59 protein-coding genes and 3 tRNA genes (2 of these 62 cut by a window edge) are annotated in these 54,547 nt (G+C 69.9%); 25 read left to right on the forward strand and 37 right to left on the reverse strand.

The genetic code is table 11. The features are described from left to right. Positions 1–846, forward strand: the 3' portion of a protein-coding gene (locus EV148_RS11075; protein ID WP_131998013.1) for a transglutaminase-like domain-containing protein. It extends 681 nt beyond the left edge of the window; the window shows 846 of its 1,527 coding nt (coding positions 682–1,527); its start codon lies off the left edge, out of view; the stop codon is at positions 844–846. Here EV148_RS11075 and EV148_RS11080 read toward each other — a convergent pair whose 3' ends face one another. Next, entirely contained in the window at positions 847–1,866 is a 1,020-nt protein-coding gene (locus EV148_RS11080; protein WP_131998016.1) for a GlxA family transcriptional regulator, read from the reverse strand. It lies immediately after the preceding gene. An 89-nt stretch (positions 1,867–1,955) separates the two neighbouring features. Between EV148_RS11080 and EV148_RS11085 the strand changes: the two genes are divergently transcribed. After that, on the forward strand, positions 1,956–2,801 hold the full coding sequence (locus tag EV148_RS11085) for a dienelactone hydrolase family protein (protein WP_131998019.1): 846 nt from the start codon (positions 1,956–1,958) through the stop codon (positions 2,799–2,801). Continuing rightward, positions 2,798–3,679, forward strand: a complete 882-nt coding sequence (locus EV148_RS11090; protein WP_131998022.1) for an NAD(P)-dependent oxidoreductase — start codon at positions 2,798–2,800, stop codon at positions 3,677–3,679. The genes EV148_RS11085 and EV148_RS11090 overlap by 4 nt, the downstream gene beginning before the upstream one ends. A 71-nt stretch (positions 3,680–3,750) precedes the next feature. Here the strand turns inward: EV148_RS11090 and EV148_RS11095 are convergent, their stop codons facing one another. Next, complete coding sequence (locus EV148_RS11095) at positions 3,751–5,433, reverse strand: M64 family metallopeptidase (protein ID WP_131998025.1); 1,683 nt, start codon at positions 5,431–5,433, stop codon at positions 3,751–3,753. 114 nt (positions 5,434–5,547) lie between these two features. Between EV148_RS11095 and EV148_RS11100 the strand changes: the two genes are divergently transcribed. From EV148_RS11100 to EV148_RS11115, 4 genes are all read left to right on the forward strand, one after another. Next, a complete protein-coding gene (locus EV148_RS11100; protein WP_131998028.1) occupies positions 5,548–6,426 on the forward strand; it encodes an SPFH domain-containing protein in 879 nt (292 codons plus the stop codon). Between the two features lie 83 nt (positions 6,427–6,509). Beyond that, a complete protein-coding gene (locus tag EV148_RS11105) occupies positions 6,510–6,698 on the forward strand; it encodes a type II toxin-antitoxin system antitoxin (protein WP_131998031.1) in 189 nt (62 codons plus the stop codon). Between the two features lie 158 nt (positions 6,699–6,856). Further along, positions 6,857–7,684 (forward strand): DUF3887 domain-containing protein, encoded by an 828-nt coding sequence (locus EV148_RS11110; RefSeq protein WP_131998034.1) that lies wholly within the window; start codon positions 6,857–6,859, stop codon positions 7,682–7,684. A gap of 10 nt (positions 7,685–7,694) precedes the next feature. Beyond that, a complete protein-coding gene (locus EV148_RS11115; RefSeq protein ID WP_425479857.1) occupies positions 7,695–8,315 on the forward strand; it encodes a M15 family metallopeptidase in 621 nt (206 codons plus the stop codon). Between the two features lie 99 nt (positions 8,316–8,414). Here EV148_RS11115 and EV148_RS11120 read toward each other — a convergent pair whose 3' ends face one another. The 7 genes from EV148_RS11120 to rimO form a co-directional block, all read right to left on the reverse strand. Continuing rightward, positions 8,415–8,795 carry a DUF423 domain-containing protein gene (locus tag EV148_RS11120; RefSeq protein ID WP_131998037.1) on the reverse strand — a complete coding sequence of 127 codons (381 nt, stop codon included), beginning with the start codon at positions 8,793–8,795 and terminating at the stop codon, positions 8,415–8,417. 38 nt (positions 8,796–8,833) lie between these two features. Further along, a complete protein-coding gene (locus EV148_RS11125) occupies positions 8,834–10,069 on the reverse strand; it encodes a DUF4340 domain-containing protein (protein ID WP_131998040.1) in 1,236 nt (411 codons plus the stop codon). Continuing rightward, complete coding sequence (locus EV148_RS11130) at positions 10,066–11,946, reverse strand: GldG family protein (RefSeq protein ID WP_131998043.1); 1,881 nt, start codon at positions 11,944–11,946, stop codon at positions 10,066–10,068. Before EV148_RS11130 ends, EV148_RS11125 begins: the two co-directional genes overlap by 4 nt. Positions 11,947–11,960: 14 nt before the next feature. Further along, entirely contained in the window at positions 11,961–12,695 is a 735-nt protein-coding gene (locus EV148_RS11135; RefSeq protein WP_131998046.1) for an ABC transporter permease, read from the reverse strand. After that, positions 12,692–13,633, reverse strand: a complete 942-nt coding sequence (locus EV148_RS11140) for an ABC transporter ATP-binding protein (protein ID WP_131998049.1) — start codon at positions 13,631–13,633, stop codon at positions 12,692–12,694. The genes EV148_RS11135 and EV148_RS11140 overlap by 4 nt, the downstream gene beginning before the upstream one ends. Before the next feature lie 198 nt (positions 13,634–13,831). Then, positions 13,832–14,683, reverse strand: coding sequence for a DUF3025 domain-containing protein (locus EV148_RS11145; RefSeq protein ID WP_131998052.1), 852 nt, complete (start codon positions 14,681–14,683; stop codon positions 13,832–13,834). Between the two features lie 64 nt (positions 14,684–14,747). Next, positions 14,748–16,067 carry a 30S ribosomal protein S12 methylthiotransferase RimO gene (gene rimO / locus EV148_RS11150; protein ID WP_131998055.1) on the reverse strand — a complete coding sequence of 440 codons (1,320 nt, stop codon included), beginning with the start codon at positions 16,065–16,067 and terminating at the stop codon, positions 14,748–14,750. Positions 16,068–16,288: 221 nt separating this feature from the next. Here rimO and EV148_RS11155 point away from each other — a divergent pair, with 221 nt between their 5' ends. The 8 genes from EV148_RS11155 to EV148_RS11190 all read left to right on the forward strand — a co-directional run bounded on the left by EV148_RS11155 (position 16,289) and on the right by EV148_RS11190 (position 23,704). Further along, a complete protein-coding gene (locus EV148_RS11155) occupies positions 16,289–18,406 on the forward strand; it encodes a tetratricopeptide repeat-containing diguanylate cyclase (RefSeq protein ID WP_158287435.1) in 2,118 nt (705 codons plus the stop codon). A 76-nt stretch (positions 18,407–18,482) separates the two neighbouring features. Then, positions 18,483–19,157: a dienelactone hydrolase family protein gene (locus tag EV148_RS11160; RefSeq protein ID WP_131998061.1), complete on the forward strand. Its 675-nt coding sequence runs from the start codon at positions 18,483–18,485 to the stop codon at positions 19,155–19,157. Then, positions 19,154–19,570, forward strand: a complete 417-nt coding sequence (locus EV148_RS11165) for an HIT domain-containing protein (protein WP_131998064.1) — start codon at positions 19,154–19,156, stop codon at positions 19,568–19,570. The genes EV148_RS11160 and EV148_RS11165 overlap by 4 nt, the downstream gene beginning before the upstream one ends. Continuing rightward, positions 19,567–20,298, forward strand: coding sequence for a 5-oxoprolinase subunit PxpB (gene pxpB / locus EV148_RS11170; protein ID WP_131998067.1), 732 nt, complete (start codon positions 19,567–19,569; stop codon positions 20,296–20,298). The genes EV148_RS11165 and pxpB overlap by 4 nt, the downstream gene beginning before the upstream one ends. After that, the gene (locus EV148_RS11175) at positions 20,295–21,287 is read left to right on the forward strand and encodes a 5-oxoprolinase subunit C family protein (RefSeq protein WP_131998070.1); all 993 of its coding nucleotides are present in this window, start codon (positions 20,295–20,297) and stop codon (positions 21,285–21,287) included. Before pxpB ends, EV148_RS11175 begins: the two co-directional genes overlap by 4 nt. Then, complete coding sequence (locus EV148_RS11180; protein ID WP_131998073.1) at positions 21,284–22,060, forward strand: LamB/YcsF family protein; 777 nt, start codon at positions 21,284–21,286, stop codon at positions 22,058–22,060. Before EV148_RS11175 ends, EV148_RS11180 begins: the two co-directional genes overlap by 4 nt. Further along, entirely contained in the window at positions 22,057–22,749 is a 693-nt protein-coding gene (locus EV148_RS11185; protein WP_131998076.1) for a DUF969 domain-containing protein, read from the forward strand. The genes EV148_RS11180 and EV148_RS11185 overlap by 4 nt, the downstream gene beginning before the upstream one ends. Beyond that, complete coding sequence (locus EV148_RS11190; RefSeq protein WP_131998079.1) at positions 22,736–23,704, forward strand: 5-oxoproline transporter, DUF979 family subunit; 969 nt, start codon at positions 22,736–22,738, stop codon at positions 23,702–23,704. Before EV148_RS11185 ends, EV148_RS11190 begins: the two co-directional genes overlap by 14 nt. A gap of 84 nt (positions 23,705–23,788) precedes the next feature. Here the strand turns inward: EV148_RS11190 and EV148_RS11195 are convergent, their stop codons facing one another. Then, positions 23,789–25,225: a DUF1501 domain-containing protein gene (locus EV148_RS11195; protein WP_131998082.1), complete on the reverse strand. Its 1,437-nt coding sequence runs from the start codon at positions 25,223–25,225 to the stop codon at positions 23,789–23,791. 9 nt (positions 25,226–25,234) lie between these two features. Beyond that, a complete protein-coding gene (locus EV148_RS11200; RefSeq protein ID WP_158287436.1) occupies positions 25,235–27,058 on the reverse strand; it encodes a DUF1800 domain-containing protein in 1,824 nt (607 codons plus the stop codon). Between the two features lie 414 nt (positions 27,059–27,472). On the opposite strand from EV148_RS11200, the gene EV148_RS11205 reads away from it, so the two are divergent. The 4 genes from EV148_RS11205 to EV148_RS11220 all read left to right on the forward strand — a co-directional run bounded on the left by EV148_RS11205 (position 27,473) and on the right by EV148_RS11220 (position 30,564). Next, complete coding sequence (locus EV148_RS11205) at positions 27,473–27,940, forward strand: helix-turn-helix domain-containing protein (RefSeq protein ID WP_131998088.1); 468 nt, start codon at positions 27,473–27,475, stop codon at positions 27,938–27,940. 404 nt (positions 27,941–28,344) lie between these two features. Further along, positions 28,345–28,710 carry a helix-turn-helix transcriptional regulator gene (locus EV148_RS18690; RefSeq protein WP_199222768.1) on the forward strand — a complete coding sequence of 122 codons (366 nt, stop codon included), beginning with the start codon at positions 28,345–28,347 and terminating at the stop codon, positions 28,708–28,710. Continuing rightward, positions 28,686–29,921, forward strand: a complete 1,236-nt coding sequence (locus tag EV148_RS11215; protein ID WP_241988059.1) for a tyrosine-type recombinase/integrase — start codon at positions 28,686–28,688, stop codon at positions 29,919–29,921. The genes EV148_RS18690 and EV148_RS11215 overlap by 25 nt, the downstream gene beginning before the upstream one ends. A 160-nt stretch (positions 29,922–30,081) precedes the next feature. Beyond that, complete coding sequence (locus tag EV148_RS11220) at positions 30,082–30,564, forward strand: hypothetical protein (RefSeq protein WP_131998091.1); 483 nt, start codon at positions 30,082–30,084, stop codon at positions 30,562–30,564. Positions 30,565–30,743: 179 nt separating this feature from the next. Here EV148_RS11220 and EV148_RS11225 read toward each other — a convergent pair whose 3' ends face one another. The 23 genes from EV148_RS11225 to apbC all read right to left on the reverse strand — a co-directional run bounded on the left by EV148_RS11225 (position 30,744) and on the right by apbC (position 47,296). Beyond that, positions 30,744–31,484, reverse strand: a complete 741-nt coding sequence (locus EV148_RS11225; protein WP_131998094.1) for a hypothetical protein — start codon at positions 31,482–31,484, stop codon at positions 30,744–30,746. Beyond that, a complete protein-coding gene (locus EV148_RS11230; RefSeq protein ID WP_131998097.1) occupies positions 31,481–31,690 on the reverse strand; it encodes a hypothetical protein in 210 nt (69 codons plus the stop codon). The genes EV148_RS11225 and EV148_RS11230 overlap by 4 nt, the downstream gene beginning before the upstream one ends. Positions 31,691–31,932: 242 nt before the next feature. Next, entirely contained in the window at positions 31,933–32,151 is a 219-nt protein-coding gene (locus tag EV148_RS11235) for a hypothetical protein (protein WP_131998100.1), read from the reverse strand. Positions 32,152–32,218: 67 nt separating this feature from the next. Continuing rightward, on the reverse strand, positions 32,219–32,641 hold the full coding sequence (locus EV148_RS11240) for a DUF5681 domain-containing protein (protein WP_131998103.1): 423 nt from the start codon (positions 32,639–32,641) through the stop codon (positions 32,219–32,221). Further along, positions 32,634–33,263 (reverse strand): hypothetical protein, encoded by a 630-nt coding sequence (locus EV148_RS11245; protein WP_131998106.1) that lies wholly within the window; start codon positions 33,261–33,263, stop codon positions 32,634–32,636. Before EV148_RS11245 ends, EV148_RS11240 begins: the two co-directional genes overlap by 8 nt. A 92-nt stretch (positions 33,264–33,355) precedes the next feature. Further along, positions 33,356–34,552 carry an AAA family ATPase gene (locus EV148_RS11250; protein ID WP_158287437.1) on the reverse strand — a complete coding sequence of 399 codons (1,197 nt, stop codon included), beginning with the start codon at positions 34,550–34,552 and terminating at the stop codon, positions 33,356–33,358. Next, entirely contained in the window at positions 34,549–34,983 is a 435-nt protein-coding gene (locus EV148_RS11255) for a DNA primase (RefSeq protein WP_131998112.1), read from the reverse strand. Before EV148_RS11255 ends, EV148_RS11250 begins: the two co-directional genes overlap by 4 nt. Continuing rightward, a complete protein-coding gene (locus EV148_RS11260) occupies positions 34,980–35,417 on the reverse strand; it encodes a hypothetical protein (protein WP_131998115.1) in 438 nt (145 codons plus the stop codon). The genes EV148_RS11255 and EV148_RS11260 overlap by 4 nt, the downstream gene beginning before the upstream one ends. After that, positions 35,414–35,629, reverse strand: coding sequence for a helix-turn-helix transcriptional regulator (locus tag EV148_RS11265; RefSeq protein ID WP_131998118.1), 216 nt, complete (start codon positions 35,627–35,629; stop codon positions 35,414–35,416). Before EV148_RS11265 ends, EV148_RS11260 begins: the two co-directional genes overlap by 4 nt. A 173-nt stretch (positions 35,630–35,802) precedes the next feature. Next, positions 35,803–37,002, reverse strand: coding sequence for a tyrosine-type recombinase/integrase (locus EV148_RS11270; protein ID WP_131998121.1), 1,200 nt, complete (start codon positions 37,000–37,002; stop codon positions 35,803–35,805). A gap of 182 nt (positions 37,003–37,184) precedes the next feature. After that, positions 37,185–37,271, reverse strand: a tRNA-Leu gene (locus tag EV148_RS11275). A 168-nt stretch (positions 37,272–37,439) separates the two neighbouring features. Further along, positions 37,440–37,513 (reverse strand) — tRNA-Cys (locus EV148_RS11280). Between the two features lie 77 nt (positions 37,514–37,590). Further along, a tRNA-Gly gene (locus tag EV148_RS11285) sits at positions 37,591–37,666 on the reverse strand. Between the two features lie 120 nt (positions 37,667–37,786). Further along, positions 37,787–38,347, reverse strand: a complete 561-nt coding sequence (gene pgsA / locus EV148_RS11290) for a CDP-diacylglycerol--glycerol-3-phosphate 3-phosphatidyltransferase (RefSeq protein WP_131998124.1) — start codon at positions 38,345–38,347, stop codon at positions 37,787–37,789. Between the two features lie 17 nt (positions 38,348–38,364). Next, the gene (gene uvrC, locus EV148_RS11295; RefSeq protein WP_131998127.1) at positions 38,365–40,323 is read right to left on the reverse strand and encodes an excinuclease ABC subunit UvrC; all 1,959 of its coding nucleotides are present in this window, start codon (positions 40,321–40,323) and stop codon (positions 38,365–38,367) included. Between the two features lie 225 nt (positions 40,324–40,548). Then, a complete protein-coding gene (locus tag EV148_RS11300) occupies positions 40,549–41,976 on the reverse strand; it encodes a thioredoxin-like domain-containing protein (RefSeq protein ID WP_131998130.1) in 1,428 nt (475 codons plus the stop codon). 1 nt (position 41,977) lies between these two features. Further along, positions 41,978–42,448 carry a low molecular weight protein-tyrosine-phosphatase gene (locus EV148_RS11305; protein WP_131998133.1) on the reverse strand — a complete coding sequence of 157 codons (471 nt, stop codon included), beginning with the start codon at positions 42,446–42,448 and terminating at the stop codon, positions 41,978–41,980. 84 nt (positions 42,449–42,532) lie between these two features. Continuing rightward, positions 42,533–43,303, reverse strand: coding sequence for a 3-deoxy-manno-octulosonate cytidylyltransferase (kdsB, locus tag EV148_RS11310; RefSeq protein ID WP_131998136.1), 771 nt, complete (start codon positions 43,301–43,303; stop codon positions 42,533–42,535). 176 nt (positions 43,304–43,479) lie between these two features. After that, positions 43,480–44,157, reverse strand: a complete 678-nt coding sequence (locus EV148_RS11315; protein WP_131998139.1) for a hypothetical protein — start codon at positions 44,155–44,157, stop codon at positions 43,480–43,482. 132 nt (positions 44,158–44,289) lie between these two features. Beyond that, on the reverse strand, positions 44,290–44,712 hold the full coding sequence (locus EV148_RS11320; protein WP_131998142.1) for a hypothetical protein: 423 nt from the start codon (positions 44,710–44,712) through the stop codon (positions 44,290–44,292). Between the two features lie 151 nt (positions 44,713–44,863). Continuing rightward, a complete protein-coding gene (locus tag EV148_RS11325) occupies positions 44,864–45,277 on the reverse strand; it encodes a hypothetical protein (RefSeq protein WP_131998145.1) in 414 nt (137 codons plus the stop codon). A 196-nt stretch (positions 45,278–45,473) separates the two neighbouring features. Continuing rightward, positions 45,474–46,040: a dCTP deaminase gene (dcd, locus tag EV148_RS11330; RefSeq protein WP_131998148.1), complete on the reverse strand. Its 567-nt coding sequence runs from the start codon at positions 46,038–46,040 to the stop codon at positions 45,474–45,476. Positions 46,041–46,204: 164 nt separating this feature from the next. Continuing rightward, a complete protein-coding gene (gene apbC / locus EV148_RS11335; RefSeq protein WP_131998150.1) occupies positions 46,205–47,296 on the reverse strand; it encodes an iron-sulfur cluster carrier protein ApbC in 1,092 nt (363 codons plus the stop codon). A 141-nt stretch (positions 47,297–47,437) separates the two neighbouring features. On the opposite strand from apbC, the gene EV148_RS11340 reads away from it, so the two are divergent. From EV148_RS11340 to EV148_RS11350, 3 genes are all read left to right on the forward strand, one after another. Then, positions 47,438–47,884: a DUF2147 domain-containing protein gene (locus EV148_RS11340; protein WP_131998153.1), complete on the forward strand. Its 447-nt coding sequence runs from the start codon at positions 47,438–47,440 to the stop codon at positions 47,882–47,884. A 125-nt stretch (positions 47,885–48,009) separates the two neighbouring features. Continuing rightward, on the forward strand, positions 48,010–49,239 hold the full coding sequence (gene hutI / locus EV148_RS11345) for an imidazolonepropionase (protein ID WP_131998156.1): 1,230 nt from the start codon (positions 48,010–48,012) through the stop codon (positions 49,237–49,239). Further along, on the forward strand, positions 49,236–50,429 hold the full coding sequence (locus tag EV148_RS11350) for a BaiN/RdsA family NAD(P)/FAD-dependent oxidoreductase (protein ID WP_131998159.1): 1,194 nt from the start codon (positions 49,236–49,238) through the stop codon (positions 50,427–50,429). The genes hutI and EV148_RS11350 overlap by 4 nt, the downstream gene beginning before the upstream one ends. Before the next feature lie 132 nt (positions 50,430–50,561). Here the strand turns inward: EV148_RS11350 and EV148_RS11355 are convergent, their stop codons facing one another. Continuing rightward, positions 50,562–51,464, reverse strand: a complete 903-nt coding sequence (locus EV148_RS11355; protein WP_131998162.1) for an acyltransferase — start codon at positions 51,462–51,464, stop codon at positions 50,562–50,564. A 238-nt stretch (positions 51,465–51,702) separates the two neighbouring features. On the opposite strand from EV148_RS11355, the gene EV148_RS11360 reads away from it, so the two are divergent. Then, a complete protein-coding gene (locus EV148_RS11360) occupies positions 51,703–52,077 on the forward strand; it encodes a YciI family protein (RefSeq protein WP_131998165.1) in 375 nt (124 codons plus the stop codon). A 242-nt stretch (positions 52,078–52,319) separates the two neighbouring features. Beyond that, on the forward strand, positions 52,320–52,499 hold the full coding sequence (locus EV148_RS11365) for a hypothetical protein (RefSeq protein ID WP_131998168.1): 180 nt from the start codon (positions 52,320–52,322) through the stop codon (positions 52,497–52,499). A 187-nt stretch (positions 52,500–52,686) separates the two neighbouring features. Here the strand turns inward: EV148_RS11365 and EV148_RS11370 are convergent, their stop codons facing one another. Beyond that, positions 52,687–53,310, reverse strand: a complete 624-nt coding sequence (locus EV148_RS11370; protein WP_131998171.1) for an HAD hydrolase-like protein — start codon at positions 53,308–53,310, stop codon at positions 52,687–52,689. A 232-nt stretch (positions 53,311–53,542) separates the two neighbouring features. After that, positions 53,543–54,187: a YkvA family protein gene (locus EV148_RS11375; RefSeq protein ID WP_131998174.1), complete on the reverse strand. Its 645-nt coding sequence runs from the start codon at positions 54,185–54,187 to the stop codon at positions 53,543–53,545. A 189-nt stretch (positions 54,188–54,376) separates the two neighbouring features. Between EV148_RS11375 and EV148_RS11380 the strand changes: the two genes are divergently transcribed. After that, positions 54,377–54,547, forward strand: the 5' portion of a protein-coding gene (locus EV148_RS11380; RefSeq protein WP_131998177.1) for a winged helix-turn-helix domain-containing protein. It continues 1,890 nt past the right edge of the window; the window shows 171 of its 2,061 coding nt (coding positions 1–171); it begins with the start codon at positions 54,377–54,379; its stop codon lies beyond the right edge, outside the window.

The raw sequence follows: 54,547 nt of genomic DNA on the forward strand, positions 1-54,547 counted from the left end.
GCGCCGATGAAGACGCGTGCATGGATCGACGCCGACCAGACCGTGCACAAGCTGACCCTGCCGATGATGGGCGTCGAACTCGTCCTGCTCGCCTGCGATCGCGCCTGCGCGACCGCGCCGAACCAGGGCAGCGACGTGTTCGCGCGCACGCTGATGCCGTCGCCGCGCGCGCTGCACGTCGGGGAACTCGCCGGCACGATGCGCTACACGCTCGCCTCGCCGCGCAACGAAGCCACCCTCGCGCTGCCCGACACCGACGAACAGAGCGTCGTCGTGCGCGGCAACGAGCGCATCGTCACGATCGACCGCGAGGCGCATGCGCGCAAGGGCGAGAAGCCCGCCCCGTCCGACTACAAGCCGAACGACTGGCTGCAGAGCGACGCGCCGGAGATCGTCGCGCTGGCGAAGCAGGCCGCCGGCGACGCCGCGACGCCGCTCGAGCGCATGCGTCGCGTCGAGACGTTCGTGCGCGGCTACATCCGCAGCAAGACGCTCGACGTGGGCTACGCATCCGCGCTCGAGGTCGCGCGCAAGCCGGAGGGCGACTGCACCGAGCACGCGCTACTCGTCGCTGCGCTCGGCCGCGCGCTGGGCATCGCCACCCGCGTCGTCGACGGCCTTGCCTACGCGCCCGGCTTCGCCGGCAAGGACCAGGTGTTCGTGCCGCACGCGTGGGCGCAGGCCTGGGTCGATGGGCGCTGGCGGAGTTTCGACGCCGCGCTGCCCGGTTTCGACGCGGGCCACATCGCGCTCGGCATCGGCGACGGCGACCCGTGGCGCTTCTACGCCGGCCTCGACCTGCTCGGCCGCATCGAATTGCGCGAAGCGCAGTCGCTCGCGCGCTGACTATGCGTCCTCGCGCGCGGCGCGCGCCGGCTTGCGCGGCGGCGCGACCGCCGTCGTCGCGCGCATGCCCGCGGGCGTCGTGCCCGTGGCCTTGCGCATGAGGCGACGCAGTGCCGTCGCATCCTGGTAGCCGACCGCGGCCGCGACGCGGTCGACGCTGAGCCGGCTCGCCTGCAGCAGGCTGCGCGCGCGATGCAGGCGGATGCTGCGGATCAGCGCGATCGTGCCCATGCCGGTCGCGCGCTGCACGCGGCGCCCGAGCGTGCGTTCGGACACGCACAATTCGGCCGCGAGTTCGGCCACCGACGGCACGTCCGGCAGCGCGCCCTCGACGCGCCGGGTCAGGCGCGCGACGAGCGCATCGCCGCTCGCGAGCATCGCCGGCACGACGAACTGCGCCTGCTCCCCGCGTTCGTGCAGCAACAACACGCGCGAGACGCCTTCGGCGATGCGCGCGCCGAAGCGCGCGCGCAACAGGTGCAGCACGAGGTCCGATTGCGCGAACGCGGCGCCGGCGGTGAGCACCGGGCCGTCGATGCAGAGGACGCGGTTCGCCTCGACCCGCAGGTCCGGGGCGAGACGCGCGAGTTCCGGCGCGAGCCACCACGTCGTCGTCGCGCGGCGGCCGGCGAGCACGCCCGCCGCCTGCAGCAGGAACACCGCCGAACACGACGCGGCGACCTGGCCGCCCGCGGCGACGTGCGCCGCGATGAGACGGATCGCCTGGCGGCAATCATCGGCCGCGATGCGCGCGCGCAGTTCGCGCGCATCCGCGACCCAGATGCCGGGCACGAGCAGCACCGAGCGCGCCGGCCTGCGCCGCGCCGGCAAGCGCGTCGTCCGCGCGACGATGCCGCCCTGCAGCTCCACGCACCCGCCGGCGACCGAGTGCAGGCCCCAGGCTGGCGCCGCCTCGCCGCTGCGTCCGGCGAGCAGCGCGGCCGCGGCGAGGATGTCGCGCGTCATCGACACGCCGCTCGGGTTGGTGCCGTCGAGTAGCAGAAGCTCGAAATCCTTCATGTCCGAATCCGCCCGGAAGAGGTCATTTCCGACACTACCATGCCTCGCCCCGCGCGGCTCAAATGAAACCGCCCGCGACGGAGGACACCATGCGAAGCGATGAACGTGCAGACGACCCGCTCGACGATTTCGACGCGCGCACGATCGAACTCGACGCGGTCGCGCGCCGCGTATACGTCTCCGGCCAGGGCCCCGCCGTGATCGTCATGGCCGAGATGCCGGGCATCAGTCCCGACGTCGCGCGTTTCGCGCGCTGGGTGCGCCAGGCCGGCTTCACCGTCTACATGCCGTCGCTGTTCGGCCGCGACGGCGCCTATCCGCACGCCGGGGACGGCTTGGCCGTGATGCGCCGGGCCTGCATCAGCGCCGAGTTCCACGCGCTCGCCGGGCGCGGCTCGAGCCCCGTCACGCGGTGGCTGCGCGCACTCGCCCGCTTCGCCCATCGCGAGTGCGGCGGTGCGGGCGTCGGCGCGATCGGCATGTGCTTCACCGGCAATTTCGCCCTCGCGATGATGCTCGAGCCGGCCGTGCTCGCGCCGGTGCTCGCGCAGCCGTCGCTGCCGCTCGACGACCCGGCCGCACTCGAGAGCGACGCGGGCGAACTGGCCGCGGTCCGCGCACGCCTCGAGCGCGACGGCCTCGACGTGCTCGCCTACCGCTTCGAGGGCGACCGGCATTGCCGCGCGGAACGCTTCGCGGCTTACGCGTCCGCGCTCGGGCCGCGCTTCGTCGCGCGCGTGCTGCCGGACGACGCCGCGCGCACCGATCCGCCGCCCTTCTTCGCCGAGGTCGTCGGTTGCGCGCACAGCGTGTTCACCGCGCACCTGGTCGACATCGACGGTTCGCCGACGCGGCGTGCGTTCGCCGAAGTCATCGCCTTCCTGCGCGAACGCCTGTGGGCTCCGGCGCCGTTCGCCGCGGAGACGGTCATATGAACGTCGGCTTCGCCGGGCTCGGCACGATGGGGCTGCCGATGGCCGCGAACCTGCTGCGTGCGGGGCGGGCATTGCACGTGTGGAACCGCACGCCCACGCGCAGCACGCCGCTGCTCGAACTCGGCGCGACGCGCGCGGAATCGGTCGATGCGCTGTTCCGCGCCTGCGACGTCGTCCTGCTGATGCTGGCGGACGAGGCCGCGGTCGATGCCGTGGTCGGACGCCACGCGCCGGGTTTCGGCGCGCGCATCGGCGGACGCACGATCGTGCACCTCGGCACGACGGCGCCCGCGCATTCGGCGTCGCTCGCACGCGAGCTCGGGGCACGCGGCGCGCGCTACGTCGAAGCACCGGTGTCCGGCTCGCGTATCCAGGCCGAGCGCGGCGAACTGGTCGGCATGCTCGCAGGCGACGAAGCCGCCCTGGAAACGGTGCTGCCGCTGCTCGCGCCGCTGTGCCGGCGCACGTTCCACTGCGGCGGGGTGCCGGGTGCGCTGCGCATGAAGCTCGCGGTCAACCATTACCTCATCGCTCTCGTCACCGCCCTCGCCGAGACGGTGCATGCCGCGCGCGCATCGGGCATCGACACCGCCCTGCTGCGCGAGATCCTCGATGCCGGGCCGATGGCGAGCGAGGTGTCGCGCATCAAGCTCGCCAAGCTCGTGCACGAGGATTTCTCGCCGCAGGCAGCCGTGCGCGACGTCGCGACGATCGCCGAGCTCGTGCTCGCCCAGGCCGACGACGCGGGCGCGCAGGCGCCGCTCATCCGCGCCTGCGCGGCGCTCTACCGGCGCGCCTGCGACGATGGCCTCGGCAGCGAGGACATGGCGGGCGTGATCCGCGCGCTCGGCCCATGGGGTTGGAGGGCCGAGGGCTGAAGGCATCGCGGCGATGACCGCCGTGCAGGCCCCCCTGTGCACGACCGTCGCGAGCCGCGATGCACGTCGCGCTACGGGCCGTCGAAGCCGTTGCGGAAGATCACGTCATCGGCGACCTGGATGGTCCAGCTGCGCTCGTGATCGAGCAGGCTGCCGGCCATCGCCGCCGAGACGAAGGCCGTCTGGTCCTTCACGCGCACCTGCAGCGTGTGCGACGCCGGTGTCGACCCGGGCTGGCTGAAGACGTAGGTCGCCGCGGTCGCACCGCCGATCGGATTGCCGTCGAGATACCACTGCACGCCGAGCGTGCCGATCGTCGGCTGGAGCGGCATCACACTGAATGGCTGGTTCGTGCCCGGCGCATAGGCCACCGGCGCCGCGGTCGATGGCGATTCGCTGCCGGGCTCGATGAGGTCGATGCCCGTCGCGGGATCGCCCCAGCCGCCGCGATACAGCGTGCGCACGTATTCCTGCCGGCACACCGGACAGAACGGCACGCCGAGGAACTGCATGAGGCATTGCGTGTCGACCGGCCGATACATGCCGGTGGTCAGATAGCGCGCGCCCTGGAACAGGCCGACGCCCGATGTGCCGGACGGGGTCGGGATCGGATTGCCGGGCGTGAACCAGCTGTTCCACTTCACCTGCGCGGCGACCGTCTGGTTCGTCACGTTCGCTTCGCACGGCGTCCCGCCCGTGTCGCTGCAGGGAGGAAAGCCCGGATACGGCGAGCTGTATTCGTCGGCGAGCCCCGTGAAGCTGTGGCCGTATTCGTGCAGGACGATCTGCGGCGCCTGTGCGTGCGTCGAGGTGACCGAGATGTCGCCGCCGGAACCACCGTAGGTGGAATCGTTGACGACGACGACGATCTTGTCCCAGTCCGGATACGCCGCGGCCGCGGCGAGGACGGCGCCATCGTCGACGACGAGCAGGCGCTGGATCTGGAATGCGCAGAACGTCGCGTCGAACGCGGTGTCGACGAACTGCCCCGCGTGCACGTCGCCGATCGCATCCGGATCGGAGCAGCAGGTCGCCTGCGTGCAGCCGTTCTGGTACGGCGGATGGTCCGCGCCGGACTGGTTCGAGGCGATGAACGCGGTCGTCCAGTTCACGAAGCTCTGGTATTCCTTGTACGGCGTGAGGCCGAAGAATGCATCGTGCAGGATCGCCGCGTCGGCGTCGAACAATGAATGTTGCGCGTTCGTGTAGCCGTCGCCGACGACGAGCATGTCGACGCGGTTGGCCGGACTGCCGCCACCCTGCACGCGGTCGACCTCGACCTGGGGCACGCGCGCAGCGAGGCGCAGGTCGCGCGCGCCGGCGGCGAGCGCGCCGAGGTCGAACCGTTGCGGCTCGCGCGCTCCGCCGAACTCGACCGCATCGGCGGCACCGAAGGGAATGCGCAGCACGAAGCTGCGCGCGGCGGCGCGCGGGTGCGCCGACACGATCGTGCCGTCACCGCGCAGCGGATCGCGCGCGAATTCACCGCGCAGGTCGGGAATCGCGAGCGTGCGTTCGCCGAGATCGACGCCGTCCTTGAAGGCATGCCAGGCGATGCGTTCGCCGTGCGCGTCATCGCTCGCACGCACGTTCATGTCGTCGCGTGCGCCCGCGAGTTCGACCTGCGCGTAGTAGACCGGTTCGACGCCACCGGCGGCGTCACGCGTGAACACGATGTAATGCGCGGGCGCGGCGTGCGCTATCCCGCCGGCGAGCCCGCAGAGCAGGCCTAGGCGAGCGATGGTGCGTTCCATGACATCCCCTCCCTTCGCGAGTGCGCCGGGCAGCGTAGCACAGGGGCCTCGCGCCTTGATTTGCGAATTGATATTAAATTGATATCATCTTGTCCGACATCGGAGGATCGACCCATGAACGAACGCAGCGCCTTTTCGCTCCCCGGCATCCCGGTCGTGCTGTTCCTCGTCGTCGCGATCCCCGCCACGATCGCCGTGACCGCACTGGCCATCGCCTCGCCGCCGTCCTCGCCGACCCCGGTGCTCGTCTCGGCGGCGCTCGTGCTGGCGGTGCTGCTCTTCTGCACGGGCGGCTTCTTCCAGGTGCAGCCCAACCAGGGCCAGGTGTTGCAGTTGTTCGGCCATTACGCAGGCACCGTGCGCGACGCAGGCCTGCGCTGGACCAACCCGTTCTATTCCAGGCGCGCGGTCAGCCTGCGCGTGCGCAACTTCGAATCGGGCCGGCTCAAGGTCAACGATGCCGAGGGCAATCCGATCGAGATCGCCGCGGTCGTGGTGTGGCAGGTCGTCGACACCGCCGAAGCGGTGTTCTGCGTCGACGACTACGAGAACTTCGTGCAGATCCAGAGCGAGTCGGCCCTGCGCCAGATGGCGCAGAGTTATCCCTACGATGCCCACGACGGCGACGCGCCCTCGCTGCGCAGCCACGGCGACGTCGTCAACGGCCACTTGCGTCGCGAGATCCACCAGCGCCTCGGCAAGGCGGGCGTCGACGTGGTCGAGGCGCGCATCAGCCATCTCGCCTACGCACAGGAGATCGCCCAGGCCATGCTGCAGCGGCAGCAGGCCGGTGCGATCGTCGCCGCGCGCGAACGCATCGTCGAGGGCGCGGTCAGCATGGTCGAGATGGCCCTCGCCGAACTCGGCAAGCGCGGCGTCGTCGATCTCGACAACGAACGCCGCGCCGCGATGGTCAGCAACCTGCTCGTCGTGCTCTGCGGCGAGCGCGGCACGCAACCGGTCGTCAATACCGGAACGCTCTACACGGGTTGACGATGTCGTCCGCCCGCGCCAAGCAGCCGTGCGCGCCTGTACGCTCGCCTTCCCCATCGAACGGCGGCGCAGGGAAACACGGCGTGAGCGAGAAGAAGGCTTATCCCCTGCGCATCGCGGCGCCCGTGCTGGACGCGATGCAGCGCTGGGCGGACGACGACCTGCGCTCGCTCAATGCGCAGATCGAATACGTGCTGCGCGAAGCGCTGCGCGAAGCGGGCCGGCTCAAGCCGGCGCCCAAGCCGCGCGCGATCGCCGACGACGGCGCGTAATGCGCGTGCTGCTGCGTCGTGTGCGTGATGCGCATGACTGCCCGCCGGAGCGCGGGTGCGCGCGTGCCGCCCGGCGTCGCGTCGCACGTCGCCGACGTTGAAGCTCAGCCGGGATACAGGCAGCCGTGGTAGCGTGCCGCATCCGCAGGAGACCCGTCATGACGCATCGACCACTCGTGCCGCTCGTGTTCGCCTTGCTCGCGTGCCTGTCCGCGCAGGCAGCGCCGAAGAAGAAGCATGCCGCCGCTCCCGCGAAGGCGGCGGCGAGCCAGCCGGTGGCGCCGCAGGACATCGACGTCGACGCCCTGGCGCGCGCGAAGGACGGCAAGCCGACCGAACCGCTGGCTGAACCCGCCGCCGCGCCGTCGGCGACGGAAGCGCCCGTCGCCACCGAGGGAACCGCACCGACGGATGCGGCGTCGCGTGCCGTGGAGGAAGCTGCACAGCATGCGGCAACTGCCGCGGATGAAGCCGCGCCGGCCGAGCCTCCGGCAATGGTCGCCGGAGAAGCGGCGGCCGAACCCGTCGCAACATCTGTCGAGGCTGCACGCGCGGCAACCGGCACCGAAGCGGCGGCGTCCTCCCCCGATGGCACTCCCGAAGCCGCGACGGACGCGCAGGCCACGCGGCCGTCACCGCTCGCCCCGCCGTCGGCACCGGACGCCGCCGAGAAGACCATGGCTGCCGCCTGCGAGGCGCGCGCGACCAGCCTGCTCGATGCCGCGCAGAAGGGCGACTACGCCGGCGCGACGCGCGACTTCGACGCGAAGATGCGCAGCGCGCTGCCGGCGCCGAAATTCAAGCAGGCCTGGGAGTCGCTCGCCCAGTTCGGCCAGCTGCAGGCGCGCGGGCAAACGCACCCGATGAAGGGGGACGGCTACATCGCGATCACGATTCCGCTCATCTTCGACAAGGCCAATCTGTATGCGCAGGTCGCCTGCGGCAGCGATGGCCGCATCGCCGGGTTCTACGTGAAGCCGCTCTGAGCACGCGACCGTGGCGAACGACGTCGAAGGCGCCACACCACCCGCGCGATGCGACGACGCGATGCGGCACGCGATCGTCGCGCGCGCGCACGCGCTCGGCGTGCCACGCGACTACGGCCGCGTGCGGAGCCTCGCGCTCGTGCGCGAACCGCGCGAACTCGCCTGCATCGGCGAGGACATCCACCATCGCCTGCAATGGCTCGCGCCACGCGCCGCGCGTGCCTACGCACGCCTGCACGCCGCGGCCGCGGCGGACGGCATCGAGTTGCAGCTCGTGTCGGCGTTCCGCTCGGCCGGGTACCAGCTCGGCATCCTGGAGCGCAAACTCGAGCGCGGCCTGTCGATCGACGAGATCCTGCGCGTGAGCGCCGCGCCCGGTTACAGCGAACACCATAGCGGGCGCGCAGTCGATCTCACCACGCCCGGATTTGCACCACTCGAGGAAGAATTCGAGCATTCCTCCGCGTTCGCCTGGCTGGTCGCCAACGCCGTGCGCTTCGGCTTCGCCCTCTCCTACCCGCGCGACAATCCACACGGGATCGCGTACGAGCCGTGGCATTGGTGTTGGCAGCGCGGGGCGAGAGGGCTGAGCTCCCGGGGCCGTAGGCCAGGGCCGGGGATCGACGGTTGAGCGGGCGAAGAGCCGCGATGCCTGCCGTTTGGTCCTCAGCCCCTCGCGTTCAAGAAGAAGCATTGCCAGCCAAAGGGTGACGCTCGAACCCGGGGACGCCTACGCGCGCCGCGCATGCACGCCGAGGGCGATCCAGCCGGTGATGAAGGCGACGCCGCCGAGCGGCGTGATCGCGCCGAGCCAGCGCGGTGCGCCGAGCGCAAGCAGGTAGAGGCTCACGCAGAACAGCACGATGCCGCTCGCGAATGCGAACGCGGCGACGCGCAGCGCTCGATTCTCGTGCTGGCGCGCGAATGCGCCGCAGGCGAGCAACGCGAACGCGTGCCAAGCCTGGTACTCGACCGCCGTGTGCCAGGTCGCGAGCGCGGCGGCATCGAGCACGCCGCGCAACGCGTGCGAACCGAACGCGCCGAGCATGACGGCGACGGCGCCGGTGATTGCACCGACGCCGATCGACATGCGTGCGAGGCAGTTCGCCATCGCGGCCACGGGTCCCGGTCGACGCCGGAACCCTGCGCTCAGTGCGCCGCCCCGGCTTTCGCCGGCTTGGTCGCCTTCGCGCCCGCCGCCTTCTTGTCCTCGAGCGGCTTGAGCAGGTCCGACATCGACTTGTTGATGTTCGCGTACTTGTACGCGGGCAGCACGTAGGTCCAGCCGGAGAAGCGCGCCTGCAGGTCGGCGACGTCCTTGTTCAACGCGGCGAGGCGCGTCTCGCGATCCTTGGCGGGATCCTCGACCGAGGCCGGCTTCGCCGGCGGCACGGCCTCGTCGGTCTTGCCTTCCTTCTTCGCCGCTTCCGCCGCCGCGCTCGCCGCGTCGTAGTCGGCCTTCGCCTTCGCCTGTGCGGTGGCGATGCCCTTGTCGGCCTGCGCCGCGTCGAGCGAGGCGGCGAACTGCGCGTAGCTCTTGCCGTCCTTCTCCCACGCGGTCAGGTCGACGACGACGCCGTCGAACGTCGTGTAACGCGCCTTGAGCGCCTGCTCCGGCGGCGTCGCATCCTTCGCCGCGACGACGTCGTCGAAGCGCAGCCCGGCGAGCGCGGTGGCGAGCCCGTTGATGGTGAACTCCGAACCCGCCTCGCGCCCCTTCGGCACGTCGGCGAGCGTGTAGTTCGCGTCGCTCTCGGCATGCTTGGCGATCGACACCTTGCCGCCGTCGGCGTGCGTGATCTCGACCGACGCGACCCGCGTCGCGCTGATGTCGGCGAGGTCCTTGCGCAGCCAGTCCGCGCCGTTCCTGTCGATCGTGAGCGACGTCGAAACGAGCCAGCTTTCCGGCTGGCCCGCCTCGCGCACGTAGGTGCCGCCGCGCGGGTCGCTATGGCCGACCACGAGCACGACCGGCCGGGCCAGGCCGTCGAGTTCGACCTGCACGCCCTTCGCGTCCTTCGCGGCGACGTCCTCCACGCCGAGCAGCGCATACTTTTCCTTGTTCGACGTCTTCTGCTCGACGCGACGGGCCTCGGCGAGCTTCAACAGGAACGCGCGCAGCTTGCCGGTGTCGGCCGGATAGCCACCCTTCTCCGCGAGGGTCCAGTCGTTCGCGCCGCGTTCGAGCGTCGCGGCGACCTTGCCCTCGGCGCCGGTGACGATGACCTTGGTGACGTCGTTGATGTGCTCGCGCAGCTCCGGGACGAGATAGGCCGACGCCTCGGCCTGCCCGCTCTGCGGACGGTTGGAATGGTTCAGCGCGACCGCGGCGCCGATCGCGACGATGGCCGCGATGCCGAGTCCGATCAGGGTCTTCTGGTTCATGCGTGGGCTCCCTGTGCGGCGCGACGGCGCTGCAGGCGCCACCACGCGAAGGCGAGCGCGGCGAGCGTGACGAGCAGCGGCATCAGCACGATATTGACGATCTTCAGGCGCGTGCCGAGCGATTCGATCTCCGCGTCGAGCTGGCGCCGCACCTGGCGCAGCTCCTTGCGGATCTCGAGCTTGCGGTCGAGGAACTTCTCCAGCTCGGCTTTCTGCTCGGCGGAGAGGATCTGCGCCTGGTCCTGGCTCTTCGCGCTCTGCAGTTCGTTGAGCTTGCGCTCGGTCTCGGACAGCTCGCGCTGCAGGTCCTGCTCCTTGGCGCGGAACCGCTCGTCCGCATTGCGCTTGATCGCTTCGACGGTGGTGAACGGCCGCTGCGACGTCGCGCGGCCGCGGATCGAGATGAGGTCACTCGAACCGGCCATGTTGTCGAGCGCGTTCACCGCGAAGTCGCCGTTGTTGGCGAACGGATTCATGATCTGCTGGCCGAGGAACGGACGCACCTGCACCCACATACGGTCGCTGAGCAGGTCGGTGTCGGCGACCAGCACGATCTGGCCATTGTCGTCCTTCGATTCCTTGAGCGCGCCGGCGTCGTTGCGCTCGGGAAACGCGGTCTTGAACTTGCCGGACAGGCGTGCCGCGATCACGAACGGCGAACCGGCCGGCTTGTAGCCCTGCAGCAGCGAGGACGGGTCGCCGAGCATGCGCAGGCGATCGGCCGGCACGCTCATCGCATCGGACGTCGTCTGCAGCAGCGGCACGAGCTTCTCGTCCTTGGCGTCCTTGGCGAGGTCGAACGAGCCCGCGGTCGACACGTTGATGCTGTCGAGGTTCGCGGTCAGCACGTCGTCGTGGTTGAGATCGCCCTGGGTCAGGCCGAGGATGCCCGCGTGGCGCACCGGCGCGGTGCCTTCGCCGAGGCTGATCGGCAGGCCGCGCGCGCGGTCGATGACGACCTTGTGCGGGTCGTACTCGACGCCCCACGCCTTGAACAGCTTCGGCAGGTCGGACGACTTGTCGGCCATCATCGCGGCCATCGGGTTCGACGGATCGGCCCCGCTGGTGTCGAGCTCGGCGCTCGGGTCGACGAACACGAGCAGGTGCCCGCCGCGCAGCACGAACTGGTCGATCGCGTACTGCGCGTCGTCGGACAGGTTCTTCGGCTGCACGACGATCAGCACGTCCATGTCCTTGTCGATCGTCTTGAGCGTGGCCGCATCGACGGACTTGACGTCGAACAGCTGCGTCCACTGCTGGTAGATCGCCCACGGCTGGCGCATCTGGCGCGTCTCCGGGTCGAAGCCGGCCGAGATCGGCAGCCCCGAGAGCAGCCCGACGACCGGCTTCTTCGGCGTCTCGAGTTCGTGGATGAGCTTGGCGATGTCGTACTCGAGGAACGCTTCCTTGTCCGGCTGCAGGAACGGGATCGACGCGTGCCCGTTGGTCGAGTTGGTGCCGGCGATGCCGAGGAACACCTTGTCGCCCGACGCGGTCACCGGCACGGCCTGCAGGCCGAGGCTCGCCGCGCGGTCCTCGTCCTCGGAGAACGGCAGCGGGTCGATCACCTGCAGGCGCAGCTTGCCGCCCGAGCGCGCCGCCATCTCCTGCAGCATCTCGCGCACGGTCGTGAAGTAGCTGCGCAGCTGCGGGATGCCTTCGCTCGCCTTGTCGGAGAAGAACAGGTACAGGTCGATCGGCTCGTCGATCGACTTCAGGATGTTCTTCGTGCCGTCGGAAAGCGTGTACAGGTGGTTCTGCGTGAGGTCGGCGCGCGCGCCGCGGAACACGACGTTGACGAGCAGCATCACCGCGATGAACAACGCGGCGAGCACGGCCAGTGCGGTACCCGAAAGGGCCTTGCGATTGAGTTGCATCGTCGGTTCCCTCCTCAGGCCGCTTTCTTCATGTCGATGACGACCGCGGTCGCGTACAGCCACACGCCGATCATCAGGACGAAATAGATGAGGTCGCGCAGGTCGATCACGCCCTTGCTGATCGACGCGAAGTGGGTCAGGAAGCTGAGGCCCGAGATCGCGTCGGCGAGCCCTTGCCCGGCGACCGCGCGGATCGCGTCGAGCACGAGCGGATAGCCGGCGAGCAGGAGCAGGAAGCAGATGACCACGGTCAGGATGAACGCGACGACCTGGTTGCGCGTGGATGCCGACAGGCACGAGCCGATCGCGAGGAACGCGCCGGCCATCAGCAGCGAACCGAGGTAGCTCGCGAACACGACGCCGTTGTCGGGGCTGCCGAGGTAGTTGACGGTGAGCCAGATCGGGAACGTCAGCGCGAGCGCGATCGCGATGAACGCCCACGCGGCGAGGAACTTGCCGAACACCGCCTGCCACATGGTGATCGGCAGGGTCAGCAGCAGTTCGATCGTGCCGGACTTGCGCTCTTCCGCCCACAGGCGCATCGACACCGCGGGCACGAGGAACAGGTACAGCCAGGGATGGAACGTGAAGAACGCCTGCAGGTCGGCCTGGCCGCGTTCGTAGAAATTGCCGAGGTAGAACGTGAACGCACCCGACAGCAGCAGGAAGATCACGATGAACACGTAGGCGACCGGGGTCGAGAAGTAGCTGCGCAGTTCGCGCCGGAAAATCGTCGTCGTGCCGCTCATGTGCGCGCCTCCTTGCCCGTCGCGCCCTGGGTGATGGTGCGGAAGACTTCGTCGAGGCGGCCCGCTTCGAGCGCGAGCTCGCGCACGGCGACGTTCTGCGCCTTCAGGGCGTCGCTGATCGCGACGAAGATCGAGCGGCCCGGTTTCGGGAATGCGGTGATGCGGTTGTCCTGCGGGTCGACTTCGATCGCGGCGATATCGGCGACCTTCGCCAGCGCGTCCTTCGCCTCCTGCAGGTTGCCCGCGGTCAGCGACACGGCCTGGTGGTAGCGCGAGCGCGCCTCGAGCTCGGACGGCGTCGCGTCGGCGAGGACGCGGCCGCCGGCGATGATGATCGCGCGCGTGCACACCGCATGCACTTCCTCGAGCAGGTGGGTCGAGATGATGATCGTCTTGTCGCGCGCCATCGAATTGATCAGCGTGCGCACCTCCTGCTTCTGGTTCGGGTCGAGGCCGTCGGTCGGCTCGTCGAGGATCAGCACCTTCGGATCGTGCAGGATCGACCCGGCCAGGCCGACGCGGCGCCGGAAGCCTTTCGACAACGTGTCGATCGGCTGCTCGAGCACGCGCTCGAGGTGCAGGCGGCCGATCGCGTCGTCGATGCGCTGGAAGCGCCGCTCGCCGGTGAGCCCGCGCACGTCGGCGATGAAGTCGATGAACTCGCGCACCGTCATCTCGCCGTAGCTCGGCGCGCCTTCGGGCAGGTAGCCGAGCACGCGCTTCGCCTCGAGCGGCTGCTGTTCGACGTCGAAGCCGGCGACGGTCGCGCCACCCGAGGTCGGAGCGAGGAACCCGGCGACCATCTTCATGGTGGTGGACTTGCCGGCGCCGTTGGGCCCGAGGAAACCGAGCACCTGGCCGGGTTCGACCTTGAAGCTGATCGCGTCGACGGCGGTGAAGTCGCCGTAGCGTTTCGTGAGTTGTCTGGTTTCGATCATCGTCTTCGCTGCACCTGTTGACGGACATGGCTACCCGCGCACGCCGGAAAAGCCGCGCGGGCGACTACCCCAGATGGTTTTTTCGCGCGCTGCGTCGGCCGACGATGTCGCTGACGGGGCGTGCCCGTCGGCATCGCAGCGACCCCGGACGCGGGGCGCGCGGAAAGATACCGCAAAGGCCGGCGAAAGTTCCCGGCCTCAGCGTGAAAGCCACGGCGCCGGGTAGCGCCGGCCCTCACGCAGCGGCCGGAAACACGCGCCCTGCGCGACGAGGCGGGCGGTCGAGCCCGGTTCGTGCCAGCCGCGGATGCCGGCGAGCGGAAGCGGCCGCAGCTCCTGCGGATCGGCGAGCAGGCGGCCCGCGCGGATCGCCTCGGCCAGCCGGGCTTCTTCCGGCGGCCAACGCGCGACGATCGCCGCTTCACCCACGCGCGGGCGCAGCGCCGCGCGATCGACCTCGACCACGAGGCATTTCGCGGTCGGCGACGCGTGGCCGTTCCAGACGTGCTCGAGCAAGGCATGGCCGAACACGGTCACGGCGAGTTCGTCGCCCCAGGCCTGCTGCCCGCCGACGAACAGCGCGTTCCAGTCGTGCGCATCCCAGGCCGCGAGCAGGCGCGGCGAAGCAAGCCAGACGATCGCGCCCGCCTCGTCGAAATGGGTCAGTGCACACTGCGCGCGCGTGCGCTGCTTCGCGCCGACGCGCGCGACGTCGGCCGCCTGGCGCGCATTGAGCGCCCACTTGAGCTGCGGATGGCGCAGCCAGACCAGCGCATTGAATGCATCGTGCGCGTCGCCGTCCCTCGTGGCCAGCACGGAGCGTGCCGCAACGCGCATTTCATAGTGCAGGCCGTCGTCGAGCAGGTCGCGCGTCTGCGCGACGATCACCGGTCGCCCGATGCCATCCTCCTCATGCGCTCGCCGGCGGCGCCGTTCGAGCTGGTCGAGGCCCGGCAAGCTTGCCGCGGGATCGATCCACGCGCGCAGCAACGGATGCGACCGCGTCGCATGCGCGCACGCAGGCGGACCTGCACGGTCACGCGCACTCATGCGCGGGGCCCTGCGTGGTGGCTGGCCGCCCGGCGGGCACCCACGGCCGCGCCGTCCCTCGGGATCAGGCCGCGAGGCGACCGATGAGGTCATGCTCGTCGGTGTGGATGATCTCCACATCGACGATCTGGCCGGGCTTGAGCGCATGGCCATCATCGATGCGCACGATGCCGTCGATCTCCGGCGCGTCCGCCTTGGAACGCGCGATCGCGCCATCCTCGTCCACCTCGTCGACGATGACCTGCTGGCGCGTGCCGACCTTGCGCGCGAGGCGCGCGGCGGAGATGTCCGCCTGCACTTCCATGAAGCGCTCGAGGCGTTCCTCCTTGAGCTCCTCCGGCACCGCGCCCGGCAGTTCGTTCGCCTTCGCGCCGTCGACCGGCGAGTAGGCGAACGCGCCGACGCGATCGAGCTGCGCCTCGCGCAGGAAGTCGAGCAGTTCCTCGAACTCGGCCTCGGTCTCGCCCGGGAAACCGACGATGAAGGTGCTGCGCAGGGTGAGGTCCGGGCACGCCTTGCGCCAGGCCTGCACGCGCGCGAGCACCTTGTCGACCGCGCCGGGCCGCTTCATGAGCTTGAGGATGCGCGGGCTCGCGTGCTGAAACGGGATGTCGAGGTACGGCAGGATGCGGCCGTCCGCCATCAGCGGGATCACGTCGTCGACGTGCGGATACGGATACACGTAGTGCAGGCGCGTCCACGCGCCGAGTTCGGCGAGCCCCTCGCACAAGCCGGTCATGCGCGTCGCGTGCGCCTTGCCGCGCCATTCCCGCTCGGCGTAGCGCAGGTCGACGCCGTAGGCACTCGTATCCTGCGACACGACGAGGAGTTCCTTGACGCCGCCCTTGACGAGTTTTTCCGCTTCGACGAGCACTTCGTCGACCGGCCGCGAAACGAGGTCGCCGCGCATCGAGGGGATGATGCAGAACGTGCAGCGGTGATTGCAGCCTTCGGAAATCTTGAGGTACGCATAGTGCTTCGGCGTCAGCTTGACGCCGTGCGGAGGCACGAGGTCGAGGAACGGGTCGTGCTTGGGCGGCAGCGCCGCGTGCACGGCGTTCATCACGCTCGCATAGTCCTGCGGGCCGGAGATCGACAGCACGTCCGGATGCGCCTCGCGGATCACCTCGGCCCGCTTGCCGAGGCAACCGGTGACGATGACCTTGCCGTTCTCCTCGAGCGCCTCGCCGATCGCATCGAGCGACTCGGCCACCGCGGCATCGATGAAGCCGCAGGTGTTGACCACCACGACGTCGGCCGAGTCGTAGCTCGGCACGATGTCGTAGCCCTCGACGCGCAACTGGGTGAGGATGCGCTCGGAATCGACGAGGGCCTTCGGGCAGCCGAGGCTGACGAAGCCGACCCTGGGGTTGCGGCGTGACATGGGGAAACCCGGCGAAATGACAGCCCCCTAGTCTACCAGCCGGGTCGCGCCGGACGTGCCGGGCAGGCGCGCGCCGCGATGGCCGGCGCGCGACACACAAGTTTCACTGTTTTTCCAGCCGCGCACCCGGACTTTTTTGGCCCGGGGTCTTAATATGGCGGCGCGGCCGCGAAGGGGGAACCTGCGCCGGCCCGGTTCGGATGACCGGAGAGAGCTGCGCGATGCACCCGGGGAACCCGCTGCCACCCCACCGCCGACGGCGGCGGGCGCCCTGCGCCAGCCGCCTGCTCCTCGTCACGCTGTCCGCCATCACCGCGACGCGCGCCGGCGCCGAGGACCATCCCCTCGCGCGCCTCGTCACCGGCAGCCGGCAGATCGCCGCCGCGGTCGACGCGACGCTCGCCGATCCCGTCACGGTCCAGGTCGCCGGTGCGATCGGTGGCGCCTGGGCGCGCCAGCAACTGCTCATGTGCGCGGGCGACATCGGCTCCGCGCTCGACCTGCCGGACGTCGCCGACCGCCTGTGGACGCGTGCGCTGGCCGCCGCGCAGCAGCGCGGCGATACCCCGGCGACGATCCTGCTGACCACGCTCGTCGCGCAGAGCTCGCTCGCGCTCGGCGACTACGCGCGCTCGCGCGAACTGGCCGAGCGCCTGCGCGTGCTCGCGCACCGGCATGGCGACGCCAACGCGGAAGCGCAGGCCGAGAACGCGCTCGGCGTGCTCGAGCGGCGGCGTGGCCGCCTCGACGATGCGGTCGCCCACCAGCAGCGCGCGCTCGACCTGTTCAAGTCGGCCGGCAACGGCATCGGCGCGATGCGCGCGCTGTCCGACCTCGGCACGATCTTGCGCGACCGCGGCGATTTCGCGCAGGCGCTCGACGCGCAGCTGCGTGCGGTCGCCGAGCGCGAGCGCACCGGCGACAGGCTGTCCAACGTCTACCGCAACCTCGCCCTGCTCTACCGCGAGATCGAGGACACCGCGGCCTCGCGCGCGTACTTCGAACGCGCCACCGAAGCGGCGATCCACAGCGGGATACCGTCGATGTATTCGTCGGCGACCGGCGCCTACGCGAGCCTGCTCAACGACATCGAGGACTACGCCGGCGCGCGCCGCGCGGCCGAGGACGCGCTGGCGATCGACGCCGCGCTCGGTGACCGGCCGCACCAGGGCTTCGAGCACCTCGAACTCGGGCGCGCGCTGCTCGGCGAGAAGCAGACCGCCGCGGCGACCGCGCATTTCGACCGCGCGCTCGAGATCGGCCGCGAGCTTGGCCAGCGCGAACTCGTCGCCCGCTCGCTGCTGCACCAGACCGAGATCGCGCTGGCCCAGCGCGATTACCTGCGCGCGCGCGGCCTCATCGACGAGGCGATCGCCGGCCTCGAGGCGACGCGCCTGCGCCCGCAACTCGCGCAGGCATACGCGTTGCGCGAGCAGCTCGCGCGCGCCGAACACGACGATGCCGAGGCGCTGCGCTACGCGCACAAGTCCGCGGCCGCGCGCGAGGAACTGATCGGCATCCGCGCAAGCCGGCAGCTCTCCGCGCTCGAGGTGCGCCACGCGCGCTCGGACGCCGACCAGCGGCTCGCCATGCTCGCCAAGGACAACGAACTGCAGGCGGCGCGCCTGCAGGCACAGGCGGTGCAGCGGCGCTTCGGCGCGATCGCACTGGGCGGGCTCGCCCTCGCCCTCGTCGCGCTGATCTGGCGCCATCGCGGCGTGCGCCGGCTCAACCGCGCGCTGGCCCAGCGCAACGTCGAGATCGAACGACAGCGCGCGGCGCTCGGCGAAGCGAATGCTCGCCTCGAGCAGCAGGCCGCCGAGCTGTACCACGCGGCGACGACCGACTGGCTCACCGGCGTGTCGAACCGCCGCGACGTGCTCGAGCGCATCGAGCGCGCGTTGCGCGAATCGCGCGCGAGCGGCGACGAGTTCGCCGTGCTGCTCGTCGATTTCGACCACTTCAAGCAGATCAACGACCTGCGCGGCCACCTGCTCGGCGACCGCGCGCTCACCGTCGGCGCGCATGCGATGCGCGACTGCCTCGGCGGCGACGACCTGCTCGGCCGCTTCGGCGGCGAGGAGTTCATCGCGGCGATGCGCGCGCGCAAGCCGGCCGATGTGATGGCGGTCGCGGAACGCATGCGCACGCACGTCGCCGCCCAGCTCGCCTGGCTCATGCCCGAGCTGCGCGGCATCGCGACCGTGAGCATCGGCATCGCGTTCCTCTCCGACACCGGTGGCGACAGCGAGGTCGCCGCCCTGCTCGAGGCGGCCGATCGCGCGCTGTACGCCGCCAAGCACGACGGCCGCAACCGCGTGCACCGTTACGCGGCCTGAATGCGCGGCGCGCGATCGGTTGTGCCGGCACCACCGATCGAAATAACGTAGCGGCTTTCCGCAGGCGGAGTCCCGCATGGGCCAGTCGATCCAGCTCAACACCTCGCGCATGCAGTGCATCGGCGCCTACCTCGCGCGACCGGAGGGCACGCCGAAGGGCGGCCTCGTCGTCGCGCAGGAGATCTTCGGCGTCAACGCGCACATGCGTGCCGTCGTCGATCGGTTCGCCGCGCACGGCTGGGTCGCGATCGCGCCCGCGTTCTTCGACCACGTCGAGACCGGCGTCGAACTCGGTTACGACGAAGAAGGCTTCCGGCGCGGTCGCGAGCTCGCCGGCGAGGTCGGCCTCGATCTCGCGGTCGAGGACGTCGCGAGTGCGGCCGAAGCGATCGCGTCGGCCGGGCGCATCGGCTGCGTCGGCTACTGCTGGGGCGGCACCGTCGCCCTGCTCGCGGCGCAGCGGCTTGCGATGCCGGCGGTCAGCTATTACGGCGCGCGCAACGTCAACCACGTCGGTGCGGCGCTGCGCGCACCGGTGATGTTCCATTTCGGCGAACGCGACGCGTCGATCCCGCCCGAGGCGATCGAGCGGCAGCGCACCGCCTGGCCGGATGCGCAGGTGTACACGTATCCGACCGGGCATGCATTCGATCGCACCGTCGATCCGCGCGCCTACGACGCCGCGAGCGCGACGCTCGCGCTCGAACGCACGCTCGCCTTCTTCGACCAGCACCTCGCGGGGCGCGCATGAGTTTCGCGCTCGATCCACGCCTCGCCGCCGACACGCATGAGATCGGCGACGGCGCACTGTCGCGCGTGCTGCTGATGGACGATGCGCGCTTCCCGTGGCTGATCCTCGTGCCGCGCATCGCCGGCGCGCGCGAACTGTTCGACCTCGACGCGACCGACCGCGCCAGCCTGCTCGGCGAACTCGACGGCGTCGGGCGCGCGCTGGAGTCGCTGCTGCGTCCGGACAAGACCAACATCGCCGCGCTCGGCAACGTCGTTCCGCAACTGCACGTGCACGTGATCGCACGCTATACCACCGATGCGGCCTGGCCGCGGCCGGTGTGGGGCGAGGGTGAACGCGTGCGTTACGAACCCGCGGCGCTCGCCGAACGCCTCGACGCGTTGCGCAGCGCGCTCGGCCCGGCGCTCGCTTGACGGCCGCCGGCGCACCGTCGTCCGCGTTCGACGTCGAGCCGCTCGGCGAAACCACCCTGCTGCTGCGCTTCGGCGAACGCATCGACGCCGCGACCAACGCGCGCGTGCATGCTGCCGCGGCGGCCCTGCGCGCCGCGGCTTTGCCGGGCGTCACGGACATCGTGCCGGCGTACGCGAGCCTCGCCTTGCACTACGCGCCGGCTGCCTGGCACCGGCGCGACGACGTACCGTGGCGGAGCTTCGCGACCGCGGTGCGCGAAGCGCTCGCGGCGGCGACGCACGCATCCACGCGGGCGGCGCGGACGATCGAGGTGCCCGTCTGCTACGGCGGGGCGCACGGCCCGGATCTCGAGCCACTCGCGGCCATGCTCGGGATGGCGGGCGAAGCGTTCGCCGCGCGCCACGCCGCGGGCGACTACAGGGTCGCGATGCTCGGCTTCGCACCCGGCTTTCCTTACCTGCTCGGCCTCGATGCGTCGCTGCACGCGCCGCGGCGCGCGCAGCCGCGCACGCGCGTGCCGCGCGGCTCGGTCGCGATCGGCGGTGCGCAGACCGGCATCTATCCGTCGGAACTGCCCGGCGGCTGGCAACTGATCGGCCGCACGCCGCTGGCGCTGTTCGATGCGCGGCGCGAACCTGCCTGCCTGCTCGCACCGGGCGACACCGTGCGTTTCCGCGCGATCACGGCCGGCGAGTTTGACGCGATCGAGCGCGAGGCGACGCGATGATCGAGGTGCTGCACGCCGGCCTGCTCACGACCGTGCAGGACCGCGGACGGGACGGCCATGCCGCGCTTGGCATCGGCCGCGCCGGGCCGATGGATGCGATCGCGCTGCGCCTCGCCAATGCGCTCGTCGGCAATGCGCCGGACGCTGCCGTGCTCGAGATCGGCCTGCTCGGGCCGCGCCTGCGCTTCACCCGAACGGTGACGGTCGCGCTGGCCGGTGCGGAGTTCGACGCCCGCGTCGCATCGACGCCGCTGCCCGCGTGGTGCCCCGTGCGCATCGAAGCAGGGACCGTGCTCGACTGCGGTCGCGCGCGGCGCGGCGCATGGGCCTGCCTCGCCGTCGCCGGCGGCCTCGCCACGCCGCGCCTGCTCGGCAGCGCGGCGACCGACGTCAACGCTCGACTCGGCGCGCCGCTACGCGCCGGCGACGTCGTCCGGGTCGCGCCGGCGGCGTTCATGCTCGACGACGGCTGCGCCGGCGACGGCGCGTTCCGCGCCCTCGGGCGCTTCTCGCTCGATCCACGACCGTGGTTCGATCCCGAGCCGTCGCGACCGATCCGGCTCGCGCGTGCACGACACGCGGATGCGCTCGATGCGGCCTCGCGTGCAGCGCTGTACACGCAGGCATTCCGCGTCGGCGTGGATTCCAACCGCGTCGGGCTGCGCCTCGACGGCCCGCGCCTTGCGCTCGCCGCGCCGCTCGAACCCGTCAGCGAGCCGGTCGCCGCCGGCACCCTGCAGTTGCCACCGGGTGGCCAGCCGATCGCGTTGATGGCCGAACACCCGACCACCGGCGGCTATCCGCGCATCGGCCAGGTCGCCGCGATCGACCTCGCACGCCTCGCGCAGCGACGCCCGGGCGATCACGTGCGCTTCGCACCGATCGACCTCGACGACGCGCAAACGCGTTATCTTGAATGCGAAAGCCGCCTCGCGCGCCTGTGTGCGGACATCGCCGCGCGGCTGGAACCCTTGCGGATCGCACCATGACACGCACGATCGACCTCAACTGCGACCTCGGTGAATCATTCGGCGCCTGGCGCATGGGCGACGACGAAGCCGTGATGCCCTACATCAGCTCGGCGAACATCGCCTGCGGCTACCACGCGGGCGACCCGGGCACGATGCGCCATGCCGTCGCGCTCGCGCGACGCGCGAACGTCGCGATCGGCGCGCACGTGTCGCTGCCGGACCTCGCCGGGTTCGGCCGGCGCGAGATGCGCGTGTCGATCGACGAAGCGCACGCGATGACGCTGTACCAGGTCGGCGCGCTCGCCGCGTTCGCGCGCGCCGCCGGCACGCGCCTCACGCACGTCAAGCCGCATGGCGCGCTCTACAACATGGCCGCGCGCGACGCCGCACTCGCCGACGCGATCGCGCAGGCCGTGCACGCATTCGATCCCGCGCTGCGACTGGTCGGGCTCGCCGGCAGCGAACTGCCGCGTGCAGGCGAACGCGCCGGCCTCGTCGTCGCCCACGAGGCGTTCGCCGACCGCCGCTACGAGGCCGACGGCTCGCTGGTGTCGCGGCGCGAAGCCGACGCGGTCATCGACGACGTCGGCGGCGCCGTCGCGCAGGCGCTCGCCCTCGCCCGCGGCGAAGCGATCGCGGTGCGCGGCGGCGCTTGGCTGCAGGTGCACGCCGACACGATCTGCGTGCACGGCGACCGCCCCGACGCGGCCCGCTTCGCGCAGCACCTGCACCGCGCCCTGCTCGACGCCGGCATCGCGATCGCCCGTCCGGCGGGCAGGCGCGCCGCATGAACTACTGGCCGCTGGTCGGCGTCGCGATCGTCGTGCTCGGCTTCGCACTGCGGCGCAACCCTGCGCTCGTGGTCGTCGTCGCCGGGCTCGCCAGCGGCATCGCCGCGGGCAAGCCGCTCGGCGAACTGCTGGAGCTGCTCGGCACCGCGTTCGTCGCCAATCGCACGCTCTTGCTGTTCGTTCTCACCCTGCCGGTCATCGGCCTGCTCGAGCGCCACGGCCTGCGTGATCGTGCGCGGGGCTGGATCGCCAGCTTCCGCTCTCTCACGCTGTCGCGCCTGCTCGTCTGCTACCTCGGCCTGCGCCAGTTGCTGTCGATGTTCGGCCTCATCGATCTCGCCGGACATGCACAGACCGTGCGTCCGCTGCTGGCGCCGATGAGCGAAGCCGCCGCCGCGCAGGAAGGCCAAGCGCTCGACGATCAGGATCGCGACCGCGTGCGCGCGCTCGCCGCCGCGACCGACAACGTCGGCCGCTTCTTCGGCGAAGACGTGTTCCTCGCCTTCGGCGCGGTGTTGCTCATCCAGGGTTTCTATGCCGGGCACGGCATCGCGCTCGAGCCGATGGCGATCGCGTTGTGGGCGCTGCCGACGGCGATCGCCGCGTTCGTGATCCACGCGCTGCGCATCGCCTGGTTCAACCGCAGGCTGCACCGCACGGCGGGGAGGAAACGCGATGCTGACGCTTGAACCGGTCTACATGCTGCTCGGCGCGTTCCTGCTGTTCGCCGCGGTCGCGGACCTGCGCGAGCGCAGGCGCGCGACGGCGGCTTTCTGGGCGATCCTCGCGCTGCCCCTGCTCGCCGGCGATGCGATCCTCGCCGCCGCGCGAAACGGCACGCATTGGCCGGCGCAGGCGATGGGCGTCGGCGTGATCGCGCTCGGCGTGATGGCCGCGCTCGGCGACCGCCGCACGCCCGGCGACGAAGCCGCGCTGGCGGAGGCGCGACGCGCGGAGGCGGATCGGCTCGGCAACCGTCTGTTCGGGCCCGCCCTGCTCATTCCGCTCGTAACCCTCGTCGTCGCGCTCGCCGCGCAGTACGGCCCCGCGCCGCTGCGCGCGCTCGTCGACGCGAAGCAGTCGACCCTGATCGCGCTCGGCATCGCGAGCGTCGTCGCATTCGCGGTCGCGCTGCGCGTCACCGGCGCGCGCGTCGTCGGCGGGCTGCACGAGGGCCACGCACTGCTCGATGCGCTCGGCTGGGCCGCACTGCTGCCGATGCTGCTCGCCACGCTCGGCAGCGTGTTCGCCGCGACAGGTGTCGGCGATGCGATTGCCGCGCTCGTCGCGATGGTGATCCCGACCGACAGCCGCATCGCCTGCCTGCTCGCGTTCGCCGCCGGCATGGTGCTATTCACCGCGATCATGGGCAACGCGTTCGCGGCCTTCCCCGTGCTCATGGCCGGCATCGGCCTGCCCCTGCTCGTGCAACGCCACGGCGCGCATCCGGCCGTGCTCGGCTCGATCGGCATGCTGACCGGCTACTGCGGCACCCTGCTGACGCCGATGGCGGCGAACTTCAACATCGTGCCCGTCGTCCTGCTCGAGCTGCCGGACCAGTACGCAGTGATCCGCGCGCAGCTGCCGACGGCTATCGGGTTGTTGCTGGTCAATGTGGGGTTGTTGTGGGGGTTGGCCTTCTGAGGGCCCAGGGCCGAGTGCGCGCTGCGGGAGCGGCGGAAGCCGCGATGCTCTCGAACGAGCACGGCAGCCGCCGCCGATGCGGGCTCAGACGAAGCCGAGGTAGCGCGTGTTGAAATTGCCGAGGTTCGGCAGGATCAGGTCGATGTCGCCGTCAGTGAGGCCGAACCATTTCGCGAGCGTCGCCGAATACTGCTCGACCGACGTGGTCGGGATCATCTGGCCGTAGCCGCCGTCGTTCGGGTTCTGCGCCGACGGCGCGAGGCTCGGCATCTGCGCCGAGCCCGTGCCCGCGAGGTTGTCGCCGTAGAACTTCCTGCCATCGACGGCGCCGCCGACGACGAACTGGTGCGAGGCCCAGCCATGGTCGCTGCCGTCCTCGTTGTTCGACAATGAGCGACCGAAGTCGGACGCGGTGAACGCGGTCGCGCGGTCGGCGAGGTTCACCGAAGCGAGCGCGGCATGGAAGCCCGCGAGCGACTTCGACAGCCCGACGAGCAGGTCGGCCTGCGTCGCGAGCTGGTTGCCGTGCGTGTCGTAGCCGCCATCGGTGACGAAGAATACCTGGCGCTTGAGCCCGGCGTAACCGGGTACGCCGTTGTTGGCAGCCCAGATCAGCTTGGCCACGGTTTCGAGCTGGTCGCCGATCTCGCCGGCGCCGGTGAAGTAGCTGCCGAAGTCGGGCATGCCGGACGCGGACAGGGTCGCGCGCAGCAACGACGCGGTCGCGACCGAATGGCGCATCGCGTTGCCGAACGTGCGCTCGAGCACGTTCGCCTGTCCTTGTGCATGCAGCGCGTCGAACGCGGTGCGCAGCGCGCCGTTGCCACTGAGCTCGTACGGAAAGTCGATGACGTTCGGTCCGTACGAATTCATCACGTATCCGGCGACGGACTCGCCGCGCACGAATGCATCCTGGCCACCGAGCGAGGTGAGGATCGGGATGTCGGGCGGATTCGCGCTCGCGACGAGGTCCGCGATGCGTCCGCCCCAGCCCGTCACGGGCGAGTTGGTCGGCGGCGACGATTGCCAGTACGCGGCCTGGTCCGCGTGCGAGAAGAGCTGCGGCGGCAGCACGGCGGAACCGCCCTGGTATTCCGCCTTCGTGGTCGGGCGCACGAGCGCCCCGACGTTGGCCACGATCGCCGCATGGTTCGCGTTGAACAACGCGGCGAGCTCGGGCATCGACGCGTGCAGGCCGTAGCTGGAGCCGTCGCCGGGGCTGCCGGCGCCGCTCGCGGGCGCGTTGAGCGCGTGCAGGCCGGCGCTCGGCAATGCGAGGTTCGGGCGCACGAGCTGGTAGTTCGTGCGCGCGCTGCCGGAAATCGGCACGACCGTGTTGAAGCTGTCGTTGCCGCCGTACAGGAAGACGCAGACGAGCGCCTTGTAGTCGGTGAACGTGTAATCGGTGCGATGAACCGCCGCCTGCAGCAGCTTCATGCCGCCGAGCGCGGAGTACATGCTGACCCCGCCGAGCGCGGCGCAGATCGTGTCCCGGATGAACTTGCGACGATCGGTACGCATGGGCGGCTCCTACTTCTGGACCATGTATTCGGGCGAATTGAAGATGAGGTACAGCGCGGTGTGGATGCGCCACAGCCGCCAGTCGCTCACGCCTTCGGTCCAGCTCGAATTGATGCGGTTGAGGTACGTCAGCAGGGTCTGGCGCATGAACGGCGACATCTGCCCGGACATGAAGCGCTTGTTGTACGCATCCACGAGGCGATCGGCCGGATCGGCCGCGCCGCCGCTGCCGCTTCCGGCGAGCGCGAGGTCCTTGGCATGGTTGACCTTGACCTCGCCAAAGTCGTCGCCGGCGTCGCATACCCGGGCGACGTCGAAGTAGAACGCCCTGCCCTCGACGCTGTTGGCGGTGTTGGCGATCACGCTCTCGGTCTGCAGCTGGAACTCCGGGCCGACGAGGTTGCCCTGCGTCATCTCGCCCGGCGGCAGGTAGCTCGGCTTGAAGAAGTTGAAGACGGAGAACGCGTTCATCGGCGCCTGCGCGACGCCCGAGCCGTACTGGTCGTCGTCGGTGCCCCATGCGGTGGAGTAGCCGGCGTAGCGGTACGGCTGGTTCGCGTAGTGGTACTGCACCGTGCCCTGGGTGAAGTTGCGGCCGCAGGTGTGGCGCGCGTCCATCGCCCGCCAGAAATGTGTCAGCGCGATCAGCGGTTCGCGCAGCTTGCCGTACTTGTCGCTGTACAAGTGGCCGTAGCGCGCTTCCGGATCGAGCAGGATCGCCTGCGCGACCGCGCGCAACTGGTTCGGGCTCGTGCGGTTCGCGTTGAACACGTCGGCGACGCGCTTGACGTAGGCCGGGCTCGGATTGCTCGTGACGAGTCGCTGGATCAGCTGCCTGGCGATGAACGGCCCGACGTTCGGATGGCCGTAGATGTTGTCGAGCGCGAACTGCAGGTCGCTCGCCGCCGAGCCGCCGTCGGCGAGCACGCCGCCGGCCTGCGCGCCCGGATAGACGAGCAGCTGCTTCGCATGCATGTCGTTCGGGCCGGTGCCGTTGTCGTGGTAGCTCGGGTCGCCGTTGCGCGGATGGTTCGGCTGGTCGTACGGCGCCATCGGGTGCAACCAGTTCTCGCCGGTGGTGTAGTCGGGCCCGCAGTCGGTGAAGTTGTCGAACCCGTTGTCGTCGCAGTCGTACCAGTTCCAGCCGGTGAACACGTGCGCGAACGCGGAGATGGTCGCCTGTGAGTAGGTCGGGATCGGATGGCCGCCCGCGTCGAGTTGCGGCGTGCCGTCCGGCTTGAGCATGACGAGGCCGATGCTGAACAGCTGGTTGATCTCGCGCGCGTAGTTCTCGTCCGGATGGATGTTGCGCGTGGGATCGGCGCGCTGGTTGCCGCGCATGTTGAGGTAGGTGCCCATCGCGGGGCTCAGCGTCACCTGCTCGAGCAGGGCGCGATAGTTGCCGAATGCGTTAGCGACGAGGATGTCGTAGTAGTACGCGATGCTCTCCGGGAACTCGGCCAGCTGCGCGTTCTGGTCGGACACGACGAGGATCTCGCTCAGCGCGAAGGCCATGCGCTGGCGCAACTGGTCGGTATGGATGAGCGCGTTGTTGGCCGGGTCGGGGCCGCCGAGCGCCGCGAGGAACCACGCCTCGCGCCGGTTCTGGTGGCCGACCTGCTCGTGCAGCGTGTTGCCGACCCAGTCGAGATAATCCATCTCGAAGGTCGGCGGCGCGGCGAACTGTTCGTTCAGCCAGGCCTGGTAGCCGATCGCGCGCAGATGCGCGATGTCGGCGTCGGTCGGCCCGAACGTCGCCTGCGCGAGGAAGCGCGAGGCGTCCGCGTCATTCGTCGGCCCGGCGGCCGCGCCTTCGAAACCGTCGCGGAGCATGGCATCGGGCGAGTGCGATTGCGCGAACGCGGACGCTCCCGACGCCGTGCACACGAGCATCACCGCGAGGCGCAACAGCCTGCGGACATTCCTTGCTGGCAGCATATGGACTCCCTCTCTCCCCAGGTCCCGCGAGAGCGTCGCGGCGGCGGCGGGACTCTACCGGGCCGCACTGGCGCCGGAGGGTGCGCCATGCCACATTCCGACTGCCGACCCGCTCACAGGTCGTTTCCGGCGGATAATCGGTCAAGCGGCGTCATTTTCGAGCCCGCCCGCAGCCGACAATGGCCGCACGAGCGGCGCAGCCCGCTTGCACGCCGCGTTTTTCTCCCTGGCATGCCGCATGTGTTTTCATGGATTGCGCGCTTGCGGATATGCTAGACCTCGCAACATCCCCCACCCTGAGATTCCAAGATGCCCAATATCGCCACGTTCCTCAAAGCCGAAATCACACGCCTCGCACGCAAGGAAATCCGCGGTGAAATCGGTACGCTGCGCAAGACGAGCGCCGCGCACCGCCGCGACATTGCCGCGCTCAAGCGCGAAATCGCGAACCTGCAGCGGCAGAACAAGCAGCTCTCCAAGCGCGCCGCCGGCGCCTCCCAGGCCGCGACCGCCGAGTCCGGCGAAGGCGAAGTGAGGAACCGTTTCTCGGCCAAGGGCTTCAAGTCGATGCGCGCGCGCCTCGGCCTCTCGGCCGACCAACTCGCCACCCTGCTCGGCGCGAGCATGCAGTCGGTCTACAACTGGGAACACGGCAAGACCGTCCCGCGCGCCAACCAGGTCGCCGCCATCGCCGCGCTGCGCACGATCGGCAAGAAGGAAGCGATGCGACGCCTCGAAGAGGCACAGGCGGCGGAGAAGCCGTCGCGCAAGCGCTGAAGCAGTCACGCGCGTTCAAGCAGACGAGCAGCACGGCGCACGTCACCCTCGCGAAAGCGAAATTCCATCTGCATCGGCTTAGGACGTCAGATCCCCGCCGCCTGGGATGACGAAACGCGTTCACATGATCGGCCGTGGTCGACATGGAAACGCAGCGCGCGTGCGTGCGCGATGTGCCCGGACCCGGCGTCGCATTGCGCACGCATGTTATTGATTTACAGAGCATCGGCATGCGACAACCCGAGCAGATACCCCCGAAAGAACCCCCGCGCTTGGCGCGGGGCGAGCCGCTCCGATGCGGCTCCAAAAGCTACCGTAGTTGGTAGATGCGTCTACCGGCGCTAGTAGCTCCGCTGTGCTCGAATTTCTCGGCGCCACTTCGGCGCGACGAGAGGATCGACACCATGGACACGAGCACCGCCCTGCGCACCGCGATCGAGCTGCTGACCCAGGTCGCCGACCGAGCATGCGCGAACGGCGCGATTGCAGCCCTGCCGCCCGACTTCGACGACCGCTACGACGAGTTGACGGACGCGCTGAGCGGAATCGCTGGACAGCCGCGCGCCGCATGCTCTCAGCCACCGGCGGCCACCAAGTCGACCGCGGCACTCATGACCGCACGCGAAGTCATGGCAGATACGGCCATGAGCCGCAGCACGCTCTACCGCTTGATCCGCGAGGGGCGCTTTCCTGCGCCGGCGAAGGTCGGCACGATGTCGCGCTGGCACGCAACCGCGGTCGCGGATTGGAAGGCGCGGCTCTTCGCATGAGCTGCCGCCAACTTCACCGACTCACCGCGCGCGCGGTCGCGACCGCGACGACGCCAGGATACATCGCCGACGGCGGCGGCCTGTATTTGCAGATTACCGCAAGCGGCGCGCGGAGTTGGGTCTTGCGGTTCATGTTGCGCGGTCGCGCGCGCGAAATGGGGCTCGGCTCGGCCACGATGGTTGGGCTCGCAGAGGCGCGCCAACGCGCGGCGGAGTGCCGACGCCAGCTCGCCGACGGCATCGATCCCATCGACGCCAGAGCGCGCGCACGCGCGCAGAACGCTCACACCTTCGAGGCGGTCGCGACGGAGTACATCGATGCGAACGCAGGCGGATGGCGCAGCGCCAAACATGCCGATCAATGGCGGCAGTCGCTCGGGACGTACGCGTTCCCGGTCATCGGCCGCATGCCGGTTGCGGCGATCGACCTCGCGCACGTGCTCCGCGTGCTGGAGCCTGTCTGGACAACCAAGACAGAGACGGCCACGCGCGTGCGCCAGCGCATCGAAGCCGTGCTCGACTACGCTGCGGTGAAGCGGTACCGGGCGGCGGGCAGCGAGAACCCGGCGCGCTGGCGCGGGCACCTGCAGCGGATCCTCCCCAAGCCGTCCCGCGTGTCGCGCGTGCGGCACATGAGCGCGCTGCACTACAGCGAACTGCCGGCGTTCATGGCCACGCTACGCGCGCTGCCGCAGGGCCCGGCCGCGCTGGCGCTGCAGTTCACCATCCTGACCTGCGCGCGAACGGGCGAGGCGCGAGCGGCGACCATGGGCGAGATCGACGTCGACGCGGCGCTATGGACCGTGCCAGGGTCGCGCATGAAGGCGGGCAGGGAACACGTCGTCCCGCTCTCGGCCGCCGCGCTCGGCGTCGTGCGCGCGACCGGCGTCACGGAAGGGGCGCTGTTCACCTATCGGCGGGCGCCGATCAGCAACAACGCAATGCTCGCGCTCCTGCGCCGCATGGGTCGCGGCGACATCACCGTGCACGGCTTCCGCTCGACCTTCAAGGACTGGGCGACCGAGCAGACCGACTTCCCGACCGACGCGATCGAGATCGCGTTGGCGCACACCGTCGGCGACAAGACCGAGCAGGCGTATCGGCGCGGCAACCTGCTGGCGAAGCGCCGCGCGCTCGCCGACGCCTGGGCGGCGTACTGTGGGAGCGTCACGCAGCCCGGGCGATCCCCACCGCGGGATATGCGGTGGTAGCCTTTGGCCGCTCGCACCCGTCCACTACTGGAGAAGTGCCTTGACGACCAAGCCCGCACCGCCGCCGCCGCGGCAACCGCCTACCCCGCATCCTCGCAATCTGCCGCCATTTCGAACCGTCCCGCCGCCGCCACCGCCGTCGAAGCAGGGCTAGGCTCAAATGCGACCCGACGAGATGCAGGCGCGAACCTCGACTGAGGCCCGAAACGACCTCATCTACCAGATCCGTTTGCACGAGCTTCACGCTACGCTCTTCCGACGGTTGAAATGGTTGGCGTCGCTCGTCTCATTGCTTGCTGGTGCGTCGGCCGTGACGAGTTGGGTTCAATCGCAGCCCGGCGGCGTGTTTGTAGCGGGCTTGGTAGTCACGATCACCGGCGTTCTCGACATCCTTGGGCGCTGGGAGGAGCGAGGCGCAGCACATCGCGCGTGGCGCCGCCAATTCGCCGAAATTCTTGCGGAAGCGCCTGTGCTATCGGACGAGGATCTGCATGCGGCCTACGTGCGGGCCGAGGCGAGCGTCGACGACACGCTACGAAGCTTGGAGCGCGTTGCGTACAACGACGCCATGCGCTCGCTCGGCCTGTATACGCGGCGGGTGTGGGAATGGCCATCGAACTGGTTAATGCGCTTGTTCGTGTAGGGAGCGGGAGCATTGATCCAAAGCGATATTCGATGCCGCATGCAGCACCCGCATTCACGCGCCAACGTGCTGATTTACCTGCCAGCTTGCTGACGCAAGATTGAGCGATACCCCGACCTGAACCCCAAAAAAGCGCCCCGCGTGAGGCGGGGCGAATGGCTGGCGCACGCGGGAACGGATCACGCCGCGCGGATCTCGAGACTCTTCTTCGGCGCGAGCGCATCGATCGCCTCGACGTACTGCGGGACGACCGTACGAAGCCACGCGAGACGCTCCTGCGCTTCGCTGCGCAGCGTCGCCTCGCGCGGGTTGGCCCGTGCCATCGCGTTCGCCCAGGCGGTCGGCAGCGTCGCCGCGAGCACGCCGGGCAACGGCATGGGCGAACGCATGAGCGCGACGAGCGCGCGCGGATGCTTCCCGTCCATAAGTTCGTGCGCGAGCCTTGCCTGCGCATCGGGCGACATCGCGCGCCAGAGGTCGCGCACCTCGCGATCCTCCGCCGCACCGACGGCATCGTTCATCGCCAGCGGCGGCGGCGAGCATGATTTCGCGTCGGCCTCCGCGAACTCGTCGATGCGCTTCATCGCCTCTACGCGCGCGCCCTCGATCTCGTTGCGAGCCGCCGCGGCGATGGCTCGACGCTGCTCGGCCTTCCATGCGTCGGTGCGCGTGGCGTCGGCCTCCACGTCGGCAATGCGCTTCGCGGCGCTCGCGGCGATGCGCAGCACCTTCGCTGCGTGGTTGAACTCGGCGTGGTCCGTATTGGCATGAAGCGGCGCGCGCAGCGCAACAACGCCGCCAGTCGCAAGGCGGAGAGCGGATATCCCGTCGGGCTCGCCCCGCTCGACCTGGCCCCAGATCGGGGTAACGCCGAGTTCGGAAAAGCTCTCCGCAAAGCGGAGTGATTCTGCGTGGTTCATCGCGAGCCCCCGATGCGCTGCGGGTCGTGCTTCGGCGCGTTGCTGTGGTCGTGGTTTCCGCGGTCGTGCGCGGCGGCATTGCCGGTAGCGTCGACCGGGCGCATGCCCTCCGCGACGAGGCCGGCGCCGGGATTCGATGCGGGCGCGGCCGGCGCGTGCGCGGCGCTTGCGCCGTTCACGAGTGCCTGAGGATTGAAACCTTTCATGGGTGCGTGCCTCTTTTGTCGTTCGCCGCGAACCGCGCGGCAGCGGGTTTGCTATACAGGCCTCGCCGTGCGCGGCGTGAGCGTCAGCGCAATGATCGGCGCGCGTGGATTGGCCGCTTTGGCCGCGGCGAGGTCGCGCTCGCTTGGGGAGTACAGGACAACGGCGGACTGCGGCAGATCGCGAGTCGCGCGCACGCGCTCGAGGCGCCGCTCGATCCGCGCAAGCCGGGAGCGCATGCCCCTCATGCCGACGCCCTCCGCTCGAGGTCAGCGAGTTCGATCTGCTGATCGCGCGCCAGGCGCGACCACGTGTCGGCGTCGATCACGGCCGGCACGAGCAGGCCACGTCCGACGATGTGCCCGTCCGCCAGCCGGCGCGCCGACGCAGCGTGCGCGGGCATGCCGCGCCGCTCGCACGCGGCGGCCTCGCGCAGCACGTCTCGGCGCACGCCTTCGGGCACAGGCGCGCATTCGGCGCCGCCATGTCGCGCGCGCTTCGCTTCCAGCGCGCCGAGTCGGCGAATCAGGTCACGACGCATCGGCATTTCCCTCCAGCTCGGCCAGCCGGCGCTCGATCTCGTCCGCCTGGCGAATGTCCGAGCAACCGCGCAGTGCGGCGATCAGCTCGGCCGCGACGTCGGGCGCCAGTTCGCCAGCCGCGGCGGCGCGCACGAGCGCCTGCGCGGCCTCTGCCGGCGTCGTGGCGTTCGCAGCCGACTCGACCACGATGGGCTCGCGCGTCGCGCGCAGGGGCGGCGCCACGCGCGAGAGCACGAGCGCAATCGCGGCAACGTCGCCGTTGCGCGCGCGGTGAAGCAACGCCTGCAGGACGTCAGGCATCGCGCCATCGAACGCTTGGCGAATGCGCGAACGCTTGTCGACGATGCCGCGCGGCCGCCCCTTCGGGTTGCCAGACTGCCCCGGCTTGAAGGGCCTTCCACGCTCAGCCATGTGCTGCTCCCTCACTGTTTATATCAGCGCCGCCCGGCGTGTGTTCGGCGTCACGGATTCCGTACGCTTCGCTAGCAGCGGCTCTGATCTCAGTCACTGTGTCGTAGAGGAGGCCGCCCTGAGCCATCAGGGAATCAAACTCAGCACGATTGCGTGCGATCGCATCGCGCTGCTCCTGCGGTGCGCAGTCGAAAAAAACGTTCGCAGGAATTTCCTCGATAAACTTCGCATCGTGACGCTCAAACGCGATTTCGGCTTCGGCTCGAACGTGATCTCCCACTGAGTATTTCGCGACAACAAACTCGTGTAGGGGTTCGCCTTCGCAGGCGCAAGGGAAGAATTTGCTCAGCATCACTATCGACGGCGATGCGAAGATCCTCTCGGGAACTAGCGCCATGGTTTGCCAAGCGCTGAATACGGCGGGCTTCTCCCGAACATCGAATGCATACACCCCCCAACCGGTCTGGAGGTAACAAAGCAACAAGGCGACGCGGTCACAAGCATTCGACTGCCAGGGCCCGAGCCTGGACACGCGGTGTTCCAAGCGATACGCGTTCCTCATCCTGCCCAAACCCCGAATGAAAACGGCGTTCCTCATGGCTTGCTGGTGCTGCTCAGACATCTCATCGGCTCCCGAAAACTGCGCTGCTCCAAATCCCCATACCCCTAGGGATTAATTCGGCGCACATGCGCGCGCCGATTAACCCAATGCGCCTAACCCGTATTCGGCGCATTCGGCGCATGCGCCCGGATCGCGTACCGCCGCCGCACCTTTCGCTGCGGGGTCAGGTACTCCTCGCGCACGAGCTCGCCGGAATCCTCGAGGCGCGCCAGGGCGGCCCAGAAACGCGGCTTGGCCCGCAGCGCCGAAGGGAAGCCGGGGAGGTCTACGGCGGTCGTGTACGTCGTGGCGCAGCCGGTGCGGTGGCAGCCGATGACGTCGCCGCGCACGATGGCTGCGCGCAGGCAGTGCAGCAGCAACAAGTCGTCGCCGCCGGTGGCGTCCCCGGCAGCCGCCGGCAGCGGGACGCCTGCCGCGTTGACGCGAAGCGGGATCGAGTCAACGCGGCGGCACAGGTTCGCCTTCTCGTGCCGCAGCTCGAGCGCGCCGTCGCTGTCGACGAGCGCGAGGCGCGAGCGCGCGCTGTTGTGCCACGCGGTGCTTCCGCTGAACGTGTTTCCGCTCGCCCCGTGCCGCGCAGCGTGCTTGTCGACGTGCACGAGCAACAACACCGCGGCGCCGGCGTCGCGCCCGATCTTGGCGAGCGCGCGGACGAACGTGCGGACCTGCCGGCGATCGTTCTCGTTCGCGTCGTACGCGTCGGATGCATTGTCGATCACGACGAGCGCCGCATCGGCGGCCGCATCGCGAACCTGGTGCATCGTCGAGGTCGGCTCGAGCACGGCACGCCCGGCGATGACGAGTTCGTACGCGAGCGCGGTTGCATCGGCCTCGGTTCCGTCGAGGATGATGAGACTGCGCGCGACGGCGAACGCGTCGAGCTGGTAGGCGTCGCAGATCGCGCGCAGGCGCCAGCGGACAAGCTCGCCGGGATCTTCCAGCGAGACGAACACCGCGCGCCCCTGCGCGCACGCGAGTGAGGCCCACGGCACGCCGGCGGCAACATGGGCAGCGATCGCGAGCGCGAGCGTGCTCTTGCCCGTGCCGCCGTGCCCGCCGAGCAGCGTGACGTGTCCGCGCGGAACGATGCGGTCGACGACGAACTCGGGCGCCTGCAGGGTCGCGGCGGCGAGATCGCCCACCTCGACGACGCGCAGCGATGCCTCGACGGTCATCGCCGGCGCCGGGCGCAACCATCGGCGCGCATTGTCGAGCCGAGCGAGGTCGCGTTCAGACAGTTCGTCGATGTCGCGCAGGCGTCGCGGCAACAACTCGGGAGCGGCGCTCATGCGGTCAGTACCTCGCGCGCGCATTGGATGCGGTCGATCGCCTCGCGCAGCCGCGCGATGTCGTCGGCGTCGAACAAGGCACCATCTTCGATGGCCTTGGCAGCCGCGAGCGCGACGGCGCTCTCGCGTGCGAGCACGCGCACCGCCGCGGACCAATCCGCATCGCGCGCAGCGCGGCGGCGCTCCTCTCGCGCCATTGGCGAGTGATCGCCCAGGCGGGCAGCGAAGAGGTCCGCGACGCTGAGCCCGACAGCGCCCACGACGTCGGCGACCGGGCATCCACTGAAACAGTGGGCCAACACGCGTCCGTCATCACCGACGGCGATCGACAGCGAGGCGGTGCGATCGTCATGCGCCGGGCAACGCGCTGTCCAGCCGTTACCGCTGCGGCGGACGCCGATCAAGCGCGACAGCAGTGCGTCGACGCTCAAGCGAAGTGCCTGCGGCTCTCGCGGCGATCCGCGACGCGCCGATGGTCAGCGAGGGCGCGCAGCAGCCCGTCAGCCGCGGCCTTCCACTCGGGGATGCGCGCGAGGCCACGGTCCGACCCCAGCCGGCGCACGGCAACGCGAAGCTGCGTCAGGCGGCGCGACGACGCCGGATAGCGCAGCGCGCTGAGCGCGTCGCATATGGTGCGCATGCTCTCGACATCGGCGGCGATGACCGCGGCGCGCAATGCGTCGCGCACGTCGGAGAGCAGGGCGGCAACGGCGCGATCGGTCTTGCCGTTCGGGAGACGGACATGCGCAGCCAGGGCGACAGAGGCGCGGCCGAGCTCTTGCGACGCGCGGTGATGCGCGAACAGCGCGCGAAACGCGGCCTCGAGCGCTGCCGCGCGATCTGCGGAGCGAAGCGGCGCGCTCATGCGGCCGCCTTGCGTGCACGCGACGCCGCAACGCGGTCGGCGATCCATGCACACACTTCCGCTTCACGCCAAGCGGCGCACCGCTCCGAAATCTTGATCGGTGCCGGAAACTTGCGCTGCGCGACGAGCGCGTAGGTCTGTGACCGGCCCAAGCCGGTGAGGTGCATGACCTCGCGCAGCCGAATGAGGCGCTGGGTGGCAAGCTCTTGCATGGGGCGCACCTTGTTGGGATCAGGTGCGTCCAGAATCGTCCGGCGCGCGTTGACACTCCATCGCGCCGAATCAGCGGCCTTGCAGCTATCGGATCAACGACTTGCGCTGTAGCTCGGCACGCGCGATCTGCGCAAGGCCTTGATTTTCCGTGTTGACAGTCCTCAACGATCCGTCAACGCGCTGCGCGCATGGGCACGACGTTCGAACCCGAGCGCAGCGCATCGAGGTAGTCGGCCCACGCCTGCATCATCCTGATGCGCTCCTTGAGATACATCGCGCGGTTGTAGACGGCGCGCACCTTGTTTCGCTCGGCGTGCGCGAGCTGGCGCTCGATCACGTCAGGCGACCACCCCATTTCGTTCAAACGCGTCGAGGCCATCGCGCGGAACCCGTGCGCCGTCATCGTGTCGCCGTCGTAGCCGAGCCGGCGCAGAGCAGCCGTGATGGTGTTCTCGCTCATGGGCCGGTCAGGCGTCCGCAAGCTCGGGAACACGTAGCGGCGCGATCCCGTGAGCGGTTGAATCGCACGCAGAATCGCGACCGCCTGCGTAGCGAGCGGCACCACGTGCCCCTCGCGCATCTTCATCCGGCTGGCCGGGATGCGCCATTCGTGCGCGTCGAGGTCGACCTCCGCCCACTCCATCGCTCGCAGCTCGCCGGGACGCACGAACAGCAGCGCCGAAAGCTTGAGCGCAGCGGCCGTCGTCGGCTGTCCGATGTAGCCGTCGAGCGCGCGGAGCAGCTCGGCGACCTTCGAGGGATCCGTTATCGCAGCATGCGATGTCGCGACGACGGGCGCGAGCGCGCCGCGTAGGTCGGCAGTCGGGTCGCGCATCGCGCGTCCGGTCGCGACCGCGTAGCGGAATACCTGGCTCGCCTTCTGGCGCGCGCGATGCGCGGTCTCGATCGTCCCAGCGGACTCGATGCGCCGGAGTGCGGCCAGCACATCCGGCGCGGCGATCGCCGCAATGGGCATCGCGTGAATCGGCGCGAGCAACCCGAGCAGCCATTGCGCCTTCGCGCGCGTGACCGGCGCGAGCGCGTCCTTCTGCCGCGCGAGCCACTCGTCGGCGATCGCCCGAAAGCTTTCCGCTGCCCCGACTCGAGCGGCGACCTTGCGAGCGCGCCGCGCCTGCGATGGGTCGACACCCTCGCGCAACAATGCGCGCGCCTCGTCGCGACGCTGGCGCGCTTCGGCGAGCGAGACCTCGGGGTATGCGCCGAACGAGAGCAGCAGCTCCTTTCCGGCGAAACGGTACTTCATGCGCCACAGACGCGAGCCGCTCTGCCTCACGAGCAGAAACAGGCCGCCACCGTCGAACAGCTTCCCAGGTGCCGCGCTCTTGATCGCGAGCGCCGTCAGCTTTCCCATGCGCGCCGTCACGTGCGTACCCCCGCAGACAGGGCCAACGCAGGCCCGATACCCCGGACGATACCCCCAAGGCTCGCCGGATTCAACCGAACGCTCGCGGACCCTACTGGACGAAATACCGCTCGATTTATGGCCTTTTCACGCAGACGCCGGACGTTGGCGGACCGTTGTGGAGGCTGCTTTGGTGCCCGGACCCGGACTCGAACCGGGATGACCTTGCGGTCGAGGGATTTTAAGTCCCTTGCGGCTACCGATTTCGCCATCCGGGCAGCGCACGAGGCGATGGTAGCGTCTGCGCGCCTGGATCGCGCGCGCCGGGATGCCGCGCCTCGGGACATGGCGCCGGCCCGTGCGCGGGCTGGCGGATCGCGGGCACAAAAAAACCCGCATCGCTGCGGGTCCTTTTGGCCACCGGCATCGCGGGTGCGCGGCGCGGATGGAGGCTTGGGTCGGAATCGAACCGGCGTACGCGGATTTGCAGTCCGCTGCATGACCACTCTGCCACCAAGCCGTGGCTGTCGCGTGCCGTGCATCTTGCGACGTCCGGCAGAAAAACGAAACCCCGGCGTGCCGGGGTTTCATCGAAACTGGAGCGGGAAACGAGACTCGAACTCGCGACCCCGACCTTGGCAAGGTCGTGCTCTACCAACTGAGCTATTCCCGCGTGGGACGCGCATAATACGGTTTGGCGCGCAGGTGTCAAGCGTGGATTTGCGATCATCGATCGTCGCACGTGCAAAAGAGCGGTCGTCCCGGTCGCGCGCTTCATGTACGGCCCCGCGCGTCAGCGCTGCTGGCGCAGGATCGGCCACGCCGCGCGCACGTACAGCATCCCCGACCAGATCGTGAGTCCCGCCGCGATCACCAGCAGCCCCTCGCCGACGTGGAACAGGCGCAGGCCTTCGAGGTCGTGCTGGTAGAGCAGCACGACGATCGCGACGATCTGCATCGCGGTCTTGATCTTGCCGATCGCCGCCACGCGTACGGTCGCGCGCTCGCCGATCTCCGCCATCCATTCGCGCAGTGCCGAGATGCTGATCTCGCGCCCGACGATGACCGCGCTGGTGACCGCCATCAGCGGCGTCGGGTTTTCCTGCACGAGCAGGAACAGCGTGATCGCGACCATGAGCTTGTCGGCGACCGGGTCGAGGAACGCGCCGAACGCCGAACCCATGTTCCAGCGCCGGGCGACCCAGCCGTCGAGCCAGTCGGTGATCGCGGCCGCGATGAAGATGAGCGCGGCGGCGACGTTGGCGCCGTGGAACGGCGCGTAGAACGCGATCACCATCACCGGCAGGAGCAGGATGCGGAACAGGGTAAGCGCGGTCGGGATCGTGATATGCATCGGTCGGTCGGGTGGTGTCATCCGTGGAAGGTCGCATAAATGCGTTCGGCCAGCTGTCTACTGATCCCGCTGACCTGCATGAGTTCCTCGACGCCGGCCTTCGACAGGCCGCCGAGCCCGCCGAAGTGCTTGAGCAGCGCCGCGCGCCGGCGCGCGCCGACGCCGGCGATTTCCTCCAGCGTACTCGCTTCGCGTGCCTTCTCGCGACGCCCGCGATGGCCGGTGATGGCGAACCGGTGCGCCTCGTCGCGCACCGCCTGCACGAGGTGCGAGGCGGGCGACTCCGGACCGGGGAACAGGGTGCGGCCGGACCGGCCGACGATCAGGGTTTCGTCGCCGGCGCGGCGCGCCTCGCCCTTGGCGACGCCGACCACGGGCACGCCCTCGAGGCCGAGTTCGTTGAGGACGTCGATCGCCTGCTGCAGCTGGCCCTTGCCGCCGTCGATGAGCAGCAGGTCCGGCAGGCGCGCCATCAGCGGTGGTTTGGCCGGCGCGGTCGACGGCGGCGCTTCGGGCGGGCCCTGCCCGGCATCGCCTGACGGTTCCTGCGCGAGCGCGGCCGACGCTGCCGCCGATTCGCGCCGGAAGCGCCGCTGCAGCGCCTGGCGCATCGCCGCGTAGTCGTCGCCGGGCGTGATGCCAGTGATGTTGAAGCGGCGATACTGCGACTTCTCCGGCCCTTCGGGACCGAACACGACGCACGAGGCGACCGTCGCCTCGCCCATCGTGTGGCTGATGTCGAAGCACTCGATGCGTTGCGGCGTCTCGTCCAGCTCGAGCAGGTCACGCAGCGCCTCGAAGCGGTTCAGCAGGGTCTGCCGGCTCGCCAGGCGCGAGGCGAGCGCCGCGTCCGCGTTGCGCCGCGCGAGGTCGAGGAAGCGCGCGCGATCGCTGCGCACGCTCGCCTTGATCTCGACCGCGTGGCCGGCGTGGCCGGCGAGCGCTTCGGCGAGCGGCGCAGCGTCGTCGGGCGCATGGCTCACGATCAGTTCGGCGGGCACCGGCCGTTCGAGGTAGTACTGCGCGATGAACGAACCGAGGATCGCCGCTTCGTCGGTGGCGCCGGCGAGGCGCGGGAAGAAGTCACGCGAGCCGAGGCTGACGCCGTTGCGGAAGAACAGCACGCTGACGCAGGCGATGCCGCCGCGGATCGCGCAGGCGATCACGTCCATGTCCGCGCTGGCGCCCTGCACGTAGTGGCGCGCCTGCACGCGCTTGACCGCGGCGATCTGGTCGCGCACGACCGCGGCGCGCTCGAACGCGAGGTCGGCGCTGAGTCGTTCCATCGTCGCGACCAGCTCGTCCATGACCGCGCCGGCGCGGCCGTCGAGGAACATCTCGGCGTGGCGCACGTCGGCGGCGTAGTCTTCCGGCGCGACGAGGCCGACGCACGGCGCCGTGCAGCGACCGATCTGGTGCTGCAGGCAGGGCCGCGAGCGGTTGCGGAAATAGCTGTCCTCGCAGTTGCGGATGCGGAACAGCTTCTGGATGAGGTCCAGGCTCTCGCGCACCGCGCCCGCGCTCGGGAACGGCCCGAAATAGCGCCCCTTGCCGCTGCGCGCGCCGCGATGGAACGCGAGCCGCGGGAAGCGCTCGGACGGCGGCGCCCCGGGGTCGAGCGCCGCGCGCGTGGGATCGGCGGTGAGATGGATGTACGGATAGCTCTTGTCGTCGCGCAGCACGATGTTGTAGCGCGGCTTCAGGCTCTTGATCAGCTGCGCCTCGAGCAGCAGGGCCTCGGCTTCGGTGCGCGTGACCGTGGTCTCCATGCGCGCGATCTGGCCGACCATCGCGGCGATGCGCGGGTCCAACTTCGGCTTGAGGAAATAGCTGCCGACGCGCTTCTTCAGGTTGCCGGCCTTGCCGACGTAGAGCAGCTCGTCGTCGGCGTCGAACATGCGGTAGACGCCGGGCGCGCCGGTCAGGGTACGAACGAAGGTCTTGCCGTCGAACGGTGGTGCGGAAACGGATGACATCCGTGCAGTGTATTGCGCCCGCGCGTGAATGTCGGCCTCGCGACGGCGAGCATCGCGGCTGAAGCCGCTCCCGCGGAGCGGTGCGTGCGGTACCTGTGCGCGGCCGTCACGCCCCGGTGCGCCGCGACGCTGCGGATGCGCGCCGCGGTCGTGTGGGCGGCGGAAGCCGCCATGCCCTTGAACGCCGAGACGAAGCGCGAGCGCGCCGCCGGAGTCTTGCGTCGTTCAGGTTTCGCCGACCGGCACGCGCCGCAGCGCGCCGTGGGCAAGGTCGATCGCGATGATCTCGTGCTGGTTCGTATTGGCGATCCACAGCATGTTGCGCGCGACCGCGAGCGCCTGCGGCTCGCGCAACGGATGCGCCATGCGCAGCGGGCGCGTTTCGCCGCTGCGCCGGCTGACGAGCTTGATCGCGTCGTTGTAGCTGTCGGCGACGTAGAGCAATCCGCGCGGGTCGGCGGCGAGCGCGAGCGGGTTCTGCAGGCGTGCCTCGACGCGCGCACCGGTCGCGTCGCCGAACACGTACAGGCCACGGCCGAGCACGGTGTCGACGCGGCCACTGTCGACGTCGATCGCACGGATCGCCGACGACGCCGCATCGGCGACGAGCAGTTCACGACCGATCGCGGCGAGTGCGGTCGGCTGCGCGAACGCGGCTTCGCTGCCATGGCCGTCGGCGAGCCCGAGGTCGCCGGTGCCGGCGAGCACCGAGACGAGCCCGGTGGCCGGCTCGAAACGCCAGACCTGGTGCTGCCCGGCGACGGCGACGAACAGGTCGTCGCCGACCGCGGCCAGGCCGAGCGGCGTGTTCAGCGCCGTTGCCGTCGCTTCCGCGGCGACCGGCCGCGAGCGTCCAGCGCGCGCGGTGCCGAGCACGGTGTCGACTTCGCCGCTGACGAGGTCGACACGGCGCACGCAATGATTGCCGGTATCGGCGACATACAGCGCGTTGCCGCGTCGCGCGAGCCCGTGCGGCTGGCGGAAGCACGCGAGCGCGGCGACGCCGTCGGCATGGCCCGCATTGCCGCTGCCGAACACGCGCACGACGCGGCCGTCGTGACTGCACTCGACCACGCGATCGTGGCCGGTGTCGGCGACGAACAGGCGCTGTTCGTCGACGAGCAGGCCGGCCGGGAACGCGAGCACGCCGCGCGGCTCCGGACGCGCGACCGCCTCGGTCGGCTCGTACACGCGCTGGTCGTGTGCGGCGGCTTCGTCGAGCAGCGCGCCGACGTGCGCCTCGATCTCCGCGCCGCGTCCCTCGCCCGCGTAGATCGCGGCGAATCGCCCGGTCGCATCGACGAGTGCGACGCTCGGCCACGCAGCGATGCCGTAGTCCTGCCAGGCGCGGAAGTCGCGGTCGTTCGCGACCGGGTGGCGCAGGCGATGGCGGTTGACGGCGCGCAGCAATGCCTCGCCGTCACGCTGGTGCGGATATTTCGGGCAATGCACGCCGATCACTGCGAGACCGTCGTGATGCTGTTCCTCGAGCCGGCGCAGCTGCGGCATGAGGTTCCAGCTGTTGACGTTGTCGTAGCTCCAGAACCAGAGCAGCACGACGCGCCCACGCAGCGTTTCCAGGCGCGGCGGCACGTCGGTGTTGACCCACTCGAGGTCCGCCGGCAGCGGCGGCGCGGGTCCGCGTTCGCTCATGTCAGGCGCGCCGCGCCTTGGGCGGACGCAGGCGGCGGATCAGCACGTCGACGCCCTTGCGCGACAGCTCGACGACGCGATCGAAGTCGCGCGCGGTTCCGTAGTACGGATCGGGCAGCTCGGTGTCGCCGAGGAACAGCGCCGGCTCGACGCCGAGACCGCGATGGAAGCGCTGCAGCGCGAGCAGGTTCATGCGATCCATCGCGAATACGAGGTCGAAGCGCTCGAAGTCCGCGCTGGTGACCTGGCGCGCGCGCAGGCCGGCGATGTCATAGCCGTGCGCGGCCGCGGCGCGGATCGCGCGCTCGTCCGGCGGTTCGCCGACGTGGTAGTCCTCGGTACCGGCGGAATCGACTTCGATGTCGAGCCCGGCGCGCGCGAATTCGGCGCGCGCGATACCCTCGACCGTCGGCGAACGGCAGATGTTCCCCATGCAGATGAAGAGGATCCGCTGTTTCTCTTGGTTGTCCATCGACTTGCGCCAGGAATCCGTCTGCTGCGCGAAGCGTCCGGAACCATGCCACTACGCGAAGCGGGAATCAATCGCTCGCGCGCCTCACCCGCCCGCGAGCAGGCGTTCGACGCGCGCGAGGTCATCGGGGGTGTCGACGCCGGCCGGGAACGGCTCCGGCGCGATGCGCACGGCGATCGCATGGCCGTGTTCGAGCGCGCGCAACTGCTCCAGCGATTCGCAGCGCTCGAGCGGCGTCGGCGCGAGCGTGGCGAAACGGCGCAGGAAACCCGCGCGATAGGCATAGATGCCGATGTGGCGAAGGAACGGCATGCCACCCGGCAGGGACCCGCGATCGCGCGCGAACGCGTCACGCGGCCACGGCAGCGGTGCGCGGCTGAAATACAGCGCGCGCCCGTCGCTGCGACGCACGAGCTTGACGCAATTGGGGTCGAACAGTTCCTCCGCGCTCGCGAGTGGCGTCGCCAGTGTCGCCATCGGCGCCTCGTCCTCGACGAGCGCCTGCGCGACCGCGCGGATGCCGCTCGCGGGCGCGAGCGGTTCGTCGCCCTGCAGGTTCACGACGATCGCGTCGTCGGGCCAGCCGAGCGTCGTGGCGACTTCGGCAAGGCGGTCGCTGCCGGACGCATGATCGGCGTGCGTCATCACCACGCGCACGCCACTGCCCGCGAGCGCGGCTCCGATGCGCGTGTCGTCGGTCGCGACGACGACATCGGCCGCGCCCGCCGCACGCGCGCGACGCGCGACGTGCACGATCATGGGTTCGCCGGCGATCGGCAGCAGTGGCTTGCCCGGCAGTCGCGTCGAGCCGTGGCGCGCGGGGATCGCGACGATGAAGCGAACGTCGGTGGGCATCTGCGGCCGTGTCATCGAAGTTGGACGCAGCCTAGCGGAGCGCGGAGCGCGTCGACAACCCTGCCGCGGGTGATGCTCACCACCCGCATGCCGTCGCAGCACGGGAAACGCCGGGCCGCGGCTTTCGCCGGGACGACGGGCATTCTTCCATCTGCCCCGACTCGTTGCTGAAACCGTCAGCAGCCCTCGCCCGCCTTCGCCTCGCGCGTCACCTCGAGCACGAGGTCGCCGGTCGCCGCGAACGGCAGCTTGGTCTTGACCGCATCGGTCGTGTAGTAGAACCCGCCCTGCGTCGGCGCCTTCACCGCGTCGCGCACTTCCGACTCGTACGACTTGCCGAGCGCGTTCGGCGTGGTCGCGACGGCGATGCGTCGCACCTTGTCGAGCGTGACGCAGCCGAGCAGGCGCGACTTGCGGAACGGCCGGATGTCCAGATGCAGGGGCTTCACCTCGACCGGCGCGCGGAAGTCGTCGCCTTCGATGACGTACAGCAATGGCTTGAACACGACGTTGCCGTGCCCGGCCGGGTTCTTGCGCGCGATCACCTGCACGCGCACGGCCGCGTGCTCGAGTTCCTCGGGCAGCTCGATCACGCGGTAGCGGCTCCGGCCCTTGCTGAAGTCGTTCTGCGGCGCGTCGTCGTCGATGCCGAAGCGCACGCGCGTGCCGGGTGGCAACGCGATCGGACCGCTCGGCGGCGCCTTCATCTCCGGCACCGGCCGCGCCGGCCTGCCGAACAGGCGGTCCTTCCAGTGGCCGAAGGTTTCGGTGACGAAGCTCAGGGGGTTGGCCGCATGGGCCTGCGCGCAGGCGGCAAGTACGAGGATGGCGAGCAGCAGTCTGTAGCGGGGCATCGTTTGCGGGAGGTCGAAGGGTGACATTCGTTCGGTACTGCGGCGCGTCGCGACACACGCCTCCACCGGCCCTCGGGCCCGTGTGCCGCGACTCCGGCGCACGCCGCGGAGGCGGCGTGCGCGATGCATCGATCAGTGGCCCGCCGGCTCCTCGGCGGGCGCGGCTGCAGGCGCCTGGCCGTCGGTCGCGGGCGGGTTGTCGATCGCCGGCGCGGCGGCCGGACGCTCCGGCTGCGGGATTTCCTTGAGGTCACCGCCAGCCTGCTCGAACGACTTCAGGCCGAGCGTCTTGGCGATCGAGCCGATGACGCGGCGCTGCTCGTCGCTGCCGCCGCGCTTGAGCACGATGCCGGTGATGTGGTCGTCGTCGCGCAAGCCGCCGATGTAACCGTACAACTCGGCCTTGCCCATGATCGCGCCGTCGATCGAGTACTTGTCACCCTTGACCGGCTGCACCATCGCGTTGCCGTCACGGATGTCCGAGCGCGCGAATGCGGCGCCCGCGGCGAGGAGGGAAAGGGCGAGCGCGAGCGCGCGCAGGATCTTGGTCTTCACGTGATTGTCTCCGTCGGATTCGGTGCGGGCTCCATGCGGAACGTCGGTCGGCATGGCGCGGGGTTGTGGTCGGGCCTGCACATGGGTTCGTGTCCACCGCATGCGGCTGCATTCCGCACGCCGCGACGCGACCGGCAAGGCATGCCCTGCCTCATTGCTTGTCGGCTTCTTCCCTCGTCTGCGCGCGCAGTTCGGAGATCGAGCCGTCCTTTTCCTGCAGGAACGCGCTGAACTTCATCTCGTAGGCGATGCGCGCGAGCGCGACGATGTGCTCGTTCTTCACCTTCTCCTTCTCGCCGCGCTTGAGCAGCACGGTGCTCATCGGCAGCTTCTCTTCCTGGCGGTAGCGGAACGCGCTCTTGAGGTCTTCCGAATTGAGCGGCGCGCCGTCGAAATCGAACTGGTTGTCCTTGTCCGCGAGGATCGTCACGTCGAAGCTCGACGGCACGTTCGGCGCGGGCACGGAATCGGGACGCGCGCGACCGCCGCCGCAGGCGACGAGCAGGCCGGCCAGCAACGCGAGCGCGCTGCCGCGCAGGATCGATCCGATCGGGAAACTCCGCATGGCTCCTGGGACTCCGTGTGTAGTCGAGGTCGTCAAGCCTATCACCACCGCCGCGTGGGCGGCAGGGCGGCGTTGGCGGTGGTTCACCTGCCCACGCTTGCGAACCGGTAGGGCGGTACGCGCGCGCGCCCGCCATGGCGCTGCGGCGGGGGACTCGCGCGGCGCGCTCGACCCGCCCTGCCCCGCGATGCGCGCGTCAGGCGGTCGGCAGGGTGACGCCGGTCTGACCCATGTACTTGCCGCCGCGGTCCTTGTAGCTCGTCTCGCACTCCTCGTCGGATTCGAGGAACAGCATCTGCGCGACGCCCTCATTGGCGTAGATGCGTGCCGGCAGCGGTGTGGTGTTGGAGAACTCGAGCGTGACGTGGCCCTCCCATTCGGGCTCCAGCGGCGTCACGTTGACGATGATGCCGCAACGCGCGTACGTGCTCTTGCCCAGGCAGATCGTCAGCACCTTGCGCGGGATGCGGAAGTACTCGACCGTGCGCGCGAGCGCGAACGAGTTCGGCGGGATGATGCAGACGTCGGACTTGACGTCGACGAAGCTGCGTTCGTCGAAGTGCTTGGGATCGACGATCGTCGAGTTGATGTTGGTGAACACCTTGAACTCGTCCGCGCAGCGCACGTCGTAGCCGTAGCTCGACGTGCCATACGAGACCAGCCGCTTGCCTTCGTGCTGCTTCACCTGCTGCGGCGCGAACGGCTCGATCATGCCGTGCTGCTCGGCCATGCGGCGGATCCAACGGTCGGATTTGATGGACATTGGGAGTGGGAATGGGAATGGGAATGGGGATGGGGAATGGGGGATGGGGAATGGGGAATGGGGAATGGGGAATGGGGAATGGGGAATGGACTGGGGACGAGAGGGATTGGGAACGGCAGCGCTGAAAAACCATTCCCTATTCCCTATTCCCCATTCCCCGCCTCCTACGTGTCCTGCACCACGATCTTCGGAAACGCGATCGCCTTGTTGCGAGCGCGCAGCGACAGGCGGCCGGCGGCGTTGCGCGCGATCTCGCGGTAACGCGCGGCGAGGTCGGAGTCGGGCATCGCGGCGACCGTCGGCGTGCCACCGTCGGCCTGCTCGCGGATGCGGATGTCGAGCGGCAGGCTGCCGAGCATCGGCACGCCGTACTGCGCGGCCATGCGCGCGCCGCCGCCTTCGCCGAACACGTGTTCCTCGTGGCCGCAGTTCGTGCAGACGTGCGTCGCCATGTTCTCGACGATGCCGAGCACGGGCACGTTGACCTTCTCGAACATCTTGAGCGCCTTCCTTGCGTCCAGCAGCGCGATGTCCTGCGGTGTCGTCACGATGATCGCGCCGGACACCGGGATGCGCTGGCACAGGGTCAGCTGGATGTCGCCCGTGCCTGGCGGCAGGTCGATGACGAGGTAGTCGAGGTCGGACCAGTTCGTCTCGCCGAGCATCTGCTGCAGCGCCTGCGTCGCCATCGGCCCGCGCCAGATCATCGCGGTGTCTTCCTCGATCATGAGGCCGATCGACATCGCCTGCACGCCATGGCTCAGCTTCGGCTCGATGCGCTTGCCGTCCTTCGTGTCCGGCTTGCCTTCGAGGCCGAGCATGCGCACCTGGCTCGGGCCGTAGATGTCCGCGTCGAGCACGCCGACGCTCGCGCCTTCGGCCTTCAGCGCGAGCGCGAGGTTGGCGGCGACGGTCGACTTGCCGACGCCGCCCTTGCCCGACGCCACTGCGATCACGTTCTTCACGCCGGGGAGCGGCGTCAGCCCCTGCTGTACCTCGTGCGCGACGACGCGGCAGGCGACGCCGACCGCCGCATGCGCGATCGCAGGATCCGACTCGAGCGCACGCTTCACCTCGTCGGCGAGCGCGGCCTGCGCCGACAGTGCGGGATAGCCGAGCACGATGTCGACCGACACGTCGCTGCCGGACACGCCGACGCCGCGCACGGCGCCACTCGCGGCGAGGTCCTTGCCGGTGTGCGGATCGACGATGCCGGCGAGGATCTGCCGGGCGCGGGCTTCGAGGGAGTCGGTCATTGCTGGAAAGGGCGGGAGGAGAAACGCCCATTATGCCAGCGATGGCGCCGGCCACCCGCGCGTCCCGCTGCGCCGCGCCTTGACGACCCCGCGACCACACGGCACCGTGCGGAGGACACGCCCACGCCCGGAGACCGCGCCATGTCGTACCGCACGCCTGCCCTGCTCGCCCTCGCCCTGCTCGCCGGCGCGCCGGCCTTCGCCGCGGAAAACACGCCGGTCGGCACCTGGACCACGATCGACGACGCCACCGGCAAGCCCAAGTCGATCGTGCAGATCACCGAAACCGACGGCAAGCTCGAAGGCAAGGTGCTCGAAGTGCTGCAGTCCGAGCAGGGCCCGCACCCGGTCTGCAAGGCCTGCGACGGCGAACGCAAGGACAAGCCGGTCGAGGGCATGGTCATCCTGTGGGATGTGGTGAAGGACGGCGACGTCTGGGACGGCGGCCGCATCCTCGATCCGAAGAACGGCAAGACCTACAAGGTCAAGCTCACCATGCTCGATGGCGGGCAGAAGCTCGACGTGCACGGCTACATCGGCTTCGCCCTGCTCGGCCGCTCGCAGGTGTGGGAACGCAAGTCGCCGTAAGTCGGCGCGCCACGCCTTCGGCCTGAGGCCATGCCGGCCGAGGGCCACGCGCGACCCGCCGTGGTCGCGTGCGGAGCGGGCGCGCTGCGATAATCGGTCATCGATCAGGCGAGGAACAAGGCTCGATGACCCCGGAATGGGACGGACTGCTGCTCGACGCGCGGCTCGCGACGATGCAGGCGAACGGCACGCCGTACGGCCTCGTCGAGCACGGTGCGATCGGCTGGAAGGACGGCACGATCGTGTTCGCCGGCGCGCAGTCGGCCCTGCCCGGCGATCCGTCCGGGCTCGCCGCACGGGTCGAGTCGGCACAGGGCGCGCTCGTCACGCCCGGCCTCGTCGACTGCCACACCCATCTCGTGTTCGGTGGCGACCGCGCGCATGAATTCGAGCAGCGCCTCGAAGGCACGAGCTACGAGGAGATCGCGCGCAGCGGCGGCGGCATCGCCTCGAGCGTGCGCGCGACGCGCGCGGCCGACGACGATGCGCTCTTCGCGCAATCGTTGCCACGCGCGAAGGCGCTGCTCGCCGACGGCGTGACGACGATCGAGATCAAGTCCGGCTACGGCCTCGATGTCGACAGCGAGCTGCGCATGCTGCGCGTCGCGCGCCGCCTCGGCGAAACGCTCGGCGTCGGCGTGCGCACGACCCTGCTGTCGGCGCACGCACTGCCGCCGGAGTACGCGGGGCGACCGGACGACTACATCACGCTCGTCTGCGAGGCGATCCTGCCCGCGGCCGCGCGCGAAGGCCTCGCCGACGCGGTCGATGCATTCTGCGAGAAGATCGCGTTCACGCCCGCGCAGACGCGACGCGTGTTCGAGGTCGCGCGTGCGCACGGCCTGCGCGTGAAACTGCACGCGGACCAGTTGTCCGACCTCGGCGGCGCCGCGCTCGCGGCGGAGTTCGACGCGCTGTCGGCCGACCATCTGGAATGGACCGGCGACGACGGCGTGCGCGCGCTGGCCGCGGCCGGCAGCGTCGCGGTGCTGCTGCCGGGCGCGTACTACGCGCTGCGCGAGACGAAGCTGCCACCGATCGACGCGTTCCGCGCCGCCGGCGTGCCGATCGCGATCGCCACCGACCTCAATCCGGGCACGTCGCCGCTGCTGTCGCTGCGCCTCGCGATGGGCATGGCCTGCACCCTGTTCCGCCTCACGCCCGAGGAAGCGCTGCGCGGCGCGACCGTCAACGCGGCTCGCGCGCTCGGCCTCGCCGACCGCGGCATGCTCGCGCGCGGCCTGCGTGCGGACTTCGTCGTCTGGGCCGCCGCGCGTCCGGCGGATCTGTGCTACTGGATCGGCGGCTCGCTCGCGCGCGCAGTCCATGTTGGCGGACGTCCGATCGCGCGATGAGCGCCACCGCGGAGAACCCGTTCGACGCGATCGTCATCGGCGGCGGCGCGGCCGGCCTCATGTGTGCGCTCACCGCAGGCCAACGCGGCAAGCGCGTGCTGGTGATCGAGCATGCCAACCGCGTCGGCAAGAAGATCCTCATGTCGGGCGGCGGCCGCTGCAACTTCACCAACACCGGCGCGACCGCGGCGAACTACCTCTCGTCGAATCCGCACTACTGCAAGTCCGCGCTCGCGCGCTACACGCCGGCCGACTTCATCGCGCTGGTCGAGCGCCACCGCATCGCGTACCACGAGAAGGAGCTCGGCCAGCTGTTCTGCGACGACTCGTCCAAGCAAATCGTCCGCCTGCTGCTCGACGAATGCGCCGACGGCGGCGTGCGCATCGAGACCTCGTGCACGATCGAGCACGTGCGCCACGGCGACGGCGGCTTTCACGTCGACACCGCGCGCGGCGTGTTCAGTGCGCCCGCCCTCGTCGTCGCCAGCGGCGGCCTGTCGATACCGAGCATGGGCGCGAGCGGCTTCGGCTACGAGCTCGCGCGCCGCTTCGGCCACACCGTATTGCCGACGCGCGCCGGGCTCGTGCCGCTGACGCTCTCCGGCAAGCACCAGCAGCACCTCGCCGACCTCGCCGGCGTCGCCGTGCCGGTCGAGGCGCGCTGCGGCCGCGCGCGTTTCCGCAACTTCATGCTCTTCACCCACCGCGGCGTGAGCGGTCCGGCGATCCTGCAGATCTCCTCGTACTGGAACCCCGGCGACGACCTGCGGCTGGACCTGCTGCCCGGCGAGGACGCACAGGCCTGGCTGCGCACGCAACGTACCGAACGCGGCGCGAGCGAACTGCGCACCGTGCTCGCCGAGCGCCTGCCGAAGCGTTTCGCGCAGCGCCTGTGCGAACACTGGCTGCCGGACCGGCCGATGCGCCAGCTCGGCGACGCACAGCTGCGCGACATCGCCGCCGTGCTCGGCGCCTGGCCGCTCGTCGCGAGCGGCACCGAAGGCTACCGCACCGCCGAGGTCACGCTCGGCGGCGTCGACACCGACGAGCTGTCCTCGTCGACGATGATGTCCAGGCGCGTCCCCGGCCTCTACTTCATCGGCGAAGTCGTCGACGTCACCGGCTGGCTCGGCGGCTACAACTTCCAGTGGGCCTGGGCGTCGGGACACGCGTGCGGCATGGCGTTGTGAGTGCGCGCTCGTTCGGGCCGGAAGCGAAGCAAGCGCCAAAGGTCGAACACGAAGCACACGGGGCACACGGACGAAAAGCTCCCAGGAAAAAAGTTCTTTCGTCCGCGGCATTCTTCGTGTGCCCTGCGTCCTTCATGTTTCGGGCTTGCTCCATTCTCCCGCCAGCATCCCCGAAAGCCTTGCGTCCTTGTCCTGCCACAGCGCGTTCATCCAGGCCTGGAAGCGTTCGCGGAACACGGCATCGTTCTGGTAGTCACCGCCGACGAACTCGCGCGGGATCGGCCGCTCGCGTACGTCGATGCGCACCTCGCGGATGCGCCCGCCGAACAGATCCAGCATCGTCGGCTTGCCGTCCGGGTAGGCGACCGTCACGTCGAGGATCGCCTGCAGGCCGTCGCCCATCGCATCGATCACGAACGCGACGCCGCCCGACTTCGGCTTGAGCAGGTGCGCATACGGCGACCCCTGCGCCGCGTGCTTCGCCGCGGTGAAGCGCGTGCCTTCGACGAAGTTCATGACCGACACGGGAATCGAGCGGAACTTCGCGCAGGCGCGCCGCGTCGCCTCGATGTCGCGCCCGGCGAGTTCGGGCCGGCGCGCGATCTGCTCGCGCGTGTAGCGCTTCATGAACGGGAAATCGAGCGCCCACCATGCAATCCCCATCAAGGGCACCCAGAACAGCTGGCTCTTGAGGAAGAAGCGCAGCAGCGGGATGCGCCGGTTGAAGATCTTCTGCAGCACCGGTATGTCGACCCAGCTCTGGTGGTTCGCCAGCACGAGGTAGTGGCCGTCGCGGTGCAGGTCGGCCCGCCCGGTCACGACGAAGCGCGTGTGCGTGCAGAGGTCGATCATGCGGCTGTTGAACGCGATCCAGCTTTCGGCGATGCCGGTCAGCAGCGGATTGCAGGCACGGCGCACGGCCGCGAACGGCAGCAGCGCCTTGAACAATGTCACCGCGAAGAGCGGGATCACGTGCACGACGGTGCTGAGGACGATCGGCGCGAACGCGACGGCGGCGCGAAACCAGGTCGGCATGGCATTCCGGGCGGAAAGGCGAGTCGCAGCCTAACCGGGATCGGCCGCCGAGGCGACCGCGACCATGGTGGCGGATCGTCGCGCCGCAGGCGCACCCGTGCGCGACCGGGGCGCGGCCACGCCCGGCATTGACGCGAGCCATGCGCATGTCGATTCCGTCCTTCCCCGTTCGTCGTCCTGACGAAGCCGGCGAATGACCCGGCGTCATGCCCTTTCACGAACCCGAGGAACTCCCCCTATGCGTTTCCTGTCGATGATCCGGATCAACGAAAACACCGGCCTCGTGCCGAGCGAGCAGCTCATGGCCGACATGGGCGAGCTCATGGCGGAGATGACGCGCGAAGGCACGCTCGTCGACACCGCCGGCCTGCGCCCGACCTCCGAAGGCAAGCGCATCCGTTACGCCCACGGCAAGATTTCGACGACCGACGGCCCGTTCACCGAGTCGAAGGAAGTCATCGGCGGCTACGCCGTGCTCGAAGCCACCTCGATGGACCATGCGGTCGAGCTGACCCGGCGCTTCCTCGCAGTACACGGCGACGAGTGGAACATCGAATGCGAGATCCGCCAGATGGAATGCGGCCGCCCGGATTCGATCGAGAATCCGCAGTAGGAGGGACCAGGCCGCGCAGCGCGGATCCGGCGCTTCGTGCCTTGATCCGCCCTGCAGGCTGCGCGGACACCGTGGAGAGACCCATGTCGGCCGTCAAGGAGCCGGCCGACCGGCCGTCAGCCGCGATGCCCTTCGCTACGAGCGAGCCATCGACGCCCTGCTGGCTTGCGAGCGTGCGCGCGGCGGCGAGGCTCTGCACGTTGAGGCCAAGGTTGGACGCGACGGCGACGAGTTGGCCGCCGATGAAGAACGTCGCCGCGACACCGCCGATCGCGGCGCCCGCGGCGAACACGAAGGCCGCGACCACGACCTGCAGCAGCACGAACATCGGTTGCGAACCGCGCCGCAGCGATGCGCTCCCCTGCAACGCAATCATCGATTGCGTGTCGTTCGTCGCGCGTGCGCGGGCGACGACGAGGTGATTCGCGACGAACAGCACGCCCCAGATCGATGCGGCGATGCCGACATCGAACGGCAACGCGCTCGTGGCGAGCGCCTCGAGGTAACGATCCATGGGCCCTCCCCTGCGTGCTCCGCGGCGTGGCCGGCGCGGATCGTGGCAGCAGCCATGGCGGTATGCGCATGGCACGTGCCGCCGATCCGACTGGGTCAGGCGATTCGCGCCAACTCCGCCACGCTGGCGAACTCTTCCTCCGGCCGGTGCTCGCGCAACGATTCGATCGTCGCGTAGCCCCACGCGACCGCGCCGAACGCGATGCCAGCCCTCCTCGCCGCTTGCAGGTCCACCGACTGGTCGCCGACGTAGATCGCCTCGCTCGCGTGCACGCCGGTCTTCTTCAGGACGCTGCGCAGGCTCGCGGTCTTGCCGAACATCGACATGCCGCATTCGAAGTGGCGGAACAGTCGCGTGGTCGCCGGCCCGAGCACGCGGCTCACATTGTCGTAGGCGTTGGACGAGACGACCGCGAGCGCGACGCCCGCGTCCGCGAGCCGTGCGAGGGCCGCGTCGACGCCGTCGAACGGACGGATCGCATGGATCGACTCGCCCATGCGCGCGATGAAGTCCTTCGCGACGAACGGCAGCTTCCACGCCGGTAGCCCGACGTGGCTCATCATCTGCCGCGGGCTGTGGCCACGCAGCGCCGCCGCGGTCGCGGGATCGATGCGCGCGAAGCCATGCTTGTCGGCGAGTTCGTTGAACGTCGCGGTGAAGAACGGAAACGAATCCGCGAGCGTTCCGTCGAAATCGAAGATGGCGAGCCGGTACTTCATGCGAACGATTCCTGCTGCGGCGTTCGCGTCGCCATCGGCCGACCGGCCCTCGCGTGCGAAACGGGTCGCGCATGCTACGCAGCGATCGTCGCGACCGCCAGCCGTGCCGTCGATGCGGGCGACCGGCGGCGCAGGCGCGCAACCGGTCGTTCCGCGGCCCGGTGCAGTCGCCGGTCACCGCGGCATCGAACGCACGGCGATCGGTGCCGCGGCGACGCACGCGCACGCGCGATCACCCGCGCACGCCGAACAGCGCCGGCGCCGACGCGACCGGGTAGCACTCGAGCCCGCGCCGGCGCACGTGCGCACGCAACGCGTGCTCGGCCGCGCGCGCCGCGAGCCACTCCTCGCGACCGAACATGAGCCGGTGCGCGGGGACGCCACGCAACTGCGCCTCCTCCGCGCGCAGGCGGCGGAAGTCGAGGTAGTCGTCGAGTTCGAAGCGCAGCGCCGGCCAGGCGAGGTCGACCAGCACGGCGTCGTCGAGGCCGCCGACCACCGGGATCTCGTCCGGCACGAGCCGCTCGGGGCAGCGTGCGTAGTCGGCGATCGTGGCGATGCGCTCGCGTGCGGCGCCGGCGAGCGACCAGGCCGGCTCGACCGCCATGGCCTGCATCGCGGCGAGGCAGCGCAGGCGCAGGCGGATGCACGGCGCGCGCCGGGTGCCGACGAACTCGCGCTCGAGCCGGCGCGCGGCGCAGGCCAGCGCGTCGCCCCACGGCGGCGGCGGCGCGGCGCCGAGCGCGGCGGCGGCGCGTTCGAAGCGGCGCAACGCGCGCCCGCCGAGGACGCGGTGGCCGATGTGGTGGCGGCGGTGCGGGCCGGCGTCGGATACGGCCAGCGTGGGCAACGGGAGGTGGGCGAGATCGAGTTTCATGGCTGACTCCTCAGGATCGGCGCGGCGATTCCGCGCCAGGCCAGCGTCCGCCGAAGCGGCCTGCGAAGCTCGATGGAACCCGGTCGGAAGCGTGTCGAAACCGTGTGGAGATCCGGTTTCCGATGATTTTTTCGTCCAAACGGGTATATCTTTGCCGCGTCGCCCGCGGGGAGGCATCCGACGGTGGCCATGGAGGCGTGGATCTACCGTTTCGGTGACGTCGAAGTGGAACCGACGGCGCATCGGCTCGCGCGCCGCGGCAGCGACGTCGCCATAGAACCGAAGGCATACGCCGTGCTCGTCGCGCTGCTCGACCAGCCGGGCAAGGCGTTCGAGCGCGACGAACTGCTCGACCGGGTC

It is taken from the genome of Dokdonella fugitiva (assembly GCF_004342425.1).
GTDB classification, from domain to species: domain Bacteria; phylum Pseudomonadota; class Gammaproteobacteria; order Xanthomonadales; family Rhodanobacteraceae; genus Dokdonella_A; species Dokdonella_A fugitiva.

Coding starts and splice junctions, on each gene's coding strand:
- EV148_RS11080 (WP_131998016.1), bottom strand. CDS start 1,866: ATGAAGGATTTCGAGCTTCTGCTACTCGACGGCACCAACCCGAGCGGC.
- EV148_RS11085 (WP_131998019.1), top strand. CDS start 1,956: ATGCGAAGCGATGAACGTGCAGACGACCCGCTCGACGATTTCGACGCG.
- EV148_RS11090 (WP_131998022.1), top strand. CDS start 2,798: ATGAACGTCGGCTTCGCCGGGCTCGGCACGATGGGGCTGCCGATGGCC.
- EV148_RS11095 (WP_131998025.1), bottom strand. CDS start 5,433: ATGGAACGCACCATCGCTCGCCTAGGCCTGCTCTGCGGGCTCGCCGGC.
- EV148_RS11100 (WP_131998028.1), top strand. CDS start 5,548: ATGAACGAACGCAGCGCCTTTTCGCTCCCCGGCATCCCGGTCGTGCTG.
- EV148_RS11110 (WP_131998034.1), top strand. CDS start 6,857: ATGACGCATCGACCACTCGTGCCGCTCGTGTTCGCCTTGCTCGCGTGC.
- EV148_RS11120 (WP_131998037.1), bottom strand. CDS start 8,795: ATGGCGAACTGCCTCGCACGCATGTCGATCGGCGTCGGTGCAATCACC.
- EV148_RS11125 (WP_131998040.1), bottom strand. CDS start 10,069: ATGAACCAGAAGACCCTGATCGGACTCGGCATCGCGGCCATCGTCGCG.
- EV148_RS11130 (WP_131998043.1), bottom strand. CDS start 11,946: ATGCAACTCAATCGCAAGGCCCTTTCGGGTACCGCACTGGCCGTGCTC.
- EV148_RS11135 (WP_131998046.1), bottom strand. CDS start 12,695: ATGAGCGGCACGACGACGATTTTCCGGCGCGAACTGCGCAGCTACTTC.
- EV148_RS11140 (WP_131998049.1), bottom strand. CDS start 13,633: ATGATCGAAACCAGACAACTCACGAAACGCTACGGCGACTTCACCGCC.
- EV148_RS11145 (WP_131998052.1), bottom strand. CDS start 14,683: ATGAGTGCGCGTGACCGTGCAGGTCCGCCTGCGTGCGCGCATGCGACG.
- rimO (WP_131998055.1), bottom strand. CDS start 16,067: ATGTCACGCCGCAACCCCAGGGTCGGCTTCGTCAGCCTCGGCTGCCCG.
- EV148_RS11155 (WP_158287435.1), top strand. CDS start 16,289: ATGCACCCGGGGAACCCGCTGCCACCCCACCGCCGACGGCGGCGGGCG.
- EV148_RS11160 (WP_131998061.1), top strand. CDS start 18,483: ATGGGCCAGTCGATCCAGCTCAACACCTCGCGCATGCAGTGCATCGGC.
- EV148_RS11165 (WP_131998064.1), top strand. CDS start 19,154: ATGAGTTTCGCGCTCGATCCACGCCTCGCCGCCGACACGCATGAGATC.
- EV148_RS11175 (WP_131998070.1), top strand. CDS start 20,295: ATGATCGAGGTGCTGCACGCCGGCCTGCTCACGACCGTGCAGGACCGC.
- EV148_RS11180 (WP_131998073.1), top strand. CDS start 21,284: ATGACACGCACGATCGACCTCAACTGCGACCTCGGTGAATCATTCGGC.
- EV148_RS11185 (WP_131998076.1), top strand. CDS start 22,057: ATGAACTACTGGCCGCTGGTCGGCGTCGCGATCGTCGTGCTCGGCTTC.
- EV148_RS11190 (WP_131998079.1), top strand. CDS start 22,736: ATGCTGACGCTTGAACCGGTCTACATGCTGCTCGGCGCGTTCCTGCTG.
- EV148_RS11195 (WP_131998082.1), bottom strand. CDS start 25,225: ATGCGTACCGATCGTCGCAAGTTCATCCGGGACACGATCTGCGCCGCG.
- EV148_RS11200 (WP_158287436.1), bottom strand. CDS start 27,058: ATGCTCCGCGACGGTTTCGAAGGCGCGGCCGCCGGGCCGACGAATGAC.
- EV148_RS11205 (WP_131998088.1), top strand. CDS start 27,473: ATGCCCAATATCGCCACGTTCCTCAAAGCCGAAATCACACGCCTCGCA.
- EV148_RS18690 (WP_199222768.1), top strand. CDS start 28,345: ATGGACACGAGCACCGCCCTGCGCACCGCGATCGAGCTGCTGACCCAG.
- EV148_RS11220 (WP_131998091.1), top strand. CDS start 30,082: ATGCGACCCGACGAGATGCAGGCGCGAACCTCGACTGAGGCCCGAAAC.
- EV148_RS11225 (WP_131998094.1), bottom strand. CDS start 31,484: ATGAACCACGCAGAATCACTCCGCTTTGCGGAGAGCTTTTCCGAACTC.
- EV148_RS11230 (WP_131998097.1), bottom strand. CDS start 31,690: ATGAAAGGTTTCAATCCTCAGGCACTCGTGAACGGCGCAAGCGCCGCG.
- EV148_RS11240 (WP_131998103.1), bottom strand. CDS start 32,641: ATGGCTGAGCGTGGAAGGCCCTTCAAGCCGGGGCAGTCTGGCAACCCG.
- EV148_RS11245 (WP_131998106.1), bottom strand. CDS start 33,263: ATGTCTGAGCAGCACCAGCAAGCCATGAGGAACGCCGTTTTCATTCGG.
- EV148_RS11250 (WP_158287437.1), bottom strand. CDS start 34,552: ATGAGCGCCGCTCCCGAGTTGTTGCCGCGACGCCTGCGCGACATCGAC.
- EV148_RS11260 (WP_131998115.1), bottom strand. CDS start 35,417: ATGAGCGCGCCGCTTCGCTCCGCAGATCGCGCGGCAGCGCTCGAGGCC.
- EV148_RS11265 (WP_131998118.1), bottom strand. CDS start 35,629: ATGCAAGAGCTTGCCACCCAGCGCCTCATTCGGCTGCGCGAGGTCATG.
- EV148_RS11270 (WP_131998121.1), bottom strand. CDS start 37,002: ATGGGAAAGCTGACGGCGCTCGCGATCAAGAGCGCGGCACCTGGGAAG.
- pgsA (WP_131998124.1), bottom strand. CDS start 38,347: ATGCATATCACGATCCCGACCGCGCTTACCCTGTTCCGCATCCTGCTC.
- uvrC (WP_131998127.1), bottom strand. CDS start 40,323: ATGTCATCCGTTTCCGCACCACCGTTCGACGGCAAGACCTTCGTTCGT.
- EV148_RS11300 (WP_131998130.1), bottom strand. CDS start 41,976: ATGAGCGAACGCGGACCCGCGCCGCCGCTGCCGGCGGACCTCGAGTGG.
- EV148_RS11305 (WP_131998133.1), bottom strand. CDS start 42,448: ATGGACAACCAAGAGAAACAGCGGATCCTCTTCATCTGCATGGGGAAC.
- kdsB (WP_131998136.1), bottom strand. CDS start 43,303: ATGCCCACCGACGTTCGCTTCATCGTCGCGATCCCCGCGCGCCACGGC.
- EV148_RS11315 (WP_131998139.1), bottom strand. CDS start 44,157: ATGCCCCGCTACAGACTGCTGCTCGCCATCCTCGTACTTGCCGCCTGC.
- EV148_RS11325 (WP_131998145.1), bottom strand. CDS start 45,277: ATGCGGAGTTTCCCGATCGGATCGATCCTGCGCGGCAGCGCGCTCGCG.
- dcd (WP_131998148.1), bottom strand. CDS start 46,040: ATGTCCATCAAATCCGACCGTTGGATCCGCCGCATGGCCGAGCAGCAC.
- apbC (WP_131998150.1), bottom strand. CDS start 47,296: ATGACCGACTCCCTCGAAGCCCGCGCCCGGCAGATCCTCGCCGGCATC.
- EV148_RS11340 (WP_131998153.1), top strand. CDS start 47,438: ATGTCGTACCGCACGCCTGCCCTGCTCGCCCTCGCCCTGCTCGCCGGC.
- hutI (WP_131998156.1), top strand. CDS start 48,010: ATGACCCCGGAATGGGACGGACTGCTGCTCGACGCGCGGCTCGCGACG.
- EV148_RS11350 (WP_131998159.1), top strand. CDS start 49,236: ATGAGCGCCACCGCGGAGAACCCGTTCGACGCGATCGTCATCGGCGGC.
- EV148_RS11355 (WP_131998162.1), bottom strand. CDS start 51,464: ATGCCGACCTGGTTTCGCGCCGCCGTCGCGTTCGCGCCGATCGTCCTC.
- EV148_RS11360 (WP_131998165.1), top strand. CDS start 51,703: ATGCGTTTCCTGTCGATGATCCGGATCAACGAAAACACCGGCCTCGTG.
- EV148_RS11365 (WP_131998168.1), top strand. CDS start 52,320: ATGAAGAACGTCGCCGCGACACCGCCGATCGCGGCGCCCGCGGCGAAC.
- EV148_RS11370 (WP_131998171.1), bottom strand. CDS start 53,310: ATGAAGTACCGGCTCGCCATCTTCGATTTCGACGGAACGCTCGCGGAT.
- EV148_RS11375 (WP_131998174.1), bottom strand. CDS start 54,187: ATGAAACTCGATCTCGCCCACCTCCCGTTGCCCACGCTGGCCGTATCC.